The sequence below is a fragment of the Anabaena sp. CA = ATCC 33047 genome, assembly GCF_963870205.1.
Classification (GTDB): domain Bacteria; phylum Cyanobacteriota; class Cyanobacteriia; order Cyanobacteriales; family Nostocaceae; genus Trichormus.
Genome location: NZ_CAWMSA010000003.1, coordinates 50,430 through 105,445, shown reverse-complemented (window position 1 = coordinate 105,445; position 55,016 = coordinate 50,430). Strand labels below are relative to the sequence as shown.

Sequence of the window (55,016 nt, the reverse complement as noted above, 5' to 3'; positions counted from 1 at the left end):
GATGAGGGAGATGAGGGAGATGAGGAAGATGAGGGAGATGAGGGAGATGAGAGAGATTAACTAATGACTAATGACTAATGACTAATAACTAATGACTAATGACTATGAACATCAGAATTGGTAACGGCTACGATATTCATCGACTGGTAAGCGATCGCGCTTTAATTTTAGGGGGTGTACAAATCCCCCATGAACTCGGTTTATTAGGACACAGTGATGCGGATGTCCTCACCCACGCCATTATGGACGCTATGCTAGGAGCGTTATCCTTGGGGGATATAGGTCATTATTTTCCGCCCACTGATCCCCAATGGGCAGGAGCAGATAGTTTAGTTTTATTAAGTCAAGTGCATCAGCTGATTCGCGCTCAAGGTTGGCAAATCGGCAATATTGACTCCGTAGTAGTTGCAGAACGTCCTAAATTGAAGCCGCATATTAAAACCATGCGTGACAAAATCGCCAATGTTTTACAACTACAACCCAATCAAGTAGGTATTAAAGCCACCACCAATGAAAAATTAGGCCCCGTGGGACGCGAAGAAGGTATCTGTGCTTATGCTGTAGTTTTACTGGTGGGTATAGACAGCTAAACTGATTAACTTGTTAGGAGAACTAGGACAATGGAAGCTGCAAAATTTCCTACTAAAATTGCTGATATTGTTGTCTTGGACAAAGAGGAAAAACTTGTTCTGTTCGTTGAAGTTAAATCTCACACAATCACAAATATAACCCAACAAAAACAAGTAATTTCACAAATAAAGTTTTATTTGCAACATATACATCATACTAATCGCTTTGTATTGGCAGATAATCCTTTTATCATGTTGGCAACTACAGAAAATATTACTATTTTTATATGGGATGGTAATGACTTTTCAGACCCTATCGTTTCCCTCAATACTGAGAATATCCTGTGTAATTACGACGAAGAATTTAGCGAATTGAGAAATAATAATCGTATCTCAGGATTTTACCTAGAAACACTGGTAGAAGCTTGGTTACGAGACTTAGCTTATCATTGGAAATCTGAACAACCGCCAGAATTCGCCAGATTACAAGAAATCGGCTTTTCGCAAAAAATAGAAGGGGGAATTACTTATTCTCAGGTAAATCTTAATGGTGATACTTTACGTTGAAACAAACTTTTTGATGTCTATTGCTCAGGGACAAGATTTAGCAGCTAATCAATTGCTCAACAGTCTTCCTGAGTCATTGCGTATAATCATACCAAGTATTTGCTTTATAGAAGCTCTTGCTACTTTTGAAAAAGAAAAGAAGGATCGTACAGAATTTGCGAGAGAACTAGATAAGCAGATTAACAAAGCAACTAGAGACATGGATTCTCACAATGCTAAACGCCTAGTTTTACAGTTAGAGCAAGCACGTATTTTAAACCAACGCCTTCTCAATGAAATTAATTATCGTCTTTATGATGTTATCGATAAATTAATTGAAAATGCCGAAATAATCAACTTAAATAACCAATTACTGCGAGATATCACAGACATAACTCTCATATTTCCAGAACATTTGCAAATTAAGAATGACTTGATAGATAACTTAATATTACAGTGTATTTTGAATCATGCTAAGTCACATACTACAGACCATAAAGTATTCCTGAGTGGAAATAAGAATGATTTCGGCAAACCAGATGTACAAGAAGCTTTGAGTAGATCAGGAGTCAGATATTTTAGTCTAACCCAAGACTTTCTAAGTTGGTTACAATCTCAAAATAGTTGAGTTAAATATTTAAAATTATGTCATATTCTCGTAATATATTTGCTGTTATCCAACGGTTTTGGATACTTATCCTGATAGCTGCATTTACAGCGTTGACAGTTGCAGCCTGTAATCCTGAAAATTTCAAAAGTTCAGCAGCCCAAACACCGCGATTAGTCACCAGTATTCTCAGCGATCCGAAAACTTTTAACTATGCTCTGAGTTCAGAAGTTCCTAACGTGTTTGGTTTGACTTATGAAGGCTTAATCACCGAAAACTATGAAACGGGTGAAATCGAGCCAGCATTAGCAGAATCCTGGGAAGTTTCTGATGATAAATTGAAAATTGTTTTTACGCTGCGCGATAATTTGAAATGGTCTGACGGGCAGCCACTCACAGTAGATGATGTTATATTTACCTACAATGAGATTTACTTTAATGAAGCCATTCCCACCGATATTAGAGATGTAATGAGGATTGGTGAAAGTCGTAAATTACCAACTGTGAAAAAAATCGATAATCGTCGAGTTGAGTTTACTGTTCCAGAACCATTTGCGCCATTTTTGCGTAGTTCTACAGGTGCGCCGATTTTACCAGCCCATGCGTTGCGCGAATCAGTAAAAACGAAAGATGCGGAAGGTAATCCCAAATTTCTACAAAAGTGGGGGGTTGATACACCACCAGAGCAAATTATTGTCAATGGCCCTTATAAAATAGAGCGATATGACACTAGCCAACGTGTAGTTTTTCAGCGAAATCCTTACTACTGGCGTAAAGGGCCTCAAGGTGAACAACAACCTTATATTGAAAGAATAGTATGGCAAATTGTGGAATCAACAGATACATCCTTGCTGCAATTTCGTTCTGGTGGTTTAGATAGTGTAGGCGTAACACCAGATTATTTTTCTCTACTTAAGCGGCAAGAAAAGCAAGGAAATTTCACAATTTATAATGGTGGCCCTGCTGCTGGCACGACTTTTGTGGTTTTCAATTTGAATAAAGGTAAAAGAGACGGCAAGCCACTGATTGATCCTGTAAAATCTCGTTGGTTTAATACTTTAGAATTTCGTCAAGCAGTGGCTTATGCAATTGACCGCCAAACCATGATCAATAATATTTATCGTGGTTTAGGTCAAACGCAAAATTCACCGATTTCTGTGCAGAGTCCTTATTATCTGTCACCAAAAGAAGGGTTAAAAGTCTACGATTACAATCCCGAAAAAGCCAAACAACTGTTACTAAAAGCTGGTTTTAAGTACAATCAGCAAGGACAATTATTAGATGCTCAAGGTAATCGGGTGCGCTTTACATTGCTGACAAATGCTGGTAACAAAATCCGCGAAGCAATGGGTTCACAGATTAAACAAGATTTGAGCAAAATCGGTATGCAAGTTGATTTCACTCCCTTAGCATGGAATACTTATACAGACAAGCTGGCTAATACTTTAGATTGGGAAGCTTCGATGTTGGGTTTGACTGGTGGCTTAGAACCAAATGATGGGGCTAATGTTTGGTCTCCTGAAGGTGGATTACACATGTTTAATCAAAAACCCCAAGCTGGACAAAAGCCGATTACAGGATGGGAAGTAGCACCTTGGGAAGCCGAAATTGGTCGATTATACATTCAAGCGGCGAAAGAGTTGGATGAAGCCAAGCGCAAAGAAATTTATGGGGAAACTCAACGCATCACTCAGGAGAATTTACCATTTATTTACTTGGTTAATCCCTATTCATTATCAGCAGTACGTAATCGCTTTGAGGGGATAAATTTCTCAGCTTTAGGTGGTGCTTTCTGGAATATACATGAAATCAAAATTGTAAAATAGGGGATTGGGGGATATAAATTCAAAATTCAAAATTCAAAATTCAAAATTGTTGACTGTTGACTGGGTAAAAGTTATTCTCCCCTGCTCCTTCGCTTCCTCATCTCCCTACTCCCTACTTCCTAAAATTGCTGTGACTCAACCTGAAATTTTGCGATCGCTCCTAGAGTCCGTCGCCAATGGTAAAGTAACCCCAGATATGGCCTTGGACTCACTCAAAGATTTAGCCTATGAATCTGTAGGTGAGTTTGCCAAAATTGATCATCACCGTCATTTGAGAACTGGGTTCCCGGAAGTAATTTGGGGGCTTGGTAAGACTCCTGAGCAAATTTGGAAAATTATGGAGGTGATGCGTCAGCGTAACCCGGTAGTCATGGCTACCCGTATTGAACCAGAAGTTTATACTGTACTGCAATCTAAGGTCAGGGGTTTACGCTATTACGAATTGGCGCGAATTTGTGCCATTGCTCCCCTTGATCTCAAACCACGGTTTGAAGGGGTGATTAGTATTCTCTCTGCTGGGACTGCTGACTTACCCGTTGCTGAAGAAGCAGCTGTCACGGCTGAACTGTCTGGTTTTCGGGTGCAGCGTCTTTGGGATGTAGGCGTTGCTGGTATTCACCGCTTGTTGAGTAACCGCCATCTGATTGAGTCCGCATCAGTATTAATTGTTGTCGCCGGTATGGAAGGGGCTTTACCTAGCGTTGTTGCCGGTTTGGCAGATTGTCCTGTGATTGCTGTGCCTACGAGTGTGGGTTATGGCGCGAGTTTCGGCGGATTAGCACCCTTATTGACAATGCTTAATTCCTGCGCTGCGGGTGTTGGAGTTGTTAATATTGATAACGGTTTTGGTGCAGCCGTGTTAGCAGGGCAAATTTTACGAACTGCCGAGAAATTACGGATGGCATCAGTTAAATATTAAGTTAGTAGATGAAGTGGTTGGGCATAGGGCATTGGGCATTGAGTACGGTGTAAATGATGATACCCTAACATCTAGCCTCTAACCTTGAACTTCTAACCCCTAACTGCTCACTTTTAACTTAATCAATTACTGAAAATGAACTACTTAAGTGATTTGATTTCTCAGGCTGTTTGGAATGTGCCGATAAATGTAACTGTACTAGGGCAAAACATTACAGACCCCAACGTGGTAGGTCAGATGCAAAAAGTTTGGAATCAATTTGTCCAGTCAGGTCAAATCTGGGCGTTGTTGATTGGTTTGGTGGTTGGCTATATATTTCGTAATCTAACTAAGTACGGTTGACATGGGTAGGGAGTAGGGAGTAGGGAGTAGGAAGTAGGGGAGATGAGGAGGATGAGGGAGATGAGGGAGATGAGGGAGATGTAGCTTGCTTCTCTTACGAGACGCTACCGCGAACGCGGTAGCGTATCCGTAGGATTCACCCGCAGGGTGGGAGATGAGGGAGATGAGGGGGATGAGGTAGACAAGGTAGACAAGGGAGAAATTCTTTAAGCGTCCCTTTTAGTCCCCAATCCCTTCCAATCCCTTCAAATCCCCAATCCCCAATCCCCAGTCCCCAGTCCCCAGTCCCCAATACCCAATATTTTCTATGACGGAAAAACAAACTTGGAGTCAGAGGTTTGAATCAGCGTTGCATCCAGCGATCGCTCGTTTTAATGCTAGTATAGGTTTTGACATAGAATTAATAGAATACGACCTCACAGGCTCACAAGCTCATGCCCAAATGTTGGCGCATACGGGGATTATTTCCCCACCAGAGGGAGAGCAACTAATTGCTGGTTTAGAGCAAATCCGCCAAGAATACCGTCAAGGCAAATTTAACCCCGGTATTGATGCGGAAGACGTACACTTTGCTGTAGAACGGCGGTTAACGGAACTTGTCGGTGATGTGGGCAAGAAACTCCACACGGCGCGATCGCGTAATGACCAAGTAGGCACTGATACCAGACTTTATCTACGCGACCAAATTCAACAAATTAAACAGCAATTACGGGAATTTCAAGCAGTTTTACTCGATATCGCCGAACAAAATGTAGAAACTCTGATTCCTGGTTACACCCACCTGCAACGCGCCCAACCCCTGAGTCTCGCTCATCACCTCTTGGCTTATTTCCAGATGGCGCAACGAGACTGGGAACGCTTAGGAGATGTTTATCGCCGGGTGAATATTTCGCCTTTGGGCTGTGGTGCTTTAGCGGGGACAACTTTCCCTATTGACCGCCACTACTCAGCTAAACTCTTGCATTTTGACGCGATTTATGCTAATAGCTTAGATGGAGTGAGCGATCGCGACTTTGCAGTAGAATTTTTGTGTGCTGCTAGCCTGATTATGGTTCACCTGAGTCGTCTGTCTGAGGAAATCATTCTCTGGGCATCGGAAGAGTTTCGTTTTATCACCCTCAAAGATAGCTGTGCCACAGGTTCCAGCATCATGCCCCAAAAGAAAAATCCCGATGTGCCAGAATTAGTACGGGGCAAAACCGGGCGAGTTTTTGGTCATCTCCAGGCTATGCTAGTGATTATGAAGGGATTACCCCTAGCCTATAACAAAGACTTACAAGAAGATAAAGAAGGTATATTTGATACCGTTAATACTGTCAAAGCTTGCCTAGAAGCAATGACAATTTTGCTGCGCGAAGGTTTAGAATTTCGGACGCAACGCCTCACAGAAGCCGTAGCGGAAGATTTTTCTAACGCTACCGATGTGGCAGATTATCTAGCTGCCAAAGGTGTACCCTTCCGAGAAGCTTATAATCTGGTGGGTAAAGTCGTCAAAACCAGCATTGCTGCTGGTAAACTCTTAAAAGATTTAACCCTAGAGGAGTGGCAACAACTACATCCAGCATTCGCAGAGGATATTTATCAAGCAATATCCCCGCGTACAGTTGTCGCCGCCCGCAACAGTTACGGTGGTACTGGCTTTACCCAGGTGAAAACAGCACTGGTAGCAGCCCGCACTCAAATTGCTGAGTAGAGGAATTGGGGATCGAAAAGTCAACACAAAAGCATTATTTGGTTTTTAACTTTTTGATGCCCAATGCCAAAAAACTAAGGCGTACATTTGTACGCCTTGTCAACCAAAACACTTAAAGAACTAGAACTGGGGTAGGCTGCTTACTCAGTATCAACTGCTGCTGCGCCCTCATCTTCCTCTTCTTTAGGTGGTCTTTGCTGGAACCTTCTCTGCATTTTTCCTGTTGTAGTCCGTTTACGAAACTTTCGGGCATACGCCTGGTTCCGTAGCGCCTTTTCTTTTTTCGGGTTACGGCGCTTGGCCATGTTCACCTCATGAATAAACAACAAAAAAGAGTAACTAGGCTTTCTGTAGACAATATCAGCTACTGACGTTATTGATATAGCTTTAGCCTAGTTAGAAATTATATATGCTTTGAACAGCATACAATCATATCCTATTCCCATGTAAAATGTCAATAGGAATTCACAATCATCATTGTCTGGTAGGGTGCGTCAGACTGTTGAAATGCTGTCAATAAACGTATCTTTGATATCTGACGCACCCTACTAATATGCCAGTTGCGTAAGTTCTGTACAGTGCAGAATAAATCACAGTGTTTGAGACTGGTGTGATTAATCTCAATTTAAAATCATCAAATTTACTGAATTACTACACCCATATCAGGTGAGCATCTATTGATTTTCAGTAAAAATAATTAAATGAATATTTCTTGGTATGGTAGGGGCGGGTTCACAAATACCCTAGTTGAGCAATTCAAAATATTTATAAACCCGCCCCTACTAGGGTTTCTCGTACTGACGCACCCTAGATTTTGGATATTGTTTATTTGGAAGTCCCAAATACAGGCTTTTGACACTGACTGAGCAAAAAACCTGACACCTTTTTCCGATTTTATCTGTCTCAATCCCTTGATTTATTGGGGTTTTAGGTTGATTTAGCCAACCCTAATTAGAGAAATGGATTTTTTCATTAGAGAATATTCATCCTGATTTTAGTTTGGAGACGCTGATTATATAAAAGATTAATTAATTGAATTTATATGTATATGACAATACAATGTCATGTAGAAAAAATCGATGAATGGGAAAGTTGATGTTTTAAATAAAAATAGTTAAAATCTATGATCAAACCACTAGCATATTTGTTTAAGGCAAAATTCAACGATTTCATAGTTGAGTTCATGCCAGTGGTAGGTTATTAAAGAACACTATATAAACATTTTCAGATTGAACCTTCTTGCTTTGTTTGCGGCTACTGTCCAATCCACACGTAGTTGGTGGCGGATTGGAACAACTGTACTAGGTATGATTTTTCGTCATCCAATCACGGGAACGAGTATTATACCGATATTACCTGATGGCAGAATTGTACTGATTCGACGGTGTGACGATGGTCTTTGGGCTTTGCCTGGGGGCATGGTAGACTGGGGAGAAGATATCCCGACTACAGTCTCCCGTGAGTTAGTCGAGGAAACTGGACTAGAGTTAACCAAAATTAGGCGTTTGGTTGGGGTTTATTCTTCGCCAGATCGTGATCCTAGAATTCACTCGATTTGTGTGGTGGTGGAAGCGGAAGTTCAGGGAACTATGGAAATTCAGGATAAATTAGAAGTCATGGAAATCCGCGCATTCCCGGTTGATGCTTTACCTAAAGAACCCATGTCTCATGATCACTCTCGCCAGCTACAAGACTACTTGAATGGCTTGACAACATTAGCATAAAAAATATGTGGATTTTTAGGTTAGAATTAGCAACTTAGATTAATGCTAAATTGTCTAATTTAAACCCTTAAATCAAAATGAATATACTGTTACGTAACGCCCGGAGAAAACTATCTCAAGGGCTATTATTCTGGCGTGAATCTGGTAAGGGGACACCCATAGTTTTTTTACATGGGAATTGGTATGATAGCGGCCAATGGGTAGCTGTAATTGAGTCGCTTGCTCAAGACTTTCATTGCTTGGCACCAGATTTATTAGGGTTTGGAGAATCTGAGCATCCCAATATCCATTACTCTATTGATGTGCAAGTAGAGTGTGTAGCCGAGTTTCTGCAAGCTTTGAAATTAGAAAAAGTCCACTTAGTTGGTGATTCTCTTGGGGGTTGGATTGCGGCTAGTTATGCCTTAAAGTATGCACAGCGAGTTGAGAAGTTAGTTCTGCTAGCACCAGAGGGTGTGCAATTTTCAGGGCAAGCAGCTTATTGGCAGAAAATGCGGAGGTTATGGAAGCGATCGCCACTCTTTTTTAAGATACTGCGATCGCTGCGTTTTTTCACTCAACTTTTTGGTCTACATGAAACAATACAACAAGATTGGCAAATGCGCCAAACTATGCTGCAATATCCCACAGCGTGTCAATTACTATTTCAACGGCAACAACCAGAACTAGAAGCAGAATTATTACACAGTCGATTATCTCAACTAGAAATTCCGGTATTAATTTTACAAGGTGGTAAAGATTCCCCTGAAGCCTTAGCTAAAAGTCAGGCTTATAGTCAACTGATTCCCCAAGCAGAATTGAAAATTATTGCTCATGCTGGTAATGATTTACCGAATTCCTGTGTTGGGCTTGTAGCTGGAGATATTCGAGATTTTATGGGGTAAATCGGGAATAGTCAAGACTAAACCTTGATTAACTCTGTGAGTATCACCCTGGCATTGATTAGCTGCTAAATCCATTCAAAACCTTGTGTTGCTAAATATTCCTTAGCAGGTTCTAAAACTTCTTTGCGAATTATCAGCTTGACATTTGGCTCGGTTAAATATAGCTGAAACCGCTCTATAAACAAACTATTAGCAGGTTCAATTTTTCTAATTGCACTCCAAGGAATTAACAACGGTGGTGAGCCAAAACTAAACAACGGGAAAACACTCAGATAAATTCCTTTAGCACTCACACCCACATTTAAAGTGCTTTTATAGTACACCCAACCCACAGAACCACGTTCCATACGTGAGAAATGTGGTGGTGGTGGCTCATGGGTGCGGTATAGTTTGGCGAAACGATTCCAGTTATGACGAAACAAAAAAATCATCGCTATCATACTTACCACGAAAAAAGGTATGTAAAGCCCAAGTAGGTTTTTTAGCATGGCAATATTGAGTTAATGGTGATTAATACGTGTCCTCTGTCAGCATCAAGCGATCGCTATCACCGTTTTTGTAATTAATTTTACCGATAACCATATTATTGGTACATCATACGGAAGACTAGCCCCTGTGACGAAAATTATTATTTTTTACCTGACATCTCGCTATAACTATTGACTTTTTTTCCTAAAAGGTATAGATTCTATCCTTGGGATAGATGAAATTAATTTGCAAAAATACTGCAAATACTTCTTAATGGAGAGTTGGAAATGAGTGTGAGCAAAAAGTGCTTGTTGGGTGCTGGAGCAACATTTGTTGCTCTAACAGGTTTAGCAGTCAGCACCTTGGGAGGAATAGAGCCGACTAATGCTAATTCAATTTATAATCAACAAGCACCTCGCTTACTGGCTCGCAGGCAGAAGGAATTGACAATGGTTTTTCCTAGTCGTTCCGATTCCACAGACTTGCAAAATAAAGCCAATGCTGTAGCCGCATTCTTATCCAAAGAGTCAGGAATTCGTGTTAAAGCACAGATAGGTGATGACACGGCGGCGGTAGAAGCTTTGAGAGCAAATCGCGCTGATGTGGCTTTCCTGAGCAGTCGCCCTGCATTGAAAGCCGAACAACTCGCCAATGCTCGCTTACACTTAGCGGAAGTCCGCGAAAACTATTCAGGTAGATTCACCTACCATTCAGTATTTGTTGTACCTAAAGATAGCCCTCTGCAAACTAAAAATAATGCCAAAAGTACCCTAGAACAACTACGGGGTAAGAGAATGGCGTTTACTTCCCCCACTTCTGGCTCAGGGTTCATTTTCCCGGTGGGTGAATTGGTGAAGCAGGGATTTGTCCCTAACCGCGATCGCATGGATGGTTTCTTTGGCCAAATGACTTACGGTGGTAACTATAGTAAAGCTTTACAAGCGGTTGTCCGTGGTCAAGCTGATGTAGCTGTAGTATCAGAATATGCTCTGTTTCCTCCCTACATCACCGCCGAAGAACGCAGCAAGTTACGGGTATTACATAGAATCTCTGGTGTACCTGCCCACGGTATCGTGATCGATGATGACGTGAATGCCGTAGTCAGAGAAAAACTCATTAATGCGATGTTGAAGCTAAATCAGCCGCAAAATAATCAATTACTACGCAGCTTGTATAATTCTACAGAGTTGGTGAGAGTAGATCATAACCGTCATTTAGCACCAGTGAAGGATGCTCTCAAGCGCGTTGGAATTGAACCTTAATTATTCATTAAGACGCGATTAACCGCGTCTTTACCAGATATATTTAATTAAATTGACCGAGGAATAGGATGAATGATTGTGTAATAAATTGTTACAACCTAGAGACAGCCTATGCTGAATCTTTGCATCGTCCTATTCTCAACGGGATTAATTGCCAAATCAACCGGGGTGAGTTTGTTGTTTTACTAGGACTCAACGGTGCGGGTAAGTCTACTTTACTGCGATCGCTTGTCGGGTTAGTACCATTAAAAGGCGGAGAAATTCGCATCAATGGTTTAGAGGTAACAAACCCTACATTGCCCAAAATTCGCCAGGATGTAGCCATGTTATTTCAAGGCGGCGGATTAATTCCCCAGTTGTCAGCCATTGACAATGTGCTGTGTGGCAGACTGGGAGTCAGAAGCACTTGGGAAACACTGTTTGGGTTTCCGAAACGCGATCGCACCTTAGCCTTAAACTTATTAGAACAATTAGGTTTAAAAGAGCAAGCATATCAAAAGACTAGCCAACTCAGTGGCGGACAGCAACAAAGAGTTGCGATCGCACGGGCGTTAATCCAATCACCGCAAATCCTCCTCGCTGATGAACCCATCACCGGCTTAGATGTCATCGCCTGTCAGCAAGTGATGGAGACTTTATCAGAATTGCAGTCTCAGCATGGTCTGACAATTATTACAGTTTTGCATGATTTGGGTATCGCTGCCAAATATGCCCAGCGAGCGATAGTTTTGGATGCCGGACGCATCGTTTATGATGGTGTTTGCGATAACTTGCAAGCACAATTTGCTAAAGTTTCTCCGTGAGTAAGGGTAAGCCCAAATATAACTCGTCTGCCGATGAATACTAAAACTTAAGAGTTTTGAGTTAGTTAAAAGGTTCAATTTCAGTATATATCATGAGTTACTCGTTACATTCAAAACTCCTACGACGCTACCCTTGGGTGATTCCCTTACTCATTTTCTTAATTTTGGTCATAGTTTATAGCTGGGCGTTGCAAGGTTTAAGCGTAGACTTTGGACTATTGCGTTCAAGCTGGCCTTATATTACAGATTTTATCTCGCGGTTATTTCCCCCCGATGTCACAGTTATAGATATAGCAGTTAAGGCACTAATTGAAACGGTGCAGATGTCTATATGGGGAACTACCATTGGCGCGATTATTTCTATACCTATTGCTATAGCTAGTGCCAATAATATTGCACCTCGTTGGCTGCAATGGTTAGCCAATTTGTTGCAAAATACAGTCCGTTCAGTGCCTTCAATTATTCTCGGCTTAATTTTTGTCGCCGCTACCGGTTTAGGCGCGCCCGCAGGTACATTGGCATTGGGAATCTATACCATCGGCTATCTAGCTAAATTTTATCAACAAGCGATTGAGGCGGTTGACCACCGTTCCATAGAATCATTGCAAGTGATGGGAGCATCGAGGCTACAAATTGCCCAGTACGGTATCCTACCCCAAATCATACCTTTAGGATTAGGTTACACCTTATGGATGTTTGAGTATAACATCCGGGCTGCTTCGGTTTTGGGTGTGGTAGGTGCTGGTGGTATTGGCTTTCAGTTGAAAAGTTATATTGATGGGTTTGAGTATAACAAAGCCACCACTATGATGTTAGTGCTGTTAGTAGTGGTGACGGTAATTGATAGTTTTAGCAGTCAACTGCGTCGCCGCTTAGATTCGATGTAGTTTGTAGTAAGCGGCTCTAGCCCTTTGTGTTTGAGGACTAAAATTGTAGTATTTGTAGTGGCGTGGACAGGCTAAAGTAGTGCAAAAATATAGTTCTTGTGGTGCGGGCTTCTAGCCTGCACCACAAGAGAGTTTTAATGCAACATTTAAGGCTTGCCACGCCAGTAGGGTGCGTCAGACTGTTTCAATGCTGTCAATAAACCTATTTTTGATATCTGACGCACCCTACTAATATGCCTGTTGCGTCAGACCTGTTTTTGTTAGTAAGCTTGAGCAACAGCTTCAACGAATTGTGGCTGAGGTTGTTCTCGATTGCTGTCTGCAAAATGTTTATTCATTAATGCGGGAACTTGATCAGCTTGAATCCGACTGTAGCGGGTTTTATCTGGCATGACTAAATTCGGCCCAGCTTTGCAGTTTTTCATGCAGCCAGTACCTTTGATTGTAACTTGGTCTTCTAAACCGCGATCGCTCAACGCCGCCTCTAATGCTTGACAAACAGCCTTACCGCCTCGCTTCATACAGTCAGACTTTTGACACACCAAAATTGTGGCTTTAGTCTTACTTGGTTTTGTTTGAGTTGGTTGTGCTGGCGTTGGTGTTAATGTACCAGTTTTAGCAGCCATTACCTGTTCCGCTTTCAGTTTAGTTTTACCACTCTTGGCATCATGTTTGACTTTACCAACCACTTGCAACCAAGTTCCAGGGGGTAAACGCCAGTCAAAAGTAAACCTTAAATGTTTAGCCAGTTTAACGTAGCATTCACCATCATAAGTCCCTAGTAACAAGCCTTTGAGCTTATAACCATCTTCAATAACAAAATCGATAAATCTACCCTCAATACAAAAGTCTGATGCTGCTGCCTTGTGGAATACACCCATATTCTTTTACCTATTTTTAACTCTGATTTATTAATTGAGATGGTGTGAATAACTTGAGTGGCTATCCCCTATCTGAATGTCGGTAGGGAATTCGCCAACTAGATTTGAGAGTTGAAATTTTTTCTTGGCGCGAGGCTGTGAATTCTCGAATCACACTCCAGAGTTGAGTGGCGGCGGTAGGAGTGTTAATTTCCACACTCAAAGGCTGATTAGTTTGACAGCTACAGGGAATTTCTAACTCTTGTAAGCGTTGGTAAACCTGCCATCGATCTATCCAATTCACTTCTACAAGGTACTTTTGTTTGGCTTCTGAACTAAAAGATTTCAAGTAACTAGCCCTCAAAGTGCGACTAATTTGCAGTAACTATCTAGCGATCGCTCCCTAGTCTCAAAAATCTTTGAGGAAGCAACCTCTAATCCTAGGATACCTTAAGTGCAAACTTTTCTCATTTAGTTTTGAAAAAAATTTGCAAAATCTTGAAATAACTTGCTGATTACTCAACAGACAGATGAAGAAGGGATTGGATGCTAGGACGGGTTTTCCTGGTTTAGAGGGCGTAAAACTCCTGAAATTAACGGAAGTAGGGGTTTAGCAATGCTAAACCCCTACAGTTGGTGTAACTAGACGTGGGGAAACAGACTCTATACAGGAACTTTGCTGCTATCCCAGCTTTGAACCTGGGTAGTGTGGTGTTTGACAATATCCCAGAAAATAATGAGAATTTTTCCCTATTTTGATAGTGAACACTCACTTCAGACAGGAAACACAACAGTTGAGAGTAATTCCTTTTTCTCAAAAAAGAAAGTAGCAACTTCAAGTTATATACACAGAAATAATTAATGAGTAAAGTTTGCAATTCACAGAATCAAAATTAAAATTTTGCGATAATTTTAGCTCTTGTTTTTATGTTTAAAGTGTTAATATGTAGAAACTAAACAGTTAGCAAGTAAGACTGTCCAAAAGCGAGGGGAACAATGGCTGATACACAAACTCTATTACAAAACTTTGGCGAGGTTTACGACAATCCTGTGTTACTAGATCGCAGTGTCACCGTTCCAGTAACAGAAGGATTAAACGTTGTTATAGCTAGTTTTCAAGCTCTGTACTTGCAATACCAAAAACATCATTTTGTGGTTGAAGGTGCAGAATTTTATTCACTACATGATTTTTTCAATGACAGCTATAAAGACGTTCAAGACCATATCCATGAAATTGGCGAACGCTTGAATGGATTAGGTGGTGTACCAGCAGCTAGTTTTAGCAAGTTGGCAGAATTAACTTGTTTTGAACCAGAATCTGATGGTGTCTATTCCAGCCGCCAGATGCTCGAAAATGACCTGGCAGCAGAACAGGCGATCATCAACGTTATCCGTCGCCAAGCGGCTCAGGCTGAGAGTTTGGGCGACCGTGGTACACGCTATATGTACGAAAAGATTCTCTTAAAAACCGAAGAAAGAGCTTATCATTTAGCTCACTTCCTGGCTAAAGATAGCTTAACTTTGGGTTTTGTTCAACCTGCTCAGAATTAATCTTGAAATGATGGAAATTCTATCTATTTGTAGATGTAAAACATCTTGATAGAACTCAATCTGAAAATCTGATTACAAATGGCTGAGGGTATTAATACTCTCAGCCATTTTTCATTTAGCTGAATATTTTCATCGCCACAAATCTAAAATTGCTCTTCAAGTATCTTGACAATAAATATCAATTTACTAAATTATCAAGATTAATCCTTGATTTCTTCTTAACTTATTCTTAACTATAAACTATAGATTTAATTATATTTATTGATGACGTAAAAGCTTTTACACGCCAAAATGACAATACTTAAGCGTCAGTTTATTGAGAATGTTTGAAATTAACGCTTAAAGAAATCAAATAATTAGTAAAGAGTATGGGTTGATGAAAAAATCAATACAAAAAGATATGTTGGTGAAGGTAATTTCTCGCGATCGCCAGTAATTTGTCACAGCCAGCGCATAAATTCAGTATAAAACCGACCGTAGCAGCATCTATGCTGGTAAAAGAGAGTAAGCAAGTTCCTGGCTAGCTACTACTATCTCCCCATCCCGGTTTTTGCCTTGTCTATGATCAAACGTGGAAAACTTTGATAATAAACGACATGAGTGCCAGGAAAGAACCTTAAAATAATCAGGATTTATATTCTCGTAACCCTAAAGCAACAACTATGCCTCGCCGTCAAGACCTCAAGAAGATACTGTTATTAGGATCTGGCCCTATAGTCATTGGTCAAGCCTGTGAGTTTGACTACTCTGGTACTCAAGCCTGTAAAGCCCTGCGCGAAGAAGGTTATGAAGTCGTACTGGTAAACTCTAACCCAGCTACCATCATGACCGACCCAGATACAGCCGATCGCACCTACATAGAACCACTCACACCGGAATTAGTCGCCAAAGTCATTGCTAAAGAACGTCCAGACGCTTTATTACCCACAATGGGCGGACAAACAGCCTTAAACATAGCTGTCGCTTTGGCGAAAAATGGCGTTTTAGATCAATATAACGTTGAATTGATTGGTGCAAAGTTAGACGCGATTGAAAAAGCCGAAGACCGAAAACTATTCAACGATGCAATGGCCAAGATTGGGGTAAAAGTGTGTCCCAGTGGTACCGCCTCATCTTTAGAAGAAGCCAAAGCGATCGCCCGGCGCATCGGCACATATCCGTTAATTATTCGCCCCGCTTTTACAATGGGTGGGACGGGTGGCGGTATCGCTTACAACCAAGAAGAATTCGAGGAAATGGCGCAAGTCGGGATTGATGCCAGTCCCGTTTCCCAAATTCTCATCGATCAGTCCCTCCTCGGCTGGAAAGAATACGAATTGGAAGTCATGCGCGACTTAGCAGATAACGTCGTCATTATCTGTTCCATCGAAAACCTTGATCCAATGGGAATTCATACCGGGGATTCAATCACCGTTGCACCAGCCCAAACCCTCACCGATAAAGAATACCAACGGTTGCGGGACATGGCGATTAAAATCATCCGCGAGATTGGCGTAGAAACAGGTGGTTCTAACATCCAATTTGCTGTTAACCCGGTGGATGGGGATGTCGTCGTCATTGAAATGAACCCCCGTGTTTCTCGCAGTTCCGCCTTATCTTCCAAAGCTACAGGTTTCCCAATTGCGAAGATGGCGGCGAAACTGGCGGTAGGTTACACCTTGGATGAAATTAACAACGACATCACCAAGAAAACCCCCGCTTCCTTTGAACCTACCATTGATTACGTCGTCACCAAAATCCCCCGCTTTGCCTTTGAAAAGTTCCCCGGTTCTGAACCAGTGCTGACTACCCAAATGAAATCCGTCGGCGAAGCAATGGCCATAGGCAGAACTTTTAACGAATCCTTTCAAAAAGCCCTGCGTTCCCTGGAAACTGGGCGCGCTGGTTGGGGTTGTGACAAAGCCGAAAAATTACCCAGTGGTGAACAAATTCGCGCCTTGTTACGCACACCTAACCCAGACCGGATTTTTGCGGTGCGTCATGCTTTGCAACTAGGACTTAGTAGTGAGGAAATCTACGAACTCACCGGCATTGACCCTTGGTTCTTAGATAAAATGCAGCAACTGTTAGAGGTGGAAAAATTCCTCAAACGCACACCTTTGCAACAGTTGACAAAAGAGCAAATGTATGCTATCAAACAAGATGGATTTAGCGATCGCCAGATTGCCTTTGCCACCAAAACCACCGAAGATGAAGTCCGCGCCTACCGCAAACAGCTAGGAGTCATCCCCGTTTACAAAACTGTCGATACCTGCGCGGCGGAGTTTGAAGCTTTCACACCCTATTACTACTCAACTTACGAAGCAGAAACCGAGGTGCTGCCCACCAGCAAGCCCAAGGTGATGATTTTAGGAGGCGGGCCGAACCGCATCGGTCAAGGAATTGAGTTTGACTATTGTTGTTGTCACGCCGCCTACTCTCTCAAAGATGCAGGGTATGAGACGATTATGGTTAACTCCAACCCGGAGACAGTATCTACCGATTATGATACTAGCGATCGCCTCTACTTTGAACCGTTAACAAAAGAAGATGTCCTCAACATCATCGAAGCGGAAAACCCCCAAGGGATAATCATTCAATTTGGTGGACAAACACCACTGAAGTTAGCCGTACCGCTACAGGAGTATTTGAAGGGATTAGACACAGCATCATCCCCACTCACCACCAAGATTTGGGGAACATCCCCTGATTCTATCGACACCGCCGAAGATAGAGAAAGATTTGAGCATATTCTCAAAGAATTAAATATTGCTCAACCACCAAATGGCATTGCCCGCAGTTATGAAGATGCGTTAATTGTGGCTAAACGCATTGGTTATCCGGTGGTGGTACGTCCTAGTTACGTGTTAGGGGGACGGGCGATGGAAATCGTCTACTCTGATGCAGAATTAGAACGTTATATGACCTTTGCAGTACAGGTAGAACCAGAACACCCGATTTTAATTGATAAGTTCCTGGAAAACGCCATCGAAGTTGATGTAGATGCGATCGCCGACCATACCGGGCGAGTCGTGATTGGTGGCATCATGGAACACATCGAACAAGCAGGAATTCACTCAGGTGACTCGGCTTGTTCTCTGCCTTCTATTTCCCTACCGCCAGCCGTGCTGACTCAAATCCGCACTTGGACTGTACAACTAGCAAAAGCTTTGTCTGTAGTCGGTTTGATGAATATTCAGTTTGCTGTCGTCGGTGCTAACAGTTATTCGCCCCAAGTGTACATTTTGGAAGCTAACCCCCGTGCTTCTCGCACAGTTCCCTTTGTATCGAAAGCGACAGGTGTACCTCTGGCGAAATTAGCATCTTTGATTATGTCGGGGAAAACCTTAGAAGAATTAAATTTCACTCAAGAAGTTATCCCCGCTCACATTGCGGTAAAAGAAGCCGTGTTGCCCTTTAATAAATTCCCTGGTACTGATACAATATTAGGGCCAGAGATGCGCTCAACTGGTGAAGTAATGGGCATAGACCGCGACTTTGGTCGCGCCTTCGCCAAAGCAGAATTAGGTGCTGGAGAGCGTTTACCACTCACAGGAACAGTCTTCGTTTCCATGAGCGATCGCGATAAAGCCTTAGCTGTTCCTGTAGTGAAAGAATTTATTGATTTAGGCTTCAAAGTCATGGCTACCTTTGGTACACGCCAAGTCCTCTTAGAACAAGGCTTGGATGTAGAGTTAGTGCTGAAACTGCACGAAGGTCGCCCCCACGTCATTGATGCGATTAAAAATCAGAAAATCCAACTGATTATTAACACACCTTCTGGGGAAGAAGCCCAAACTGATGCTAAATTAATTCGCCGCACAGGTTTAGCTTACAAAATCCCCATCATCACCACCATCGCCGGAGCTAAAGCCACTGTCGCCGCTATCCGTTCTCTGCAAAATACCACTTTGGACGTAAAAGTAATCCAAGAATACTGCTCGACAGTCTAGGAAGTAGGGGAGCAGGGGAGCGGAGGAAGCGGAGGGGAAAAATCAAGCCCCCAGTCCCCAGTCCCTTCCCATCCCCAATCCCCTAGAATCTACACAAAGCAGTATTTACAAGGAAAATTAAGTAATTATTATAGAAAAAACATTATGGTTTTTATTGCGATATTTTAACAAATATGAGGAAGTCATCACTCTCTGCGGCAACTTCTCCCACCCATCGCAATCAAAAGCAATCATCAGTCCAATAGCTAGATGAGGAACTACTGGCGTACACCAGCCACAACAACAAAATACCTGACCTGTTGATCCACAGAGCGCAGCAAGGAGTCCCCAACCACAACTTAAGAGTCCCTTTCATTCTCTGTTACCTACCAGTTCAATTCTCAGAAAACTGGTGTTTCCGTTTCCGAACTGATGTACTATCTTATTAGTACATAAGTATCAAAATAAGTATCTAGACTCTGTGCCGAGAAATTTTTATTTGCATTTGCCCCTTTTTTTTCTCATAAATGTTACAATTTTTAACAAAGATTAAAATCAAAAATGTTTTACTTAATACATTTTCTCTAACCGTAGATACTTGAGCAGACAGACAAATAACTGTAATCTCTAGCAGTTAAAGACCACCGTGGATTGATGTAGCAGTTGAAGTCATCGAGTATATAAATTGCAAACGATAATCAATCCCAGTTGAACTGGGTAGTACCGGCAAAGAGCATCTATTCAGTTAATGACCCTACCAACCAGTCCATCATTACCAAAGAGTAGCGCCATGAAGACCGCTCAGACAGCCACAGACCTCGTGCGGAGTTACCTACGTGAGATTGGTCGAGTACCACTCTTAACCCACGAAGAAGAAATTTTTTATGGCAAACAGGTGCAGCGTTCTACCAGTTTGCAGGAAGTCCGGGAGGATTTAGCCGAAAAGTTGGGTCGTCAACCGACGATGGCAGAATGGGCACAAGCAGCTGAGTTAGATATACAAGAACTCAACACAGCGATCGCGGATGGTGAGATTGCGAAACGCAAAATGGTAGAAGCCAACTTGCGGCTTGTAGTATCCGTTGCCAAAAAGTACATTAAACGCAACGTCGATTTATTGGACTTAATCCAAGAAGGTAGTATTGGGATGCAACGGGGTGTAGAGAAGTTTGATCCCACAAAAGGGTATAGATTTTCCACCTATGCTTATTGGTGGATTCGCCAAGCGATTACGCGAGCGATCGCCGAAAAAGCCCGGACTATCCGCCTACCCATACACATTACAGAGAAACTCAACAAAATTAAAAAAGCACAACGCCAGCTATCGCAAAGACTAGGACGCGCGCCCACCGCATCAGAACTAGCCAATGAATTAGAACTAACACCTAAGCAGGTAAGAGAGTATTTAGAAAAAGCGCGTCTACCCTTATCCTTAGATTTGCGTTTAGGGGATAACTACGACACCGAACTCGGAGAAATGCTAGAAGATCCCGGTGCGTCTCCCGAAGAGTTTGTCATGCAATCGTCCCTATCCTATGACATAGAACGCCTGATGGAGCAACTCACCCCACAACAAAAAGAAGTGATTAAACTCCGCTTTGGTTTAATGGATGGACAAGCTTTAACCCTAGCAAAAATTGGTGAAATCCTCAACATTAGCCGGGAACGAGTCAGACAAATCGAGAGAGAAGCTTTAACTAAACTGCGTAAATCTAAAGCCAACATGGATGAGTATTTGGCAAGTTAGTCATCAGTCATTAGTCATTAGTCATTGGGGATGGGATTTTTCTCCCCCTGCCTCAAGAGAGTCCCCTGTCGTGAAAATCCCCCGGTAGCTGTACGGTTACACCGACTTCCTGTAGCGAATGAACTTGTTACATTATTTGACAGGAACACTAATTAAGCTGTTAAGTCAAGTAAAGAACAGATTTGAATATACTAATTCGTTAACACTACCGTCACCAGAGGTATTACAGGAGGTATAAATTGAGTAATCAATCTAATAATCGAGTTTCCGAATTCTTGAACGGTGAGTCAGAAACCAGTAATTTACTGTGGCAGTATGTCAAGTCATTAAGTCCAGAGACAGTTAACCAGCTATCCAAACCTAGCTCACCTGAAGTATTTCAGGTAATGGAACGCAACATCATAGGAATGTTGGGACATCTGCCCTCAGAACATTTTGATGTGACTATTACCACCAATCGGGAAAACTTGGGACGTTTGTTAGCATCCGCAATGATGAGCGGTTACTTCTTACGCAACGCCGAACAAAGAATGAACTTTGAAATGGTATTACAAGGTGCGGAAAGCCATAACAGCGACGGCGAATAGGATTTCAACATCGTCGCTCACCGATTCAACAAACGTACCTTTCACAAAGACTCTGCATAACAGACCTTAAACGACTCATCAACCCATAAGTCATGCGTTAGCTGCATTTAGTGGCAAAGTAGAGCAAGCTAACGCTGCTTGTCTTTGTTGAAATTTTAGATTACACGTTGAGATAAGTTGAAAAAAGTTTATATTGTAAAAAAAAGTAAACTCGGTAGATGTTAAATCAATCTGCCGAGTTTTGTTATTAGTCAATAGTCAATAGTCAATTGTCAATGGTTAATGGTCAATAGTCAAGAGTTTTATCACTAGGATTTACGCAAATGTCATCATCAAAGTCTCGTGTAGGGTGCGTCAGCAGCGATAATTGGGTCAAAAATCACAGATTTTCAACATCTGACGCACCCTACTAATGTGCCAGTTGCGTAAGTCCTGATATCTCCACAAATCAATTTAGACAACTACTTATGAACCAAACCACCCCACCACCTCACAAAATTATCGGTGTAGCCGTCATTTGGAACGAGCAGCAGCAAATTTTAATTGATCGCCGTCGTCAGCAAGGAGTAATGGGCGGTTTGTGGGAATTTCCTGGTGGCAAAATCGAGCCAGGCGAAACTGTGGAAGAGTGTATCAAAAGGGAAATTTACGAAGAACTAGGAATCGTGATTGCTGTAGGAGAACATCTGATGACGATTGATCACACCTATACTCATTTGCGTGTCACCTTAACAGTACATCACTGTCGCCTCATTGAAGGTGTTCCCCAACCTTTAGAGTGTGATGAAGTGCGCTGGGTAAATTTAGACGAATTAGAACAGTTTGCTTTCCCCGAAGCAAATACTCAGATTATTGCTGCATTGAAAAGAAGTACAGTCTAGGGGAGTAGGGGAGTAGGGGGAGTAGGGGAGGCTCTTGAGGCAGGGGAGAAGAACTGTTACCCAATCAACAGGAGCCAGTGCGTTCGGTAGCCAGACTCAAAGCAACTGGCGTTCAACCGTCAACAGTCAACCTTCCCCAATCCCCAATACCGTAACAATGTATTAACTGCATTAGGTTGAGTTACCTAATTTTTTACAATATTGGCAGAGACCGTGATCAAAGGTTAAGCAAGCCAATGCCTAAAACCGTTGCCGATATAATGAGTTCTCAGCCAATTGTTGTCCGGCGAGAAACTCCTCTGGCAGAAGCTATCGAAATTCTGGCAGAAAAACGTATTAGTGGACTACCTGTTGTAGATGATGTCGGTAAATTGGTAGGCATTATCTCAGAAACTGATTTGATGTGGCAAGAAACTGGTGTAACGCCGCCAGCTTACATTATGTTTCTGGATAGTGTCATCTATTTAAAAAATCCTGCGGCTTATGAACGCGATTTACACAAAGCGTTAGGACAAACCGTTGGGGAAGTCATGAGTAAAAATCCTGTGACTATCACTCCCGACAAGACTGTAAAACAAGCAGCGCAACTAATGCACGATCGCAGTGTTCACCGCTTACCTGTATTAGATAGTACAGGACAAGTAATTGGTATCCTTACCCGTGGTGACATTATCCGGGCAATGGCTGCTAGTCAAGATTAGTTATTAGTCATTAGTCATTAGTTATTAGTCATTAGTCATTAGTCAAACCAACAAGGCTGATTTTATTGACTGGGGACTGTTGATGGTTGACTGGGTTGAAACTTTGAGAAAGGATATTTTAGATGAGTATAACTCCTGAGTCTGTAAGAGAATCGCTTAGTTCTGATGATTTGGGCGATCGCTTACGTGCTGTGAATCAAATCCGTGACTTAGAACCGACAATTGCTTTTGAATTAATTCAAGTTGCTATGGTTGATAGCAATTCCCGTGTCAGGTACTCAGCCGTGAGTCAGTTCGATACTCTCGGCACTCAGGACTTAAACTTATCTTTACAGTTATTACGTGGTTTACTCAAAGATCCAGAGGCGGATGTGCAAGCCGCCGCCGCCGATTGTTTGGGAGCGTTAAAACTACAAGCTGCTTTTGAGGATTTGCAACAACTGTACAATACAACCTCTGAATGGTTAGTACAATTCAGTATTATTGCTACACTAGGGGAACTAGGAGATCCGCGTTCATTTGAATTACTTCAACAAGCACTCTCCTCTGATGTGGAATTAGTGCAAACTGCGGCAATTAGTTCTTTGGGTGAGTTGGGAGATATCAAAGCTGTTCCCCTGTTACAACCTTATGCTGATCACCCAGATTGGCAAATCCGTTACAGAGTTGCACAGGCTTTAGCTCGCTTAGGTGGTGCAGAAGCGAAATCTATTTTAGAGACTATGGCCAATGATCAAGTAGAAGCGATCGCCACTGAAGCGCAAACAGCTTTACAGTCAGTTTAACAGACTGATAATTTTGTTGGTAGTGAGGACTTTAGTCCTCTCTGCTTTCTAGAGTTAGCGACAACTCAGCCACAATTCTCCTCAACCGTCGCCATTTCTCTATTAACTAACTCATTATAAAAATTCACATAAATATACTTAATTTTTCCTTGGTAATCGAGTATTTAGACAAAAAATTTGCTAAACCTGAAATGTAAAAGTAGTAGCATTGGCAATGTGTCAGGACTAGAAATAGAGTTTTGTGTGTTTCAACTCTAGAAAAGTTCTGATATCTAATTCCCATTCACCAAATAATCAATCCTCATCTTCACCTTGTGACCAGGTATGGCAAATATAAATTTACCATCGCATCAAAAAACACCGATGATACCGCTAGTCCTACTCTGGCTGGCTTATGCTGTTTTAGGATGGTATCTGGCTGCACATCACATTATTTGGTTAGTAGGAGCATTTATTGTCACTATTGCTCTCACGATAGTTCGCAAAAGTATTTCTTGGTTAGAACATTTGGTGGCCTTTGGTTCTCAGACATTAGTAGTCATTTTATTTTTAAGCATATCAATTGCTTTAGTGGCAACTTGGTCATTATTATTTAGCCTGTTGCTGATACCTGTAGCCAGTACACTTTTAGCTGATTTAGAAATGCGTTTTGCTGGCTTCAACAGACGATATTCATTTTGGGTAATCACAGTTTTAGCTACTTTGGGTTTAGTGGTAGGTGAAGTAGTAGATATTCTACTTCTACCCAGTGGTAGATACTAAAACATCGGCATGGTTGAACTAGGTTTTATGCTCGGTGAGATTGATTTCAATTTTCAGGGAACTACGACTTTAGTCAAAGAAACATCCTACTAATGGCAGATGCAGTATTTAGTGAGTTTTTATACAATTAAATCCAGAAAATCGATACCAACATCAACGATGAGATAAATGTTAGTAGCGAAAAATACAGCAAATCAGGAAATATTTTCGATGATTTATAGATTACTTGATGACTAATACCAAATTAATATGAACCTGGATAGAATCAAATATCAAGCATCATTGAACGCGGATGAATGCAGATAAATCAATTGATTTGATAATTCTATGCAACGTTATACAAAATTGGTATGAGTCAATAATTTGTTATTGAATTTATAGTCTATTAATGGTGGTCGTAATAATACCAGAAATTAGTAGATTATTTTTCCCATGAATAATTATTTTAATAACTATAAATTTCCCTAAGCTTGAAATTTAAATATTCTTAAATATGCGTCATTTTATTGTTATATTTATCTCTGAAGATAAATTTTAACAATTGTCATAGCTGCACAATCGTATTCTCCATTTGATGAGCATTTACTACGAGTGGGGATGATTTGTCACGAAATAAAAGACTCGTAAGGAGCTAATGTGAGCAGACATCAGGAATACAGTAGACTTGAGGAGACACAGACAACAGATGTAGCAGCACCTAAGCCACTGTTAACTTTACCAGATGCAGTTGCTTTAATTGTAGGTATTGTCATCGGTGCAGGTATTTTTCAAACACCTGCATTGGTAGCAAATCAAGCAGGTAGTGATATTGCTGTACTGCTGTTGTGGCTAGCTGGTGGCGTAATCTCTATTATTGGTGCATTGTGCTATGCAGAGTTAACAACAACCTATCCTCATGTTGGTGGTGTTTACTATTATCTGAAACGGGCGTTTGGAAGAGTAATTGCATTTTTATTTGCCTGGGCGCGGCTGATGGTGATTCAGACGGGTTCTATTACTCTGTTAGCATTTGTCTTTGGTGACTATGCTACTCAAATATGGCGACTAGGTACATTTTCATCGGCTGTATATGCAGCAGTCGCAATTACTGTATTTACAGCCTTGAATATTGTAGGTTTGCAGCAAGGGAAGTGGACACAAAATTTACTAACGCTGGCCAAAGTCTTAGGTTTGTTATTAGTAGTGATACTGGGGCTGAGTGTAACTGGTAGTTCCAGTCCTATTCCCAGCGAGTCTGTTTCCTCTGGCTCTTGGGGGCTGGCTATGGTGTTTGTGTTGCTGTCTTATGGAGGTTGGAACGAAGCGGCTTACATATCAGCCGAAATCCAAAACCGAAGGCGTAACATGGCGCGATCGCTATTTTGGAGTATTGGCATTATTACAGCTATTTACTTGCTGATCAACTGGGCTTACCTGCGAGGCTTGGGGTTAGGCAACATGGCTAAATCAGAAGCCGTAGCCGCAGATTTAATGCGCTCGATTTGGGGCGCACCGGGAGCGTTATTAATTAGCGTTTTGATTGCCATTTGTACTTTAGGCGCGCTCAACGCCACTATTTTTACAGGTTCTCGGACTAATTACGCTCTCGGACAAGATTTTTCCTTGTTTGGTTTTATGGGACGCTGGCAACAACGCCCCAGCACTCCCACCTCTGCCTTACTTGTACAAGCGGCGATCGCTCTATTACTGGTTTTATTAGGCACATTTACCCGCAAAGGGTTTGAAACAATGGTGGATTACACCGCCCCGGTATTTTGGTTCTTTTTTCTGCTTTCCGGCATATCCCTAATAGTATTACGCCACCGTGACCCAGATATTCCCCGACCGTTTCGAGTGCCTTTTTATCCCCTGACACCTTTGCTGTTTTGTCTAGTTTGCGGCTACTTACTTTACTCCAGCTTAGTTTATACCAATGTAGGCGCATTAGTTGGTGTTTTGGTAGTAGCAGCCGGTATTCCTTTTTTAATTTGGAATCGTTACCACCAAACTAGGGCGTAAGTAATTCAACATCCGTTGGGGAACTGGCTACAAAATTCAAACAAAGACATTGGAGAAAACTATGACATTGCCAAAAATCCTGCTTTTGTTGGTGACAGGAGTGAGTATTGCTAGTGTGGGACTTGCTGGTTGCACAACCCCACAACAGGATTTACAAGCCCAAACACAACCTTCTGCACCGACTTTAGCAGGGGAAACTCAAGCACAAGTTCCCCTCAAACCCCAAGAACGTCCTGCTGATGTTCCTTACGTACCAACACCTCAGCCAGTAGTAGATGCGATGTTAGAGGTAGCCCAGGTAAATAAAAATGATGTTCTTTATGACTTGGGTAGTGGTGACGGACGAATTGTAATTACAGCTGCTCAAAAATACGGGACAAGAGGTGTAGGAATAGATATTAATCCAGAACGCATTCAAGAGGCTAACACCAATGCCAAGAATGCAAAAGTAACAGATAGGGTGCAGTTTGTTCAACAAGACTTGTTCAATACTGACTTGAGTGAAGCAACAGTAGTTACACTTTATCTGTTGCCTGATATCAATCTCAAACTGCGCCCTAAACTATTTAAAGAACTAAAACCCGGTACTAGGGTTGTCTCCCATGCCTTCAATATGGGTGAGTGGAAACCAGAAAAAACCCTGCAAGTTGATGGCAGAACCATTTACTATTGGGTGATACCCACAGAAATACCCGCTAATTTGCGTTAAAGCTAGACAACGGAGACAGAACAATTTTAGATTTTAGATTGTTCAATCTAAAATCTAATTCCCCACTAAAACTTTTTGAACAGTATTCACACAACACATTCTGTAGATGGATGTCATCACGTAAATTGTGCTTTACCAGCACCATCCCAATCACGCTATAATCGATGTTTGGGCGAATTTTTTAGAAAATAAGAAATCTCTAGTTAAAAGATGATTACACTTATGGTAAAGAATGCTAGAGTTGCAAGAAATTCATCGCAACTTTTCAGCGAGTATTCATGCTGAAGAAATTACAAGAAAAACCAATTACTATCATTGCAGGTGCGGCACTGTTTGCTTTTTCAGCTGGGGCGATGGTGTCAGCACCGCAAATCGGCAAATCCTTGGGCGAATGGCTGAATGTGTCTCAAACTCAGCAGCCTGAACAGCTAACTGAAGCTACCAAGGCTCAATCAGCTGTGTTTCCACTGATAACACAAGCCCCCCCAGAGCGAGCCGCACAATTAGAAGCCATCGTCAAAAATGGACGTTCACCAGACAGAGAACGAGCGCGTTATCTGTTGGCGAGTGATTATATCGATACAAAGCAAGCGCAAAAAGCACTCTCATTACTCACAGGGCTAGAAAGAGATTATCCAGCCTTAGCACCTTATATTTTGTTGAAACAAGCCCAAGCCCAGGATATGTTGGGAGAGGATGGTAAAGCTTCTGATCTCAGACGAAAGGTACTAAAAGATTATCCCAAGGAAGCGGCGGCGGTAAAAGCCAAGTATCTCATTGCCCAACCCAAGCTACATGATACAGCGATCGCTCAATTTCCTTCCCATCCCCTCACCTGGGAAATTATCAGAAAGCGGTTGCAAGAGAACCCCAACCAGCCGCAGTTAAAATTAATATTGGCTCAATATGCCCATCATCAACCCGGTATAGTCGGGGTGTTAGATCAACTGAGCAAACAGCCCAACCTCAAACCAGAAGCATGGGAAATTATTGGCACAGCTTACTGGGAAAATAATCAATTTAGCAAAGCGGCGGCGGCTTACGCCAAAGCACCGAAAACAGCACGTAACCTTTACCGCACGGCGCGGGGGTTGCAAGTGGGTGGTAAAGACACAGACACAGCGATCGCCACTTATAATCAACTCATACAGCAATTTCCAGAGGCCAAAGAAACAGGTACAGGCTTAATACGTCTAGCGGAAATGACAACAAACCGCAAAGATGCCATACCTTATCTTGACCAAGTAATTGCCAAGTTTCCACAGCAAGCTAGTCAAGCCCTGGAAAAAAAAGCCGAAATTCTCCAAGCCCTCAATAATCAACAAGCAGCCCAACAAACCTGGGAATTACTGCTCACCCAGTACGGTAAATCTGATGAAGCCGCAGAATATCGCTGGAAAAATGCCAAACAACAAGCCAAAGCTAGAAATTATGCCGCCGCTTGGAAATGGGCAAGACCAATTGTCACCGAAAACCCAAATCATATTCTAGCTCCCAGAGCCGGTTTTTGGGTGGGCAAATGGGCAACCAACCTAGGTAAAGAAGAAGAAGCTAAAAAAGCTTATGAGTATGTGGTGGGCTATTTTCCTCACTCTTACTATGCTTGGCGATCAGCAAATCTGTTGGGGTTGAATGTCGGTGACTTTAACAATATCCGCCAACTCAACCCAGAAGTAGTTCCACACCAGCGACCTGTACCATTGGCTGGTTCTGTCACTTTCAAAGAATTATATCTGCTTGGTCAAGACCGTGATGCGTGGCTGCAATGGGAGACAGAATATACCAATAAACAGCAGCCGACAGTCGCCGAGCAATTTACGGAAGGCTTAATGCGTCTAGCACGGGGTGAAAATCTCTCCGGTATTGGCATTATCTCGAAATTAGAAGACAGAGAAACACCAGAAGAACAAGCCCAATATCAGGAATTAAGCCAACAAATTACCTACTGGCAAGCCCGTTACCCCTTTCCCTACCTGCGAGAAATCGCGAAATGGTCATCTGAACGACAACTTAACCCCTTACTGGTAACGGGGCTGATGCGTCAAGAGTCACGATTTGAACCAAAAATTAAATCTATTGCTGGGGCTACTGGTTTAATGCAAGTCATGCCAGCTACAGGGCAATGGATAGCTTCTAAGATTTCCTTAGACCCCAAAACCATTGACTTAGAAAACCCCAACGATAACATCATGCTGGGGACATGGTATTTAGATTATACCCATCAGGAATACGGGAATAATTCCATGTTAGCGATCGCCAGTTACAATGCTGGCCCCGGTAACGTTTCCAAATGGACGCGCACACTCCCCACTCAAGATCCAGATGAGTTTGTCGAAGCCATTCCTTTCAATGAAACCAGAAATTACGTCCGCCAAGTCTTCGGTAACTATTGGAACTATCTGCGACTTTATAACCCGGAAATATCCAAATTAGTCGCCAGATACTCAGCCCAACATCCCAGGCTACCAGGAGTTGGAGAATAATCAACTTAGGTACTTCAAAAGTTACACTACCCGCAATCACCCAAAGCGGTTAAATTGTGGGTAGTTGATTTGACAAAACTGTAAATTTGGTTATGCTTAGACAGAAATTACTCTCATTGCTAACCATAACTCTTAGCCCGATGTTCCTGTTCCCGATTTCCCACTCCATAGCGGAAACAGCATCCATCCCCAAACCTTCTGATGCACCTTTACGATTGGAATTATTAACTAACCCAAAGGAATCTATAGTTACAGCTAATACTATTAGGTTACAAGGATTAACTATTCCTAGTTTATGGTTAGCAAAAGAAATTACTGAAAATAAGCTGTTAGATAACTGGATAGCATACCCAGCTACCGAACAAGAACCGGCTAGAGTAGACCTAATAGTTAATCAACAAATTTGGAGTTTGCTAGATTATCTAGAACGTTACGACTTTGTAAATCGCTTGGGTAGCACAGCTAGGAAGGATAATTATAACCTGCGGGTGTTTAATTACCAAGGTAATATGTTAGCAACCTATACCTGTAATTTTGGCAATAAACCAGCTGCTTGTAATATTCAGATGAATTTCCAATTCAAGTTATAGCGATGTTCAACGAGAGTGAGCAGAGACATAATTAAACGCAGATAAACGCAGATGAATCTGTATGCTATGGGTTGACATCAGAATTACGCCTTGATTTTGCTAAATAAAGATTCGTATTGCTGGGCTATAGGTGGCTGTAGGGGTAGCAAAAATTCGCTTTTGTCCAAGACTTCACGATTATTGAGTAACAAACTGGTGAATGATGCGGGAATATCAGCAGCAACGATATTTGTAGGAATTGGTGAATTACTTTGAGTCCGCAAAGCAATTTGCTTGGCGATGTTTGGCTGCCAACAAAAATCAATCCATTGAGATGATAAATCATCCTGAGCCGCTCCTTTGGGACTTACCCATAAGTCCGCCCAAATTGCTGTCCCTGAACTTGGAATAATCATCTTTAATTGCGGATAACGGCTTAAAATAGGGACTACATCATTTGACCAACCAACGGCTAGCCAAGTATCACCAATAATCAGAGGTTGCAGGTAAGTGTTAGAACTGTAGAATTTTACCTGTTGGTTTAATGTTCGCAGTTGTTGTTCTAATTCGGGAACTGCATCTAAATTTTCGGTGTTATATGATTTACCGAGTTTCTTTAAGACTAAGCCAATAACTTCTCTGGGATGGTTTAATAAAGAAAAACGCTCTTTGAGTTCTGCTCGCCACAAATCACTCCAATCCTGGGGTATCCATCCCAATTCTTTAAACTTATCTTGGTTATAGACAATGACTGTACTACCCCAACGGTAAGGAGCAGCCCAAACCTTTCCTTGCAAATCTGGGAAACCTTGCTGATTGCGGGTTACTAATTTCTGCCATCTAGCATCTAACTCAGACCAATGTTTTAATTGTTTTGGTTCTAGTGGTTGAATCAGTTGTTGTGCAATTGCCGTTTTTAGCCAATAGTCTCCCAATGTTACCAAGTTGGCTACAGCAGATGATTGGGACTGTCTAAATGGGATGAACCGCGTCCATTCTTGATCCTGTTTGGCTGTCGGTTTTTGCTGCCAGGTTTGTAATTGCTTAAATATATCTTGTAATTGAGGAACAGGTGCAAATTTGACTTGTACTTGTTGTGTCAAATTGCGTCGAAACTGGTCAACTACTTGAGCAGGGATAGAACTTTTGAGTAATTGAACGTTGAGTTTTGCCTGTTTGCTGTCAGCACAGCCAACTAGCAGTTGTGAAACTGCCAAGCCACCCATGCTAATTAAAAAAGACCTTCTATCCATTGATTGATAGCTATACATAGTTTAAAGTTATATAAAGATAAATTATGGTTTGATTACAAAATCATTGTCGTTTGTCCAAATATATCTCCTATCTCATACCCTGCCATCATCCAATGTAGCACCGGTTATTTTCAGGAATTACCCAAGTTTTGCTCAATCAGACTCTTTGTGTTGCATGAGCAAATCAGATGGGGTTGCAGACAATTAATCGGCAGGAGACTTAACATAGTTGACATTTGCTGATTCATATATTTTGGATTTCTACAAATTAAGTTTAATTTATTTAAAAACTTGATGAAAGATGAAATAACGGGATTAATAGGTTTTATATCTATTTATCAGCAATTTAGCAGCTAACGCATTAGTAATTAACTTGATAGATTTGACAGCATTAACCGATATAACTTAACCTTTCTTAATTAAATAATGAGTAACGGCTTGATTAACTATTGAATTACATCTATAAATAAATCCCTATGTTGAGCATTCCAACGTAAGGTTTGAATCATTAAATAATTCATAAGTATGTTTAACATTGACAGTAAATTGAATAACATATAGAAAATGTGCGGATGAGGGTATTAAATGGAGCCATTACAACAACAAATCCTAACTGTAAGTCATAAGCTGGATGCCCTCTACCAGTTTATAGAGCAGCTTGACTTGAAAGTTTCTCAAGCTGTTTCAGAATGTTCCTTAGCCAGAACACAAGCGAAGGAGAGTTTGCGGGAAAATAGCTTTACTGGTTATTCTCAATTAAAAGGACATCTCAGTTTCAATGCCGAACTGGAACACAAGGATATATTGACAGATGGCATTTATCTAGACATGAATCGCCAAGATGGAGAGAAAACTATAGCCCCGGAAATTCAAGTACAACGACTGACGGCACAATTAACAGCAGCATACAATCGGATTGCCGCTTTAGAAGAGCAATTATTGAAAGAGAGAATTCATTAAGTAGTCAAGAGTCAATATTCCTAAGACTTACCGGAATTTTGGAGTCCGGTTTTTTGTTATGAACTAGGGAGTTGGCTAAGTTGCTGAATTTGGTTTTCAATCGCTGCCAACAGTTGATGTTGCTGCCAATCTTGGCAAAGATGGGCGGCTATACAAGCTGCGCCAGCACCTACACCTTCTTTAACAAAACCTTTCTCATAAGCTTGCAGTTGGGAGTAGCGAGAATCGGCAAAATCCAACTTGGTAGCTAGGAGGGGAGGGGTGTGTGCATTTAAACTGAGGGCAAGGTTAACAGTATCACCTGTGGGATCTTCTGCTACCCAACGGGTTGTACCGACAACTACGGCGGAGGGTTGCCAAGATAGGCTATAAGTTTGAGCGATCGCACTCATCAGGGCATACACTGCCAACATTTGGGTGCCACCAGCCAATAGTACACCACAACGACGACTAGCGGCGATCGCCATTCCCGCCACGACTACCTGCATAGGATCACCCACTGACGCAGCGAGTTCTAAAGGATCATGAGGGAGACAGGAAGTAACATCTAGCTTGTCCCCTTTGCCTTGTCTCTTGTTCATCCTCTCCAACCCTTGCTGCACCACTTGCCATTTCTGTTGATGATTACAAATTGGGTGGCTACTGTTGACCTTTCCTACTGCATTTATACCCAAGCCAGTTAAAATTGCCAAAGCCGTGGTAGTACCACCAACAACACATTCACTTAAAATCAGATACCCGGTTTGAGATTTAGCCGCCAAGCGTTCACCCCAAAGCAATCCTTGTTTAAACAGACGATTGACAGTAGTTAACTCCATCGCTGCGCCTGTACTTAAACAATGAGCCGGAAAGCCACCCAAATCAATAATTGGCACAGCCGGGGGTTGAAGTAAACCCGCATTAAACAAATAAACTGGAAGATTAAAGGCTTCCACGACAGCGCGAGAAATTAGCACCGGAGACACTCCCGCACTCAGTGGTGGTAGAGAATATTGAGGCTGGTGTTTTGCACCGTAGTATAAAAATTCTGCATCAGCACAAGCAGTATATTTCCTATCCTCTGGAGTGCAACCAGCTGCTGAAATTCCAGGAATCAAACCAGTTTCCGTAAAACCTAAAACACAGACAAACACAGGTACATGACCGCGATATCGCCGCAGCCATGCTTCACCCTGTTCTATTTCAGTATAAATACTAATCATAAATATATAAACTGTATAAAAATATCTTTTTCCTTTCCCCACAGGAGGAGGCTTTTGAAACAGTAGTTTGCGGGTGTAGGGTGTAGGGGTGTAGGGGTGTAGGGGGGATGAGGGAGATTTTTCCCCAGAAACTCTTGAATTTTGAATTGATTTGTCCCCAGTCAAGAGTCCCCAATCCCTTCCACTCCCAGCGTTTCTAATAGTCCATTAGCACTTGCACCCAATTGGGTGGGCGAGGTATGGGATTTCCCAAACGGTCTAGTAACAACCATGCGGCTAAGTGTACTACAAACAGGTAGATAAAATTATTGATGACAATCAAGGCTATTGCCCCCACTTGAATTAAAAACACACTAGGGCTAGCTAATAATCCCAACTTGAGGAATATCCACTCTGTCAGTTCTGTGACTTGGTTAATTACGTAAATCCATAGGTCTTCTCCCGATAAGATAGATAGCAACCACAGGCGGAAAAATACCCCTAAAGTACCTAATAAAGCTCCTAGGGTAATGGAGACAAGCCAAGGCACACGACGATACCATGTCGCCCCTAATAGCACACCCATAAACGCAAAGGGCATAACGAATAATAGACTACGAACTGGCCCCATCAATACCGACAGTAGTAACCCAGAGGTAACAGCCGCCATCCATGAGGCGCGTTTGCCCCAACGGAGATAAACTAAGGCTATGGGTACAGGGAAAAATATCCGCAATACTGGCCCCAGGGGGAAGTAAAAATTAATGAACCAAATGAGGCTAGCAGCACTTGCTAAAAATGCTGTTTCTACCATCCTCAAGGGTGCATCCACCTTTAATTGAGGTTGCTTGAGTTGTTCTGGCTGTTCTAACCCTTGATTGAGTGAGTTTTGAGATTCAGGGGATGAATCTTCCTCTGACTCATCTGGCAGAGAATTGAAAATACTCATCTGAAAAAATTAGTTAAACTATCATTCTTTCTAAGGCTGACAAATCAGGGATACAAATATTGTCTTGCTCTCGCTTGATCAAGCCTTTTTTTTCAAATCTTGTCAATACTCTTGTCACTGTTTCTCGTGCTAATCCACTCAAACTACTCAGTTCCCGGTGAGGTAAATTTGGGATTTCGGTGCCTGTGTGTCCTTGTTTTCCTTGTCCTTCGGCCAAAAATAAGAGTGTGTCTGCTACCCGCGACTGACTATCAGACTCCCGTAGGCGCAATCGTCGGTTGACTTGCCGCAAACGCCGAGCCATCAGGCGTGACAAGTTAACCCCCGCTAAAGGTTCTGTATGCAGTAGCTTGACAAAATCTTGGGATGGCATACTGCCAATCACCGTGCTAGTCAAAGTAATCACATCTGTAGAACGGGGGACTTCATCTAAGGCTGCCATTTCACCGAATAATTCCCCTTTACCAATAATGTTCAGCGTTACCTCTTTACCTTCTAAGTTGTAAGTGCGGATTTTTACCCAACCATCAACGATAAAATATACAGAACCACCCCAGTCATTTTCTAGTAGAATAACTTGATTTGCTGGGTGTGTGCGTGTGACAAGGTGGTTGAGGGCTATTGCTACAGAGGTGTCTGGTAAACCTTGAAAAAGGGGAGCCGAGATTATCCAGGAATGAGTGTTTGCCTGCAAGCTATATCGGTCTTCCATTACGAGATTTTTATTAAAGTCTAGTATATAAATCAAAAAAAACGTTTAACTCAGCCTAAGCGATGAAGGTATAATTTTTTCTGAGTTAATTAGTTATCTTACACAGATAGGTGATCTGAGATAGGTGATCTGAGTTTTGTTTTAGATAGTCTTTTGACTACAATCTGAAATTAGTTTCAGGCTAGCTGTCCAGCAGAAATGATGACTCCAACACTATAGCTATTTAACATTCATCATACTCAAATTAGTAAATTTTTGTTAAAAATTTTTTACCAGTCGCCGTGAGGGGACAGTAAAACAAATCCTACCTTGCTATCCAAGGTATTGATCAATTATACAAATTGCTTGGCGATTTGGATTTTTTTGTGTTTTTATACTATGAAGTCCTAGGGGCTTTGACATCGCTGTGTAAACTACCTGATACTGGCAATGCCAAACTCAGGGAGTGCGACTCAATCAAAAACCGTCAGTTCGCCTGACTACAACCTCACGGAATGTTGCAACTTTTATTCATCTATCAAACAATTTTACTGAGTCGTTGTTGTTACAAATATAATTGTAGATTAATTTACAAATCCAGTTAACCTAAAGTTCTAGATAAGGTAATTTGAAAGTGACTTCCCATAATGATGAAATTCACAACCTAATTGCAGATATTGACAACTTACTCAACAGTAGTGGTAAACGCCTGTCTAGGCTGTTGTCTGGGCAAGCGCAGGAGCCGAGAGTAGTTTTAGAGCGAATTCGCAGTTTTTTGGTGAATTTACAAGAGACGGAAACATCAGAAGTTGTTGAACCCAATCAGTCTGTAGGATACGCTCATCAATCGCCTTTATTGCTGAAATTTGCGGGGCAGGCTCAGAATCAGTCAACTGCACCCCCCAGCCCCGGCCAACAGGAACAAACTCAGGCTATAACCGAACAATTAAAAAATGAATTATCCGCGTTTATGCAGCCAATGAAAGCGGAGATTTCGGCACTTTTGCAAGAGCGCACGCTTCTGGAACAAGAAATTAGACAGCTAGAGCAAAAGCGATTACATAATTATTCCTTAAGTCAGCAACTGGCAAACCAAGAGCAGATAATTACTGACTTTTTGCAAGTGCTGATGAGTCGCCTAGTACCAACTTTAAAATCCCAGCTAGCTGAGGTGATAGTCAATAAGCCTGATTATGCTCTAGACAGCAATCAAACCAGCGTCGAAATTACGCCTCCTACACATCAAATCTTCTGGGAGTCATCAGCACAAACAGAACGGTTAGCCCAGGTAGCTCAAGAGTTGGATCAAAAGTTGTTATCTTTAGATGGCACTGTTAATGTTGTCTTTGATGCCTTACAGCGCAATATTCATACTTATCATGAGTCCTTATCTCAAGCACTGGCAAGAATGCACAGTACGGGATTACAAGGCGAACAGTTGCTGGTAAGTTGGCTGCAAAATTTAACGCAAGAATTATCTAGTTTTCAGCCATCTCAAGTTGATGCCGCAAATCAAACCCTTGCTAAGTTACTATCCTGCTCTCAGCCAGACAGTAACGTTACTCAAGGACTATCATCAGCAAATGATACCAGTTTCACAGTTAGTGAGTCTTTATCTATAGATTCTGAGGCTTTATCTACAGACAAGAATATTCCAGAAACAGGAGCATTGCCGATTGTCAAAGATCAGGTTTTCAGTACAGAAATTGAGAGCATTGTAGAAGACAGTTTTGATACGGCCAATCAGGAATCAGCAATAGTAGAATTACCGTTGGTGAACGATGGTGTTCTCCCCAGCGACGCTGATCAAGTTCTCGAAGATAGCCTGGATACAGCAACTGATGAATCAGCGACAGTAGAATTGCCGATTGTCAATGATGAAGTTCTGCCCAGGGAAGGCGATCGCATTCTCGAAGACAGCCGGAATACAGCAACCGATGAATTGGATGAAATGTTGTTGCAGCTTGGTGTGGATGAATCTTTTCCTGCTGACAACTTGACTAATTCCACTACTGTATCTCAGGATGGTTTACCTTTAACTAATAATGATGAAGTTGATATCATCTATGCCAGCTTGTTTGGGAATAATTTAGAAATCAAGCCAGAGTCTGTGACTGAGGATTTACTGAGCTTGAATTATGCCGACACTCAACCACCTAGCAATCCGCTAACAGAAGCAGATACGGCCGCAATGATGCCAGATGCTTGGTTTGATCAATCAGATGCGGATATTTTTGCTCACCCTGATTTATCAACTATCTCAGATACTCCAATCCCACCGACAGATGCACTATTTTTTGAGGAAGCGACTCAATCCCCAGATGTAGACTTAGAAAATCTGCCATCAACAGAAATTGATTCCATACAGCCAAATAGTAGGGATACCATTACATCTTTAACCGATTTATTAGCAGATGTAGAGGTGAAAGCACCATTATTAACAGTAGATTCACCTGTGGAGGAAGTCAAAAAAACTACGGTAGTCACGATTGAGTCAAAACCGCCATCTGTCACCAGGAACAAGAAAAATGAACAGCCACAACAGCCTACTGAGGAATTTATTCCGGCTTCACCCCAGGAAAATTTACTGTCGTCAGAAGTAGCTGAGTTAGCTAATCTGCCAGAAATTTCTCTCAATGAGGAACAATGGCGGAAATTGCATCAGGATTTGGCTCAACTGGATGAACAGCCTTCACAATCACAACCTGTAATTGCCTCAGATAGTGCTGATTTTTGGGTGAGTGATGGGCGGCGTAGCGTCTCGGAAAGCAGCACCACCGGAGGCGATCGCCAACAACATCTGACTCCAGAAGTAACGGCAAGCTCAAATCATGTTGCTTTGCCTGCGCCAGAGGTTTCTTCAGTCAACCAGATTTCTGCACCGCAGACACAAACCAGCCTTGAGGTTACTCCCGCGACTGAAAAAAAAAAGGAAGCCACAATTGACACTCCAGAGGCTGCTGTAGTTACGCCTGGGAGTACCATTAACAATACAGCAGATGCGCCTGATACCCTGGACTCACTTTGGTATTTAGGGATTGATTTAGGTACTACAGGAATTTCCGCAGCTTTGTTAAATCGCTCCACTGGCGTTGTTTATCCGATTTGTTGGTCAGCAGAACACCAACCGGGAGACAATTCCTTCCAGCAATCTTTCCGTTTACCGGCAGAGGTGTATTTGCCCACCACTTCTGCACCACCAGGGGATACTGACAGCAGTCAAACGCCAGAACATTTAAAGAATCATCCATACTCGGCACAGTTGAAACCATATTTACAGGTAGCTATTCCCTATAAAAATCAACAACAAAAATGGGAACCTGTATTGCAATTTAATCAGTTTTGTGCTGGGCCGTTAATTTGGGTAGTGCGATCGCTCTCCAAATTATTGTTAACTCTCAAAGCAGACCGTTACAGTACCACTCAAGGATTAATCGCTACAGCAATTGGTTTGGATCAACACAGCTTTCAAAGCATTATCAATAACGTTGCTGGTGTGATTTGTAACTGCCCCTCTAGTTGGTCAGAACAGTATCGGTTCAATGTGCGGGAGGCTTTACTGACAAGTAAATTAGTCCAACATCCCCAACAAGTGTTTTTTGTGGAGGAAGCGATCGCTAGTTTACTCAGTATTTTAGATGGTGCTAACGGTGAAACAGTACAATTGAGCAGTCCCCAAGGTTTAATTCCTGCCAAAATCAATGATCATTCCTTGGTAGGCAATACCCTTGTGATTAATCTGGGAGCCAGTCACACAGAAATGGGACTGCTGGATGTGCCAGATAATCTGCTAGAACTGACACACAATCATTTCATGCTCCACAGTTTTGCTTACGCCAGTAAAGCGATTGAGCAAGATATTATCTGTCAGTTACTTTTACCCCCCAAATACCGTCAATCCCGTTGGGAAAAGTCAGAAGATAGCTTACCAATTAGTAGTCACCCTTGGCCATCAGCTGTTACTGGTTTAGATCAGATACAATGGCAGAGTTTAGAATTAGATGAATTAGAATTACCCCGTGTTGCAGAACCTGACATTCAGGCTCGTATTTGCTTCCAACAGCGTCTAGAAAGTTCCTTACTCGGACAGGCGTTGTTAGATGCCGCCCTAGCCTTGAAGCTGATTTTGCAACACCAAGACACGTTTAGTTTTGAACTAGCCGATCAACGTTGGGTGTTACAGCGACGAGATTTAGAAAGTCAAGTGTTTGTTCCCTTTGTCCGCCGCCTCAACCGTGAACTGAATAAGTTATTGGTAGCGCGTGGTATACCCACCGAAGCGATTAATCAAGCAATTTTGACTGGTGGTTTGGCACATTTGGGCGTTGTTAACCGTTGGGTACGGCAAAAACTTCCTAGTGCCAAAATTATCCCAGATGCTTACTTCGGTGAAAATGGCGCGCCTAACTGTAGTCGTGTGGCTTATGGTTTGGCGTTACTACCATTACATCCGCAAGTTTTAGAAGAATCTCGCCATCAATACACTGATTATTTTCTGTTTACAGAATTGCTGCGGCTATTGCCAAACCGGACTTTAGCCTTTAGTGAAGTTCTGCAATTATTTGAAGGACGGGGTATCAATACCAGTATTTGTCAGCAAAGACTTTTAGCTTTCTTAGAAGGGGAAATTCCTTCTGGTTTGATTCCGGCACAGCCGGAAGCTACTTGGCTGACTCATAACTCTGAGGCTAATCCTGATTATCAGGCGATCGCCTCAGTACCATTGTTTGAAAAACAAGGAAACCTCAACTATCGTCCTAATTTCGCACAATTGCAAATTTTCCATCGCTATCTAGATGCTATTAAAGCCAGCACTCAACAGTCCTTGGATGAGCCATATACTATTAATTTCAGTCTAGTAGAGGTGTAGGCGTGTAGGGGAGGCAGGGAAGCAAGGGAGAGGGGACTTTTCCCTTTTCCCCCTGCAAAGAACCCCAATTCTTCCTCTTTCCCAGTTCCTCAACCTAACCCTTCACTCCACTGCCCGTATCTGTTGCTACAATGTAACGCTGTAAAATCAGAAATAGTAGCAAAACAGGTGCGATCGCAATTACTGAACCAGCAGCGACTAAACGCCAGTCAAGGGAAAATGTCCCGGCTAATTTCGCCACTCCCAAGGGAAGGGTATATAAGCTTTCGTCTTGAATCACAATCAAAGGCCAAAGAAAATCACTCCAAGAACCGATAAATACAAAAATAGCCAAAGTCACCAGGGCTGGTTTGACTGCTGGCAACATGATATGCCACCATAAACCTAGTTCTGAGCTACCATCCATGCGGGCAGCTTCTTCTATTTCTTTGGGAACACCCATAAAAGCTTGTCTGAGGAGGAAAATCCCAAAAGCGGAAGCCAAGCTGGGGAAAATAATTCCTAAATAAGTATTTCTCAACCCTAACTGCACTGTCAAAATATACAGAGGTATCATCACAATCTGGAAAGGAATCATAATTGTAGAGACGATCGCAATAAAAATTCCATTCCTCAGAGGAAATGATAGTCTGGCTAAAGGATAAGCGGCTAAGGAGCAGAACAACAAATTTAAACCGACAGTCAGCACTGCCACCAATGTACTGTTATAGATGTACTGTCCAAAAGGTAAAGATTGCCACACCTTAGAGAAGTTTTCTACCGTAGGTTGACTGGGTAATAACTGCGGTGGGGATTGGAAAATATTTTCTGTGGGTGATTTTAAAGCTGTGCTGATTAGCCAAAGTAATGGGAATAGTGTGACGATGGCGATCGCTCCCAATAAACAGTACATCATCACAGTTGGCATTTTAGTATTTTGCCATCGGAAATTAGTCACAATACCGCACTCCAAATTTAATATAAATTAAAAATTAACCAATTACAAATTACGAATTAATATAAAGTTTAGTTTCAGTAACCACAGCAGCTAAAGGTTGATCCCAAGGTTGAATAGGTAATTGGGGTAAATAAGCAAAATCAAACACAATGCCGATAGTTGGTTTATTTGCCCACTCGGTAGAACTGAGCAAGCGATCATAATACCCACCACCATAACCTAAACGATAGCCACGCTGATCACAAGCGACGCTAGGGATGAGAATTAAATCAACTTCTTCTGGGTTAATAGTTGGTGCTGATGGTGCTGGTTCTTTAATGCCATAGGAATTAATTTGTAAAGATTCTCCTGGTTGCCAAATATGCCAGTTAAGTGATGTTTCCACGCAGCGAGGAAATCCCCAACGGTATTGAGTATCTAAAAATAGGTTGCTCAGATCAGGTTCTTGACGAAAACTCAGATAAGCAAGTATGGTTTTAGCTTGTTGAAAAAGTAGAGAGTTTTGTAATAGATGACAGATGCGATCGCTTTTTTCTCGCCATTCTCTCATAGACATTGACTGACGAGTTTTTAACAGATTGCGGCGTAACTTGACTTTACTTTGTTGATGATCAACTTTGTCCATGCCAATTAGTGCAGGGTTTATCAGGGAACGGTGAGAGACAAACCCCTCTTGGTGTTCAAGAGGGGTTGGGGGAGAGGTCAAAAAAACTGATCAGGTTATCGGTGAACGTTACCCATTCGCGATTTTCTCAGCAGCATTTTGACGATACCAATCAATAGTATTCTTCAATCCCTGCCGGAAATCTACCTGAGCAGAGAAATTAAAAGCTTGTTTTGCGCGTTCAGTATCCAAACAACGACGGGGTTGACCGTTTGGTTTGTCTGTTTCCCATACAATTTCACCGTCAAACTCCATCAGTTCGCAAATCAGAGTGACTAAATCACGAATGGAGATTTCAGAACCAGTGCCTAAGTTAACTGGTTCTGAGTCATTGTAGAATTGAGTTCCCATGACAATACCCCGCGCGGCATCTTCCGAATAAAGAAACTCACGGGTAGGACTACCATCACCCCAAACAGGTAGTTGCTTAACTTTATTAATTTGAGCCGCATGAACTTTGTGAATTAACGCCGGGATGACGTGGGAACTCCCAGGATCAAAGTTATCTTCAGGCCCGTATAAATTCACTGGCAAAAGATAAACCCCATTAAAGCCGTACTGCTGACGATAAGATTGCAGTTGGACTAACAGAGCTTTTTTAGCAACGCCATAAGGGGCGTTAGTTTCTTCTGGATAACCATTCCACAGGTCATCTTCCTTAAATGGTACAGGAGTAAATTTAGGGTAGGCACAGATTGTACCCACACAGACGAATTTTTCTACACCAGCTTGATAGGCAGCATGAATTAGCTGAGTTCCCATGATCAAGTTATCGTAGAATAACTCCGCCGGTTTTTCCCGGTTAAGACCGATACCGCCCACATGAGCTGCTAAGTGGATGACGATATCTTGTTGGTCTACTGCGCGTTGGCAATTTTCCCAGACACGTAAATCTAATTCGCGCGATCGCGGTATTGTAATCTTAGCTTGGTCAGCCCCAGCTTTGCCCAGTTGCTCGATTACTTGACGGCCTAAAAACCCTGCCCCACCAGTGACAAGAATTCGTTTATTTTGTAGCTCTAAGGCGGTCATATTTTTATCCTTGGCAAGATTTGATTAGAAGTGGATAACATCCAGTTCTTGACGAATAGTAGCAATGTCCTGGGGCAGCAGAGAACCATTGCCATTGGGTGAAGTTTGCCCTATTGCTTGCAAATCAGCATCTACCATCAGTGCCACCAACTCTTTAAAAGTGACTGAAGGTCGCCAACCCAATTTTTGTTGGGCTTTGGTAGAGTCGCCAATTAATAAATCTACTTCTGCTGGGCGTAGATAACGCTCATCGAACTCTACATAATCTTGCCAATCAAGATTTACATGACTAAACGCTAACTCTAGAAATTCTCGTACTGAATGAGTTTCACCTGTAGCAATTACATAATCGTCTGGTTGGTCTTGTTGCAACATCAACCACATTGCCCGGACATAATCCTTAGCGTAGCCCCAATCTCTTTTTGCATCCAGATTACCCATATATAGCGTTTTCTGCTTGCCAGCCACAATCCGCGCCACTGCTCTGGTAATTTTGCGGGTAACAAAGGTTTCACCGCGTCGGGGTGATTCATGGTTAAAAAGAATACCATTACAAGCAAAAAGTCCATAGGATTCACGGTAATTAACCGTTTGCCAGTGGGCGTACACTTTTGCACATGCGTAAGGACTGCGGGGGTAGAACGGTGTAGTTTCGCTTTGGGGAACAGCTTGTACTAAACCATACATTTCTGAAGAACCAGCTTGGTAAAATCTCACCTGAATCCCAGTGCGGTGCTGATAGTCGCGGATGGCTTCTAGTAAACGCAGTGTTCCCATGCCCACGGAATCTACTGTATATTCTGGTGAATCAAAGCTCACCCGTACATGGGATTGCGCGCCTAAATTATAAATTTCTGTAGGTTGGACTTCTTCTAAAATCCGTCGTAGGGTTGTACCATCAGTCAAGTCGCCGTAGTGAAGAAATAACCGCACGCCTTCTTTATGAGGATCTTCGTAGATGTGATCGATGCGGTCAGTGTTAAAGGTAGAAGTCCGCCGGATTATACCATGAACCTCATAACCTTGCCCCAGCAAAAATTCACTCAAGTATGAACCATCTTGGCCAGTAATACCAGTAATTAACGCACGCTTGTGTTCAGTCATGCTTGCTTATTCCTTTTGTCCGTAAAGAAGATATATGCAGGTCAATTGATACAACCTAGCAGTTAATCACTAAATTGCCTAATGGGAAACCTACGAGTTTTAACGTCTGCTAGGTTTTGATTCTCAATAAATATACTGAAGAAACAGTCAATTTAATAGAAGAGTTTAGCCTTAAATGGCTATATTTACGCTATTTAGGTATTTTGCTGCAAATTTCTTACAGAAACTTTATGTAATACAAAATTTCTTCAATAAACTTCTAAAGAAATTACATATAAATAAATGAATTAGGCAACTTTATTCTGGTCAGGACTGATGCAACTGGCACATTAGTAGGGTGCGTCAGATGCCAAACATAAGTTTCTTTGCAGGATTTATGCAGGCTGACGCACTCTACTGGACTGGCACATTAGTAGGGTGCGTCAGATGCCAAACATAAGTTTCTTTGCAGGATTTATGCAGACTGACGCACCCTACATATAGATATTTAGTGTGACTTTTAGTGAGGAGAGAGTCAAAAATTTCCCCAGCTTAGGCGCAGAACTTAGCTGAATAATTTTAACTTTTTTTTCAGTATGCTCCGTTATTTTTGGGAAAAATCACCACATCAATTGTCTTCAAGATGATCCATAAGTCCAACCAAAAGGTTCTAAATTTGGCATAGTGCAAGTCGATTTGGATTCTCCGTGGATAAGGAATGTCATTACGTCCAGATACTTGCCATAGTCCAGTGATCCCTGGTCGGATGGTTAAAACTTGATCGATGTGAATACCATATTTCGGTAGTTCTTCGGCGACTAGGGGGCGCGGCCCCACAACACTCATATCCCCTTTTAACACGTTCCAGAATTGGGGAAATTCGTCCAAGCTAGTAATTCGCAAGAATCGACCGATTTTGGTAATTCGGGGATCATGTTTGAGCTTAAAACTGGTTTCAAATTCCTGTCGCAACTGGGGCGATGTTTCCATCATTTCCACCAGGATTTCATCCGCATTGTTGACCATTGTGCGGAATTTAATACAATAAAAAGGCTTGTAATTCTTCCCTATTCTTTCTTGGACGTAAAAAATCGGGCCTTTTGAGCTTAAAGCAATCAGTAAGGCCAAAATCAAGTAGACAGGGGAGAATAGAATCAAGACCAACAACGAAAAGACAATATCGAAAACTCTTTTACTAAACTCTCCGTTTAACCGGGGGAAAGACAAACCTTGAGGTTTGATTTTCGGTGTCTTGGTTTTTTGACTACGCTTAAGAGTAGAACGCATAGACGAGCTAGCATCTGGCCTTAAGCGTCGCTTGCCGGAGAGGAGTGAGCTCTGGGCAGTCATCATACTCCTTATTAATCCACACCACACATAGTCCCAATCTTAAAGCTAAAAGGATGTGCTTCTGGGGGACAGTTGCCAAAAGCATACACAACAATTACATTAAATTATGGCGATCGCTTCCAAGAGTTCCTGTTTTTTGGCACTGATGCACAAAATCTAGGTAGCGTTGGGCAAAAATTTGCGGTGAAAACTGGACGGCGTGCGATCGCATATACTCAGGATTGAGAACATCTTGATACATTTCAAATTTTTCTACTGCCTCCACCAAAGCTGCTTCTGTTTGACTCCCAAAAAATATACCCGTTCCTGTGTCTTTATAGGTACGTACATCCCGCACAGTTTCTAACGCTCCCCCGGCACCGTAGGCAATTACTGGTGTACCGCAAGCTTGCGCCTCGACTAAGGCAATGCCAAAATCTTCGCAAGCACCATACACAAATGCCCTAGCTTTAGCCATATATTTTTTTACCACCTCATCAGGTTGCCACCCCAGTATTTGGATATTAGAGTTGGCTAATTCCTGAATTTTTTTCATTTCCGAACCAGTACCAATAATCACCAACGGCCGCTGCAATTTATTAAAAGCTTGAACAATTAGAGATACTTGTTTATAACTCACTAACCGGGAAACGATCAGATAAAAATCCTCTTTGTAAGGTAAAAACGGAAATGCCTCCACATCCACTGGTGGATAAATCACCGTCGCTTTTCTGCGATAGCAACGCCAAATCCTCTGGGCGGTATGGTGAGAGTTGGCAATAAAGTAGTCAACCCGATTAGCACTTAACACATCCCATTGGCGTAAACGATGTAGTAAATACCGTGTTAACCACCCAGCTACACCCTTACCCAGTTTGCTGTGGCGGAGATAATCAAAGGTTAAGTCCCAGGCATAACGCATAGGACTATGACAGTAGCAAATATGTAACTGGTTGCCAGTAGTAATCACTCCTTTCGCTACTGCATGAGATGAGGACAAAATTATGTCATACTGCCGCAAATCCATTTGTTCAATTGCCAAAGGTAACAACGGTAAATATTTTTGAATACCATTGCGGGCAAAGGGGAAATGCTGGAGAAAAGTTCTGCCGATGGGACGTTTGTATAAATAACTTTTAGGATTACTCGATTCAAAGTCAATGAGGGCGTATAAATCGGCATCAATATGATTCAGAATTTCCCGCACCACGAGTTCTGAACCACCTGTGGCTTTTGGTGTCAGCCATTCATGAACAAGAGCATATTTCAAAGGCACAGCTAACTTTAAAAATGTAGAAAATTATGCAAGCAAAGTGTGAGGTTAACTGCCAAGTTTACCTTGGTGAACAAGATGTGGGAACTGCTCCAGATGAAATCTTCAGGACGTATTTCTTTTGGTAGAGGTTCCAGAGAGATACAGCAACCTGATAACCTCAAGGGTATTGGGGATTGGGTACTGGGGATTGGGTATTGGGAAAACTCTTTACCAGTTCTCAGTCACTAATCCCCGGTCGCTAAAAAAGACATAGGAGTTGGGAATTTATGCGTATTTTAATCATGGGTGGTACTAGGTTCATAGGTGTGTACTTAACTCAAATTTTGGTAGAACAAGGACATGAGGTCGTCTTGTTTAATCGTGGTAATCGCCCCCTACCAAATTTACAGGGAGTAGGACAAATTATAGGCGATCGCACTGATTCTACACAGCTGAAGGAAAAATTACTACAAGAAAATTTTGATGTGATTTTTGACAATAATGGTCGAGAATTATCTGATACACAACCTTTAGCCGAAATTTTTCAAGGACGGGTACAGCATTTTGTTTACATGAGTTCTGCGGGGGTTTATCTCAAATCTGACCAATTACCCCATGTTGAAGGTGATGCAGTAGACCCAAAAAGCCGCCATAAGGGTAAACACGAAACTGAAACTTACTTGCAACAGCAAGGATTACCCTTCACTTCCATTCGTCCCACCTATATTTACGGGCCAAAAAACTATAACGATTTAGAAAGCTGGTTCTTTGATCGAATTGTACGCGATCGCCCAATTCCCATTCCCGGTAACGGCTTACATATCACACAACTCGGTCATGTGCAAGACCTAGCTTTAGCCATGTCCCAGGTAATTGGCAACAAACAGGCGATTGGGCAAGTGTATAATATTTCAGGCGATCGCTTCGTCACCTTTGATGGTTTAGCCCGTGCTTGCGCTCAAGCTGCCGGAAAATCACCAGATGCCATTAAAATAGTGCATTACGACCCGAAAAAATTTGATTTCGGCAAACGTAAAGCCTTCCCCATGCGTTTACAGCATTTCTTCGCCTCAGTCAATAAAGCCCAAACCGAATTAAATTGGCAACCCCAATATGATTTAATCTCTGGGTTAACTGACTCTTTTAAAAATGATTATCTCGCCACCGGAAGGGACAAACAAGACATAGATTTCTCTGTAGATGAGGAGATTTTACAAGCCAGCTAGAAAATAGGGAGTGGGGAGTGGGGGGAGATGAGGGGGATGAGGGGGATGTAGCTTGAGTTTCTCTTTCCCTACGGGACGCTGCGCGAACAGAGACGCTAACGCGTTCGCGCAGCGTATCCGTAGGATTCACCCGCAGGGTGGGGGATGAGGGGGATGAGGGAGATGTAGCTTTAGCTTCCCGCAGGGTGGGAGACAAGAGAGACAAGGGAGAAATACTTTCCCAGTCCCCAATCCCCAATCCCCAGTCCCCAATCCCCAGTCCCTTCCATTCCCTAAACCTGATTTGGATCAATTCCTAACTCTTTTAACTTTGCTGCTAATCTTTCTGCTCGTTGACTTTCCTGTTCTGCTGGGGTGGGAAGCCAATTTCCTTCTGCATCATACCAGCGTAACCATAAGCGTTCAATTCCTTGGTAAGTACCTTGCCAAAGTCCTAATCCTATTTCTAAACTTGGCATCCAGACTTGAGGTTTACTCAAGTCCATTTGGCTATAACGGTCTGCAACTAATTGGAAAGCTTGCAGTTGGTCGGTGTAGCGGTCAAAGACAATATAATAGGGAACTCGTAAAATTCGTTCATAGACTTCCCATTTGGTTGGCGGTTGGTTAATTTCTCTGAGAGTATGCCCTAAATCTTCTTTTTCCGTCCCCGGAGACAGTAATTCTACTACAACAAAAGGTGCTACTCCTTCCTGCCAAATCACATAACTTAAACGCATTTCCCGTTGTTCATAGAGACGAGAAACGCCTACCACTGCAAACCAATCAGGACGTTTATACCAGCGTGGGTGGTGGGTGTCATAATACAGGTTTAAATCACTGGCGACAAAAATTTGGTCTGCTGGATAGTTGGGGGGAGAAAAGGTTTCACGCAAAAGTTGTGGCTGAATAATGTGAAATTCGTCAGGCAAACCGGGTTCCTCCGGGGATTCACTGGGAAGATCATACATCGTAGGTAGGGCTACTTGGGGAGAATGGGGAGGGTCTGTTTGATACATAAGGAAAGTCCTAACCGACTAACTTTAAGTTAACAAATCACAGCAAAATTTTGGTACAAACAAAATACACTTTATTTGTCCATAAAATATGCAAACACTATTGGTAACAGGAGGAGCCGGATTTATCGGTGCTAATTTTATTCTCCTGGCTCGACAATTACAATGGGCTAATATCATTAATTTAGATAAACTCACTTATGCTAGCAATTTAGGAAATTTAGCAGAATTACAAACTGATAAAAACTATCATTTTGTGCAAGGAGATATCAACAATTTTGAGTTAGTCAGTTATTTATTATCACAGTATCAACCAGATACTATCATTAATTTTGCGGCTGAAAGTCATGTAGACCGTTCAATTTTTAGTCCGCAAGACTTTATTAACACTAATGTTTTAGGAACTTTTCAGTTATTAGAAGCAAGTAGATTTTACTGGCAAAAGCTACCATCTGCTAAACAAAAACAATTTCGCTTTCTGCACATATCTACAGATGAAGTTTACGGTTCACTCAATCCCCAAGACCCAGCTTTTAGGGAAGATACGCCCTATGCACCTAATAGTCCATACTCTGCATCTAAGGCGGCATCTGACCATTTTGTGCGCGCCTATTATCACACCTATGGCTTGCCAACTTTAACCACAAATTGCTCTAATAATTACGGGCCGCTTCAGTTTCCTGAAAAGCTGATTCCTTTAACGATTCTCAATGCTGTAGATGGTAAACCTTTACCTATATATGGAGATGGGCAAAATATCAGAGATTGGTTATATGTAATTGACCATTGCCAAGCTATTTATTTAGTTTTACAACAAGGTAAAATTGGCGAAACTTATAATATTGGTGGTTTGAATGAAAAAACTAATCTCACAGTTGTAAAAACAATTTGTGCAATTCTCGATGAATTAGTGCCTCAACTTAATTTATCTTACTCGTCTTTGATAACGTTTGTGAAAGACCGTCCTGGTCATGACCGTCGCTATGCAATTGATTGTAGTAAAATCAGTCAAGAATTAGGTTGGCAACCTCAAGAAAATTTTGATAGTGGTTTGCGAAAAACTGTGCAATGGTATTTAAATAATTCTTATTGGGTAAATCAAGTCCGTTCTGGAGCTTACCAAAATTGGTTGAAACAAAATTATGATAATAGATAATTTTGTGGGGAATTTTAGGTATTTTCTGGAGACTGAGGCCAAAGATAAATTATGCCAGAGATTAAAGTTAAAGCCACAGCTAGCCAAAAAGCGATGAGTGATGATAATTCCCAGTCTGCTGATAAGGGTGCAATTAGTAAGGCGATCGCTACTATCTGACTGACTGTTTTTAGTTTACCCCAAATATTCGCCCCGGTAATTTTGGTTTGATTCACTCGCCAACCGGCGATCGCTAATTCTCGCGCTAAAATCAAAAATACCCCCCAAGCTGGGATTTTTCCTAACTCTACTAACACCAACAACGGTGCTAATACCAAAAATTTATCCACTAAAGGATCAAGAAACTTACCCAAATCACTAATTTGGTTAAGTTTCCTTGCTAAATAACCATCTAACCAATCTGTCAACGCCGCCACTAAAAAAATTGCTAAACATATCCATCTAGCCGACGGTGTAGGGTTGTATAATCCATATAACAAAAATGGTACACCCAAAAGTCGAGAGAAAGTAATCCAGTTAGGTAAAGTCACGTCGCTTCGCTCCAAATTCAAAATTCGTCTTGAAAAGTTTCCTACGGCGGGAAACCCGCCTACAGAACTTTTCGCAAAATTCAAAATTAAATACCCTTTTATTTAATAATTTCTATAATTTCAACCAAGCAAATAATTGTCCTAATGTCAAATGTAAATCTTTAACTAAATCGGGTACTGGCAATATATCTGATTCGTTTTCTAAAAATATAGGTTGCTGGTGAGGCGGATAAACTAAAATACCAGATTCCTCTGGATCAATTAACCAACCTAAGCTAGTACCATGATTTAAACAATGTAAAATTTTTCTGGTGACTTTGGTTGTACTTTGCTCAGGAGATAAAATTTCAATTATCCAATCTGGATAGGTATTAAACGCATTGGCAATATTACCTTTGTCATCTACAGGAATTCTCTGCCACGCAAATACTGCGACATCTGGCACAATGGAATAGCCGCCAAATGTACAGCGTAATTCTGGTAAAGCCAGTGCAATTTTTGGGGCTTCTACCACATTATTAACCGCATTAGCTAATTGCAACTGTAGTCTACTATGTTTACCTTGAGGCATAGGTTTGTGGAAGATTTCACTGTTGATATATTCACTTGCTGGCTCGGTTTCTGGTAATTGTAAAAATTCTTCTAAAGATACCCGGCGAGTTGGTGTTTTAATCATAATATTTTACCTGCTCTTATCTAACCCCAAGTTTAGCCTAAATCAGCTTATGTGACAGGACTGACACAAGGAGCATAAATCCAGTCAATAGTTAACATCAATAACTAATAATTGTTTTATTGTGCCAGTTTTGTAAGTCTTTTTTGATTTTCTTGTCGTCTCTTGCTACAAAACAAAATATTTCCAGATGAGGTTTTTAGTGTAGTTGCATGGCATGATCTGTATTTTGAGATTATTTAAACAATAACTAAGATGACAGACAACACAGATTTTCGCATTGAGCGCGACTCGATGGGCGATCGCCAAATTGCTAGTAATGTTTATTACGGTATTCAAACCCTCAGAGCCATAGAAAACTTCCCAATTAGCGGCATCAAACCCTTACCCACTTACGTAGATGCCTGTATTTTCATTAAAAAAGCTACAGCAATAGTCAATGGTGAACTCGGCTGTATTCCCGAAGATATAAGTCAAGCAATTGTCAAAGCCACTGATGAAATTCTAGCCGGGAAGTTACGCGAGCAGTTTGTGGTTGATGTCTATCAAGCTGGTGCGGGAACTTCCCACCACATGAACGTTAACGAAGTTTTAGCAAATCGCGCTTTAGAAATTCTCGGCGAAGACAAGGGGAATTACAAACGAGTTAGCCCCAACGATCATGTAAACTATGGACAGTCTACCAACGATGTCATCCCCACAGCAATTAGGATTGGTGGTTTGTTAGCACTGGCGAGGACATTACACCCAGCCTTAGAAAAAGCGATCGCCGCCTTAGAAAACAAAGCTGTAGAATTTCAAGATATTGTTAAATCTGGCAGAACCCACTTACAAGATGCTGTACCCGTGCGCTTAGGTGAAAACTTCCGCGCTTGGGCGCAAATTTTATCAGAACACCAAAACCGCATTTACACCGCCTCTGGGGATTTAATGGTATTAGGTTTAGGAGGTAGTGCGGCTGGTACTGGCTTAAATACCCATCCTGAATATCGCACCCGTGTAGTAGAAGTTCTCTCAGAATTACTAGAATTACCTCTACAACCTGCGCCGCATCTCATGGCAGCAATGCAAAGCATGGCCCCATTCGTCAACGTTTCTGGCGCATTACGGAACTTAGCCCAGGATTTAGCCAAAATTTCCCATGATTTGCGCTTAATGGACTCCGGGCCAAAAACTGGTTTAAAAGAAATTCAATTACCCCCAGTACAACCTGGTTCTTCGATTATGCCAGGAAAGTATAACCCCGTGATGGCAGAGATGACATCGATGGTGTGTTTTCAGGTAATGGGTTACGACAATGCGATCGCACTTGCCGCCCAAGCCGGACAATTAGAATTAAACGTGATGATGCCGTTAATTGCCTATAACCTGATTCACAGTATCGAAATTCTTGGTAATACTATCGCCGCCCTCACACAACGCTGCATAGAAGGAATTACCGCCAACAAAGAACGTTGTTTAGCTTACGCCGAAGGCAGTTTAGCATTAGTCACCGCACTTAACACCCATATTGGTTATTTAAACGCCGCCGCCGTCGCCAAAGAATCCTTAGAAACAGGCAAATCTCTCAGACAGATAGTTTTAGAAAAAGGGCTAATGAGTGAAGCAGAACTAGCTACTGTGTTAAATCTAGAACAGATGAGCAGTATTGTAGGGGGCTAGGGACTGGGGACTGGGTACTGGGGACTGGGGACTGGGTAACAGTTATTCTTCCTCCGCTCCTCCGCTTCCTCCGCTTCCTCCGCTTCCCTGCTCCCCCTGCTTCCTCATCTTCCTCATCAACTCCACTCACATCAATACCCATGCAAAACCAAAAACCATCTGTCAGCCTCATCCGGGCTAATTCTTACGAAAAAGATGCTTTAAGGGAATCTTTAGTTACCTTGCTAGAACCCTTTGGCGGAATGGCGGCTTTTGTCAAACCAGGGCAACGCGTCTTACTCAAACCTAATTTACTCACAGGTTCGCGTCCTACAAAAGAGTGTACTACCCGCGCTGAATTGGTTTATGCGGTTGCTCAGATGGTAATTGCCGCAGGTGGCAAACCATTTTTAGGAGATAGTCCCGCTTTTGGTAGTGCTAAAGGTGTAGCTATAGCCAATGGTTATCAGCCAATCATCCAAGAATTAAATCTTCCTATCATTGAGTTTCACGGACAGCGTTACCAAACCGTGAGCGAAAATTTTAATCACCTACTACTCTGTAAAGAAGCAATAGAAGCAGATGTAGTGATTAATCTCCCTAAAGTTAAGTCTCATACCCAATTAACCTTAACTTTGGCAGTCAAAAACCTGTTTGGTTGTGTTCCCGGCAAAATGAAAGCATGGTGGCACATGGAAGCCGGAAAAGATGCCAACCGTTTCGGTGAGATGTTAGTTGAAACTGCTAAGGCTATTAATCCAGACTTAACTATTTTAGACGGCATCATCGGTCATGAAGGCAATGGCCCCAGTGGCGGCGAACCTCGTCCTTTGGGTATATTAGCCGCATCATCAAATGTCTTCGCCCTAGACAGGGCAATGGTAGAAATTCTCAATGTACCACCGCAGCAAGTCCCCACCGTTGCAGCTTCCCAAAGGTTAGGAGTTTGCCCAGAACTAGCTGAGATTGATTTCCCTAATTTACATCCTGATTTATTAAAAATTGCAGATTGGCGGCTGCCAGACAAGCTCATGCCTATTGACTTTGCTATGCCCAGAGTCATCAAGTCTACGTTCAAACATTTTTATATCCGTTTTATCAAAGAACCCATGACTGCCTATGCTAAACAGTAGGTTGTCTGGAACATCTGATGTTTTTGTAGGGTGCATCAGAAAAGATAATTTGGCAAACTTAAACAGATTTTTGACATCTGACACACTCTACTAATGTGCTTGTCTTGAACATCTCACCAAAAGCAAGTGCAAGCTCTGTTACAACAATCTCCCATTCAGGAGAGTAGTCTAGAGATTACCCTCCGATTGCTTAACCAAACCGCCCTCTAGCGGCGGTTTTCCCCTGATTAGTCATTAGTCATTAGTCATTAGTCATTAGTCATGAGTTTTTCTCCTCCGCTTCCTCCGCTTCCTCCGCTTCCTCCCCCTACCCTCTATCCTGGGTTAACAGCCAAAAGTATTTTTACTCTACCTATGTGTAGATTGACAAAATAGAAGTAATATCACGTAAATTTATTAATTACGATTTAGAAATAATTTTTTGGTGTGATTACTGACTTCTTTCTCACCACTACGGGTATTTTATCTGTATTTATGCGGTTGCTTTTCTGATGTTCAAAATTGTGTTGACTGATGTTTCTAGAGTTTTGTATTTCTTCAGATTTACTTGTGTTGAATAGTGACAAAAAAATACTTGATTTCAGCAATATTTCGGGATGTTAATCATTATCCTGAAAATGATGAACCGCTACAAGTGGCGTAGACAAAGTATTTTGGAATGTAACCTCTTTGGACTCTGACACCATCAAGGTAGATAATTAATCTACCACCAAAGAAAAAAATCTTACTAATTATGTCTTTGACTTAATCTCTGCTTAACCTAAAAAAAGTTAATCCTTACTATAAATTTTAACATATTGTTGAGTCAAGCTAGCCAAAAATGTTCATAACCCTTTTGGTATCAAGATTACCGAGTCTAAAAGTACAACTATCACACTTGCGAAACAGGTTAATGTTTTTGACGGCTATACATTTGACAAGAAAAAATAGCTAAAATAGTATTGAAACTCTCGACTAGAGAGTAAACCTAACAATCAATTGTGATTAACTCCAATTCTGTATGAATTCAGATAGCCAGTCTGCCAACCCTCCCGACACGTATTCCCATCGTTTGGCAGACATTCTGGGAACATTGATAGCTGTAGTTACTCTTACGCTACCTGTGTTTGTCATTGCCCATTATTCAACTGATGTTCCAAATAGTCAGCAACCCATGACTTATGAACTTCCGCGAGGTGAGCGATAGACAACCAACACACAGATGAATGTGAGATTTCAGCAGCCTAAAGTTCCAACAAAAATGGAGAAAGCAAGTTTTGAGCCAGCATTTTTGTATGTAGATCAACAACCATGAGCTAAATCTGCGTTCTTGGCACAGATTTAGTGTTTTTTGTGCATTCAGGGGGCAGATCCTTCTCAGGAACTAACGGAAAGCGTTGCGATG

At 41.9% G+C, this 55,016-nt stretch carries 49 protein-coding genes; 32 read left to right on the top strand and 17 right to left on the bottom strand.

The window, feature by feature from the left end; all coding sequences use genetic code 11:
- The first annotated feature begins 104 nt into the window (after window positions 1–104).
- The 7 genes from ispF (at window position 105) to argH (ending at window position 6,502) form a co-directional block, all read left to right on the top strand.
- Window positions 105–590 carry a 2-C-methyl-D-erythritol 2,4-cyclodiphosphate synthase gene (ispF, locus tag AACS98_RS00900; protein WP_197480183.1) on the top strand — a complete coding sequence of 162 codons (486 nt, stop codon included), beginning with the start codon at window positions 105–107 and terminating at the stop codon, window positions 588–590.
- Window positions 591–620: 30 nt separating this feature from the next.
- The gene (locus AACS98_RS00895; protein WP_066375172.1) at window positions 621–1,136 is read left to right on the top strand and encodes a type I restriction enzyme HsdR N-terminal domain-containing protein; all 516 of its coding nucleotides are present in this window, start codon (window positions 621–623) and stop codon (window positions 1,134–1,136) included.
- Window positions 1,117–1,743, top strand: coding sequence for a PIN domain-containing protein (locus AACS98_RS00890; RefSeq protein ID WP_066375170.1), 627 nt, complete (start codon window positions 1,117–1,119; stop codon window positions 1,741–1,743). Before AACS98_RS00895 ends, AACS98_RS00890 begins: the two co-directional genes overlap by 20 nt.
- A 17-nt stretch (window positions 1,744–1,760) precedes the next feature.
- Window positions 1,761–3,548, top strand: coding sequence for an ABC transporter substrate-binding protein (locus AACS98_RS00885; RefSeq protein ID WP_066375168.1), 1,788 nt, complete (start codon window positions 1,761–1,763; stop codon window positions 3,546–3,548).
- Between the two features lie 130 nt (window positions 3,549–3,678).
- The gene (gene larB, locus AACS98_RS00880; protein ID WP_066375165.1) at window positions 3,679–4,467 is read left to right on the top strand and encodes a nickel pincer cofactor biosynthesis protein LarB; all 789 of its coding nucleotides are present in this window, start codon (window positions 3,679–3,681) and stop codon (window positions 4,465–4,467) included.
- A 135-nt stretch (window positions 4,468–4,602) separates the two neighbouring features.
- A complete protein-coding gene (locus AACS98_RS00875) occupies window positions 4,603–4,809 on the top strand; it encodes a hypothetical protein (RefSeq protein ID WP_066375159.1) in 207 nt (68 codons plus the stop codon).
- Window positions 4,810–5,116: 307 nt separating this feature from the next.
- The gene (argH, locus tag AACS98_RS00870; protein WP_066375156.1) at window positions 5,117–6,502 is read left to right on the top strand and encodes an argininosuccinate lyase; all 1,386 of its coding nucleotides are present in this window, start codon (window positions 5,117–5,119) and stop codon (window positions 6,500–6,502) included.
- A 140-nt stretch (window positions 6,503–6,642) separates the two neighbouring features.
- On the opposite strand, the gene AACS98_RS00865 is transcribed toward argH, so the two are convergent.
- The gene (locus AACS98_RS00865; RefSeq protein ID WP_197480177.1) at window positions 6,643–6,807 is read right to left on the bottom strand and encodes a hypothetical protein; all 165 of its coding nucleotides are present in this window, start codon (window positions 6,805–6,807) and stop codon (window positions 6,643–6,645) included.
- A gap of 924 nt (window positions 6,808–7,731) precedes the next feature.
- Between AACS98_RS00865 and AACS98_RS00860 the strand changes: the two genes are divergently transcribed.
- Together AACS98_RS00860 and AACS98_RS00855 are read left to right on the top strand one after the other, a co-directional pair.
- Entirely contained in the window at window positions 7,732–8,226 is a 495-nt protein-coding gene (locus tag AACS98_RS00860; protein ID WP_066375154.1) for an NUDIX hydrolase, read from the top strand.
- Between the two features lie 77 nt (window positions 8,227–8,303).
- The gene (locus tag AACS98_RS00855) at window positions 8,304–9,110 is read left to right on the top strand and encodes an alpha/beta fold hydrolase (RefSeq protein ID WP_066375152.1); all 807 of its coding nucleotides are present in this window, start codon (window positions 8,304–8,306) and stop codon (window positions 9,108–9,110) included.
- Window positions 9,111–9,175: 65 nt separating this feature from the next.
- Here AACS98_RS00855 and AACS98_RS00850 read toward each other — a convergent pair whose 3' ends face one another.
- Window positions 9,176–9,550, bottom strand: a complete 375-nt coding sequence (locus AACS98_RS00850; RefSeq protein WP_232317096.1) for a hypothetical protein — start codon at window positions 9,548–9,550, stop codon at window positions 9,176–9,178.
- A 315-nt stretch (window positions 9,551–9,865) separates the two neighbouring features.
- Between AACS98_RS00850 and AACS98_RS00845 the strand changes: the two genes are divergently transcribed.
- The 3 genes from AACS98_RS00845 to phnE all read left to right on the top strand — a co-directional run bounded on the left by AACS98_RS00845 (window position 9,866) and on the right by phnE (window position 12,530).
- Window positions 9,866–10,840: a phosphate/phosphite/phosphonate ABC transporter substrate-binding protein gene (locus AACS98_RS00845; protein WP_066375149.1), complete on the top strand. Its 975-nt coding sequence runs from the start codon at window positions 9,866–9,868 to the stop codon at window positions 10,838–10,840.
- A 68-nt stretch (window positions 10,841–10,908) separates the two neighbouring features.
- Entirely contained in the window at window positions 10,909–11,643 is a 735-nt protein-coding gene (locus tag AACS98_RS00840) for a phosphonate ABC transporter ATP-binding protein (RefSeq protein WP_066375146.1), read from the top strand.
- A gap of 92 nt (window positions 11,644–11,735) precedes the next feature.
- A complete protein-coding gene (gene phnE / locus AACS98_RS00835; protein ID WP_066375144.1) occupies window positions 11,736–12,530 on the top strand; it encodes a phosphonate ABC transporter, permease protein PhnE in 795 nt (264 codons plus the stop codon).
- 260 nt (window positions 12,531–12,790) lie between these two features.
- Here phnE and AACS98_RS00830 read toward each other — a convergent pair whose 3' ends face one another.
- Window positions 12,791–13,411: a (2Fe-2S) ferredoxin domain-containing protein gene (locus AACS98_RS00830; RefSeq protein ID WP_066375139.1), complete on the bottom strand. Its 621-nt coding sequence runs from the start codon at window positions 13,409–13,411 to the stop codon at window positions 12,791–12,793.
- A gap of 61 nt (window positions 13,412–13,472) precedes the next feature.
- The gene (locus AACS98_RS00825) at window positions 13,473–13,739 is read right to left on the bottom strand and encodes an Asr1405/Asl0597 family protein (RefSeq protein ID WP_066375136.1); all 267 of its coding nucleotides are present in this window, start codon (window positions 13,737–13,739) and stop codon (window positions 13,473–13,475) included.
- A 647-nt stretch (window positions 13,740–14,386) separates the two neighbouring features.
- Between AACS98_RS00825 and AACS98_RS00820 the strand changes: the two genes are divergently transcribed.
- The 12 genes from AACS98_RS00820 (at window position 14,387) to AACS98_RS00765 (ending at window position 30,095) form a co-directional block, all read left to right on the top strand.
- Window positions 14,387–14,941, top strand: a complete 555-nt coding sequence (locus AACS98_RS00820; protein WP_066375133.1) for a Dps family protein — start codon at window positions 14,387–14,389, stop codon at window positions 14,939–14,941.
- A 662-nt stretch (window positions 14,942–15,603) separates the two neighbouring features.
- Window positions 15,604–18,873 carry a carbamoyl-phosphate synthase large subunit gene (gene carB / locus AACS98_RS00815; RefSeq protein ID WP_066375131.1) on the top strand — a complete coding sequence of 1,090 codons (3,270 nt, stop codon included), beginning with the start codon at window positions 15,604–15,606 and terminating at the stop codon, window positions 18,871–18,873.
- 769 nt (window positions 18,874–19,642) lie between these two features.
- Window positions 19,643–20,599: an RNA polymerase sigma factor, RpoD/SigA family gene (locus AACS98_RS00810; protein ID WP_066375454.1), complete on the top strand. Its 957-nt coding sequence runs from the start codon at window positions 19,643–19,645 to the stop codon at window positions 20,597–20,599.
- A 239-nt stretch (window positions 20,600–20,838) separates the two neighbouring features.
- The gene (locus AACS98_RS00805; RefSeq protein ID WP_066375128.1) at window positions 20,839–21,186 is read left to right on the top strand and encodes a DUF760 domain-containing protein; all 348 of its coding nucleotides are present in this window, start codon (window positions 20,839–20,841) and stop codon (window positions 21,184–21,186) included.
- A gap of 467 nt (window positions 21,187–21,653) precedes the next feature.
- Window positions 21,654–22,067, top strand: a complete 414-nt coding sequence (gene mutT / locus AACS98_RS00800; RefSeq protein ID WP_066375124.1) for an 8-oxo-dGTP diphosphatase MutT — start codon at window positions 21,654–21,656, stop codon at window positions 22,065–22,067.
- Between the two features lie 236 nt (window positions 22,068–22,303).
- A complete protein-coding gene (locus AACS98_RS00795) occupies window positions 22,304–22,768 on the top strand; it encodes a CBS domain-containing protein (RefSeq protein WP_066375122.1) in 465 nt (154 codons plus the stop codon).
- A gap of 122 nt (window positions 22,769–22,890) precedes the next feature.
- Window positions 22,891–23,553 (top strand): phycobilisome degradation protein NblB, encoded by a 663-nt coding sequence (gene nblB, locus AACS98_RS00790; protein ID WP_066375119.1) that lies wholly within the window; start codon window positions 22,891–22,893, stop codon window positions 23,551–23,553.
- Window positions 23,554–23,877: 324 nt separating this feature from the next.
- Window positions 23,878–24,315 carry a hypothetical protein gene (locus tag AACS98_RS00785; RefSeq protein ID WP_197480178.1) on the top strand — a complete coding sequence of 146 codons (438 nt, stop codon included), beginning with the start codon at window positions 23,878–23,880 and terminating at the stop codon, window positions 24,313–24,315.
- A gap of 636 nt (window positions 24,316–24,951) precedes the next feature.
- Entirely contained in the window at window positions 24,952–26,313 is a 1,362-nt protein-coding gene (locus AACS98_RS00780) for an APC family permease (protein ID WP_066375117.1), read from the top strand.
- 61 nt (window positions 26,314–26,374) lie between these two features.
- A complete protein-coding gene (locus AACS98_RS00775) occupies window positions 26,375–27,022 on the top strand; it encodes an SAM-dependent methyltransferase (protein ID WP_066375115.1) in 648 nt (215 codons plus the stop codon).
- A 278-nt stretch (window positions 27,023–27,300) separates the two neighbouring features.
- Window positions 27,301–29,505 carry a lytic transglycosylase domain-containing protein gene (locus tag AACS98_RS00770; RefSeq protein WP_066375112.1) on the top strand — a complete coding sequence of 735 codons (2,205 nt, stop codon included), beginning with the start codon at window positions 27,301–27,303 and terminating at the stop codon, window positions 29,503–29,505.
- Between the two features lie 92 nt (window positions 29,506–29,597).
- On the top strand, window positions 29,598–30,095 hold the full coding sequence (locus AACS98_RS00765) for a hypothetical protein (RefSeq protein WP_066375110.1): 498 nt from the start codon (window positions 29,598–29,600) through the stop codon (window positions 30,093–30,095).
- Between the two features lie 83 nt (window positions 30,096–30,178).
- On the opposite strand, the gene AACS98_RS00760 is transcribed toward AACS98_RS00765, so the two are convergent.
- Window positions 30,179–31,327, bottom strand: a complete 1,149-nt coding sequence (locus AACS98_RS00760) for an extracellular solute-binding protein (RefSeq protein WP_197480179.1) — start codon at window positions 31,325–31,327, stop codon at window positions 30,179–30,181.
- Between the two features lie 585 nt (window positions 31,328–31,912).
- Between AACS98_RS00760 and AACS98_RS00755 the strand changes: the two genes are divergently transcribed.
- Window positions 31,913–32,287, top strand: coding sequence for a hypothetical protein (locus AACS98_RS00755; RefSeq protein ID WP_066375106.1), 375 nt, complete (start codon window positions 31,913–31,915; stop codon window positions 32,285–32,287).
- 56 nt (window positions 32,288–32,343) lie between these two features.
- Here the strand turns inward: AACS98_RS00755 and cobT are convergent, their stop codons facing one another.
- The 3 genes from cobT to AACS98_RS00740 form a co-directional block, all read right to left on the bottom strand.
- Complete coding sequence (cobT, locus tag AACS98_RS00750; RefSeq protein WP_066375104.1) at window positions 32,344–33,489, bottom strand: nicotinate mononucleotide-dependent phosphoribosyltransferase CobT; 1,146 nt, start codon at window positions 33,487–33,489, stop codon at window positions 32,344–32,346.
- A gap of 196 nt (window positions 33,490–33,685) precedes the next feature.
- Entirely contained in the window at window positions 33,686–34,417 is a 732-nt protein-coding gene (locus tag AACS98_RS00745) for a DUF2232 domain-containing protein (protein WP_066375102.1), read from the bottom strand.
- Window positions 34,418–34,430: 13 nt separating this feature from the next.
- Window positions 34,431–35,129 carry a Crp/Fnr family transcriptional regulator gene (locus AACS98_RS00740; RefSeq protein ID WP_066375099.1) on the bottom strand — a complete coding sequence of 233 codons (699 nt, stop codon included), beginning with the start codon at window positions 35,127–35,129 and terminating at the stop codon, window positions 34,431–34,433.
- Window positions 35,130–35,742: 613 nt separating this feature from the next.
- Here AACS98_RS00740 and AACS98_RS00735 point away from each other — a divergent pair.
- Entirely contained in the window at window positions 35,743–39,978 is a 4,236-nt protein-coding gene (locus AACS98_RS00735; protein ID WP_066375097.1) for a hypothetical protein, read from the top strand.
- A gap of 94 nt (window positions 39,979–40,072) precedes the next feature.
- On the opposite strand, the gene AACS98_RS00730 is transcribed toward AACS98_RS00735, so the two are convergent.
- The 6 genes from AACS98_RS00730 to AACS98_RS00705 all read right to left on the bottom strand — a co-directional run bounded on the left by AACS98_RS00730 (window position 40,073) and on the right by AACS98_RS00705 (window position 46,299).
- Window positions 40,073–40,885, bottom strand: a complete 813-nt coding sequence (locus AACS98_RS00730; protein WP_066375094.1) for a carbohydrate ABC transporter permease — start codon at window positions 40,883–40,885, stop codon at window positions 40,073–40,075.
- A 79-nt stretch (window positions 40,886–40,964) separates the two neighbouring features.
- Window positions 40,965–41,540: a 5-formyltetrahydrofolate cyclo-ligase gene (locus tag AACS98_RS00725; protein WP_066375092.1), complete on the bottom strand. Its 576-nt coding sequence runs from the start codon at window positions 41,538–41,540 to the stop codon at window positions 40,965–40,967.
- A 108-nt stretch (window positions 41,541–41,648) separates the two neighbouring features.
- The gene (locus AACS98_RS00720; RefSeq protein ID WP_066375090.1) at window positions 41,649–42,611 is read right to left on the bottom strand and encodes a GDP-L-fucose synthase family protein; all 963 of its coding nucleotides are present in this window, start codon (window positions 42,609–42,611) and stop codon (window positions 41,649–41,651) included.
- A 24-nt stretch (window positions 42,612–42,635) separates the two neighbouring features.
- Window positions 42,636–43,715 (bottom strand): GDP-mannose 4,6-dehydratase, encoded by a 1,080-nt coding sequence (gmd, locus tag AACS98_RS00715; RefSeq protein WP_066375088.1) that lies wholly within the window; start codon window positions 43,713–43,715, stop codon window positions 42,636–42,638.
- Between the two features lie 570 nt (window positions 43,716–44,285).
- Window positions 44,286–45,044, bottom strand: coding sequence for a sugar transferase (locus AACS98_RS00710; protein ID WP_066375082.1), 759 nt, complete (start codon window positions 45,042–45,044; stop codon window positions 44,286–44,288).
- A 94-nt stretch (window positions 45,045–45,138) separates the two neighbouring features.
- On the bottom strand, window positions 45,139–46,299 hold the full coding sequence (locus tag AACS98_RS00705; RefSeq protein ID WP_066375081.1) for a glycosyltransferase: 1,161 nt from the start codon (window positions 46,297–46,299) through the stop codon (window positions 45,139–45,141).
- 93 nt (window positions 46,300–46,392) lie between these two features.
- Between AACS98_RS00705 and AACS98_RS00700 the strand changes: the two genes are divergently transcribed.
- Together AACS98_RS00700 and AACS98_RS00695 are read left to right on the top strand one after the other, a co-directional pair.
- Window positions 46,393–46,527: a hypothetical protein gene (locus AACS98_RS00700; protein WP_255362682.1), complete on the top strand. Its 135-nt coding sequence runs from the start codon at window positions 46,393–46,395 to the stop codon at window positions 46,525–46,527.
- A gap of 38 nt (window positions 46,528–46,565) precedes the next feature.
- Window positions 46,566–47,504 carry an NAD-dependent epimerase/dehydratase family protein gene (locus AACS98_RS00695; RefSeq protein ID WP_066375079.1) on the top strand — a complete coding sequence of 313 codons (939 nt, stop codon included), beginning with the start codon at window positions 46,566–46,568 and terminating at the stop codon, window positions 47,502–47,504.
- A 272-nt stretch (window positions 47,505–47,776) separates the two neighbouring features.
- On the opposite strand, the gene AACS98_RS00690 is transcribed toward AACS98_RS00695, so the two are convergent.
- Window positions 47,777–48,502 (bottom strand): Uma2 family endonuclease, encoded by a 726-nt coding sequence (locus AACS98_RS00690; RefSeq protein ID WP_066375076.1) that lies wholly within the window; start codon window positions 48,500–48,502, stop codon window positions 47,777–47,779.
- 88 nt (window positions 48,503–48,590) lie between these two features.
- Here AACS98_RS00690 and rfbB point away from each other — a divergent pair, with 88 nt between their 5' ends.
- Entirely contained in the window at window positions 48,591–49,655 is a 1,065-nt protein-coding gene (gene rfbB / locus AACS98_RS00685) for a dTDP-glucose 4,6-dehydratase (RefSeq protein ID WP_066375074.1), read from the top strand.
- 14 nt (window positions 49,656–49,669) lie between these two features.
- On the opposite strand, the gene pgsA is transcribed toward rfbB, so the two are convergent.
- A complete protein-coding gene (gene pgsA, locus AACS98_RS00680) occupies window positions 49,670–50,185 on the bottom strand; it encodes a CDP-diacylglycerol--glycerol-3-phosphate 3-phosphatidyltransferase (protein ID WP_066375072.1) in 516 nt (171 codons plus the stop codon).
- 112 nt (window positions 50,186–50,297) lie between these two features.
- Window positions 50,298–50,861, bottom strand: coding sequence for a Uma2 family endonuclease (locus tag AACS98_RS00675; protein ID WP_066375070.1), 564 nt, complete (start codon window positions 50,859–50,861; stop codon window positions 50,298–50,300).
- Between the two features lie 252 nt (window positions 50,862–51,113).
- Between AACS98_RS00675 and AACS98_RS00670 the strand changes: the two genes are divergently transcribed.
- From AACS98_RS00670 to AACS98_RS00660, 3 genes are all read left to right on the top strand, one after another.
- Window positions 51,114–52,520: an aspartate ammonia-lyase gene (locus tag AACS98_RS00670; protein ID WP_066375068.1), complete on the top strand. Its 1,407-nt coding sequence runs from the start codon at window positions 51,114–51,116 to the stop codon at window positions 52,518–52,520.
- Window positions 52,521–52,660: 140 nt separating this feature from the next.
- Entirely contained in the window at window positions 52,661–53,632 is a 972-nt protein-coding gene (locus AACS98_RS00665; protein WP_066375066.1) for a DUF362 domain-containing protein, read from the top strand.
- 1,000 nt (window positions 53,633–54,632) lie between these two features.
- Entirely contained in the window at window positions 54,633–54,818 is a 186-nt protein-coding gene (locus AACS98_RS00660; protein WP_015141024.1) for a hypothetical protein, read from the top strand.
- Window positions 54,819–55,016 lie beyond the last annotated feature (198 nt).

Coding starts and splice junctions, on each gene's coding strand:
- AACS98_RS00795 (WP_066375122.1), top strand. CDS start 22,304: ATGCCTAAAACCGTTGCCGATATAATGAGTTCTCAGCCAATTGTTGTC.
- AACS98_RS00690 (WP_066375076.1), bottom strand. CDS start 48,502: ATGTATCAAACAGACCCTCCCCATTCTCCCCAAGTAGCCCTACCTACG.
- AACS98_RS00830 (WP_066375139.1), bottom strand. CDS start 13,411: ATGGGTGTATTCCACAAGGCAGCAGCATCAGACTTTTGTATTGAGGGT.
- gmd (WP_066375088.1), bottom strand. CDS start 43,715: ATGACTGAACACAAGCGTGCGTTAATTACTGGTATTACTGGCCAAGAT.
- AACS98_RS00890 (WP_066375170.1), top strand. CDS start 1,117: ATGGTGATACTTTACGTTGAAACAAACTTTTTGATGTCTATTGCTCAG.
- AACS98_RS00730 (WP_066375094.1), bottom strand. CDS start 40,885: ATGCCAACTGTGATGATGTACTGTTTATTGGGAGCGATCGCCATCGTC.
- AACS98_RS00755 (WP_066375106.1), top strand. CDS start 31,913: ATGGAGCCATTACAACAACAAATCCTAACTGTAAGTCATAAGCTGGAT.
- AACS98_RS00710 (WP_066375082.1), bottom strand. CDS start 45,044: ATGACTGCCCAGAGCTCACTCCTCTCCGGCAAGCGACGCTTAAGGCCA.
- AACS98_RS00670 (WP_066375068.1), top strand. CDS start 51,114: ATGACAGACAACACAGATTTTCGCATTGAGCGCGACTCGATGGGCGAT.
- ispF (WP_197480183.1), top strand. CDS start 105: ATGAACATCAGAATTGGTAACGGCTACGATATTCATCGACTGGTAAGC.
- AACS98_RS00875 (WP_066375159.1), top strand. CDS start 4,603: ATGAACTACTTAAGTGATTTGATTTCTCAGGCTGTTTGGAATGTGCCG.
- AACS98_RS00740 (WP_066375099.1), bottom strand. CDS start 35,129: ATGGAAGACCGATATAGCTTGCAGGCAAACACTCATTCCTGGATAATC.
- AACS98_RS00665 (WP_066375066.1), top strand. CDS start 52,661: ATGCAAAACCAAAAACCATCTGTCAGCCTCATCCGGGCTAATTCTTAC.
- phnE (WP_066375144.1), top strand. CDS start 11,736: ATGAGTTACTCGTTACATTCAAAACTCCTACGACGCTACCCTTGGGTG.
- AACS98_RS00725 (WP_066375092.1), bottom strand. CDS start 41,540: ATGGACAAAGTTGATCATCAACAAAGTAAAGTCAAGTTACGCCGCAAT.
- AACS98_RS00865 (WP_197480177.1), bottom strand. CDS start 6,807: ATGGCCAAGCGCCGTAACCCGAAAAAAGAAAAGGCGCTACGGAACCAG.
- carB (WP_066375131.1), top strand. CDS start 15,604: ATGCCTCGCCGTCAAGACCTCAAGAAGATACTGTTATTAGGATCTGGC.
- AACS98_RS00810 (WP_066375454.1), top strand. CDS start 19,643: ATGAAGACCGCTCAGACAGCCACAGACCTCGTGCGGAGTTACCTACGT.
- AACS98_RS00745 (WP_066375102.1), bottom strand. CDS start 34,417: ATGAGTATTTTCAATTCTCTGCCAGATGAGTCAGAGGAAGATTCATCC.
- AACS98_RS00765 (WP_066375110.1), top strand. CDS start 29,598: ATGCTTAGACAGAAATTACTCTCATTGCTAACCATAACTCTTAGCCCG.
- AACS98_RS00840 (WP_066375146.1), top strand. CDS start 10,909: ATGAATGATTGTGTAATAAATTGTTACAACCTAGAGACAGCCTATGCT.
- AACS98_RS00770 (WP_066375112.1), top strand. CDS start 27,301: ATGCTGAAGAAATTACAAGAAAAACCAATTACTATCATTGCAGGTGCG.
- cobT (WP_066375104.1), bottom strand. CDS start 33,489: ATGATTAGTATTTATACTGAAATAGAACAGGGTGAAGCATGGCTGCGG.
- AACS98_RS00660 (WP_015141024.1), top strand. CDS start 54,633: ATGAATTCAGATAGCCAGTCTGCCAACCCTCCCGACACGTATTCCCAT.
- AACS98_RS00700 (WP_255362682.1), top strand. CDS start 46,393: ATGAAATCTTCAGGACGTATTTCTTTTGGTAGAGGTTCCAGAGAGATA.
- AACS98_RS00885 (WP_066375168.1), top strand. CDS start 1,761: ATGTCATATTCTCGTAATATATTTGCTGTTATCCAACGGTTTTGGATA.
- AACS98_RS00720 (WP_066375090.1), bottom strand. CDS start 42,611: ATGACCGCCTTAGAGCTACAAAATAAACGAATTCTTGTCACTGGTGGG.
- AACS98_RS00850 (WP_232317096.1), bottom strand. CDS start 9,550: ATGATAGCGATGATTTTTTTGTTTCGTCATAACTGGAATCGTTTCGCC.
- AACS98_RS00775 (WP_066375115.1), top strand. CDS start 26,375: ATGACATTGCCAAAAATCCTGCTTTTGTTGGTGACAGGAGTGAGTATT.
- AACS98_RS00895 (WP_066375172.1), top strand. CDS start 621: ATGGAAGCTGCAAAATTTCCTACTAAAATTGCTGATATTGTTGTCTTG.
- AACS98_RS00695 (WP_066375079.1), top strand. CDS start 46,566: ATGCGTATTTTAATCATGGGTGGTACTAGGTTCATAGGTGTGTACTTA.
- rfbB (WP_066375074.1), top strand. CDS start 48,591: ATGCAAACACTATTGGTAACAGGAGGAGCCGGATTTATCGGTGCTAAT.
- AACS98_RS00675 (WP_066375070.1), bottom strand. CDS start 50,861: ATGATTAAAACACCAACTCGCCGGGTATCTTTAGAAGAATTTTTACAA.
- AACS98_RS00785 (WP_197480178.1), top strand. CDS start 23,878: ATGGCAAATATAAATTTACCATCGCATCAAAAAACACCGATGATACCG.
- AACS98_RS00855 (WP_066375152.1), top strand. CDS start 8,304: ATGAATATACTGTTACGTAACGCCCGGAGAAAACTATCTCAAGGGCTA.
- mutT (WP_066375124.1), top strand. CDS start 21,654: ATGAACCAAACCACCCCACCACCTCACAAAATTATCGGTGTAGCCGTC.
- AACS98_RS00760 (WP_197480179.1), bottom strand. CDS start 31,327: ATGGATAGAAGGTCTTTTTTAATTAGCATGGGTGGCTTGGCAGTTTCA.
- AACS98_RS00820 (WP_066375133.1), top strand. CDS start 14,387: ATGGCTGATACACAAACTCTATTACAAAACTTTGGCGAGGTTTACGAC.
- AACS98_RS00845 (WP_066375149.1), top strand. CDS start 9,866: ATGAGTGTGAGCAAAAAGTGCTTGTTGGGTGCTGGAGCAACATTTGTT.
- nblB (WP_066375119.1), top strand. CDS start 22,891: ATGAGTATAACTCCTGAGTCTGTAAGAGAATCGCTTAGTTCTGATGAT.
- argH (WP_066375156.1), top strand. CDS start 5,117: ATGACGGAAAAACAAACTTGGAGTCAGAGGTTTGAATCAGCGTTGCAT.